This is a genomic window from Streptomyces sp. NPDC058880, from assembly GCF_042742535.1.
Classification (GTDB): Bacteria; Actinomycetota; Actinomycetes; order Streptomycetales; family Streptomycetaceae; genus Streptomyces.
Genome location: NZ_JBHYMC010000014.1, coordinates 33,933 through 87,674 on the forward strand (window position 1 = coordinate 33,933; position 53,742 = coordinate 87,674).

General features: G+C 70.2%; 68 protein-coding genes and 1 pseudogene (1 of these 69 cut by a window edge). 56 read left to right on the forward strand and 13 right to left on the reverse strand.

Annotated features, from left to right (window positions below):
- The 38 genes and pseudogenes from ACFW2G_RS11065 to glmM all read left to right on the forward strand — a co-directional run.
- Window positions 1–859: pseudogene (locus ACFW2G_RS11065) on the forward strand (hypothetical protein); the annotation flags it as partial.
- Between the two features lie 90 nt (window positions 860–949).
- Window positions 950–2,068, forward strand: a complete 1,119-nt coding sequence (locus ACFW2G_RS11070; protein WP_384581329.1) for a hypothetical protein — start codon at window positions 950–952, stop codon at window positions 2,066–2,068.
- A 475-nt stretch (window positions 2,069–2,543) separates the two neighbouring features.
- Window positions 2,544–2,852, forward strand: a complete 309-nt coding sequence (gene rpsJ / locus ACFW2G_RS11075) for a 30S ribosomal protein S10 (protein WP_003948644.1) — start codon at window positions 2,544–2,546, stop codon at window positions 2,850–2,852.
- A gap of 14 nt (window positions 2,853–2,866) precedes the next feature.
- Window positions 2,867–3,511, forward strand: a complete 645-nt coding sequence (gene rplC, locus ACFW2G_RS11080) for a 50S ribosomal protein L3 (protein ID WP_007265899.1) — start codon at window positions 2,867–2,869, stop codon at window positions 3,509–3,511.
- A 5-nt stretch (window positions 3,512–3,516) separates the two neighbouring features.
- Entirely contained in the window at window positions 3,517–4,167 is a 651-nt protein-coding gene (gene rplD, locus ACFW2G_RS11085; RefSeq protein WP_037918933.1) for a 50S ribosomal protein L4, read from the forward strand.
- Complete coding sequence (rplW, locus tag ACFW2G_RS11090) at window positions 4,167–4,490, forward strand: 50S ribosomal protein L23 (protein WP_007265901.1); 324 nt, start codon at window positions 4,167–4,169, stop codon at window positions 4,488–4,490. The genes rplD and rplW overlap by 1 nt, the downstream gene beginning before the upstream one ends.
- Before the next feature lie 39 nt (window positions 4,491–4,529).
- Complete coding sequence (rplB, locus tag ACFW2G_RS11095; RefSeq protein WP_030026325.1) at window positions 4,530–5,366, forward strand: 50S ribosomal protein L2; 837 nt, start codon at window positions 4,530–4,532, stop codon at window positions 5,364–5,366.
- A gap of 12 nt (window positions 5,367–5,378) precedes the next feature.
- Window positions 5,379–5,660, forward strand: coding sequence for a 30S ribosomal protein S19 (gene rpsS, locus ACFW2G_RS11100; protein WP_007265903.1), 282 nt, complete (start codon window positions 5,379–5,381; stop codon window positions 5,658–5,660).
- Between the two features lie 43 nt (window positions 5,661–5,703).
- The gene (gene rplV / locus ACFW2G_RS11105) at window positions 5,704–6,051 is read left to right on the forward strand and encodes a 50S ribosomal protein L22 (protein WP_007265904.1); all 348 of its coding nucleotides are present in this window, start codon (window positions 5,704–5,706) and stop codon (window positions 6,049–6,051) included.
- A complete protein-coding gene (gene rpsC / locus ACFW2G_RS11110) occupies window positions 6,051–6,890 on the forward strand; it encodes a 30S ribosomal protein S3 (RefSeq protein WP_007265905.1) in 840 nt (279 codons plus the stop codon). The genes rplV and rpsC overlap by 1 nt, the downstream gene beginning before the upstream one ends.
- A gap of 5 nt (window positions 6,891–6,895) precedes the next feature.
- Complete coding sequence (gene rplP / locus ACFW2G_RS11115) at window positions 6,896–7,315, forward strand: 50S ribosomal protein L16 (protein WP_030653642.1); 420 nt, start codon at window positions 6,896–6,898, stop codon at window positions 7,313–7,315.
- Window positions 7,315–7,539, forward strand: coding sequence for a 50S ribosomal protein L29 (gene rpmC, locus ACFW2G_RS11120; RefSeq protein ID WP_007265907.1), 225 nt, complete (start codon window positions 7,315–7,317; stop codon window positions 7,537–7,539). The genes rplP and rpmC overlap by 1 nt, the downstream gene beginning before the upstream one ends.
- Entirely contained in the window at window positions 7,539–7,820 is a 282-nt protein-coding gene (gene rpsQ, locus ACFW2G_RS11125) for a 30S ribosomal protein S17 (protein WP_030008467.1), read from the forward strand. Before rpmC ends, rpsQ begins: the two co-directional genes overlap by 1 nt.
- Before the next feature lie 104 nt (window positions 7,821–7,924).
- Window positions 7,925–8,293 carry a 50S ribosomal protein L14 gene (rplN, locus tag ACFW2G_RS11130; protein WP_003956455.1) on the forward strand — a complete coding sequence of 123 codons (369 nt, stop codon included), beginning with the start codon at window positions 7,925–7,927 and terminating at the stop codon, window positions 8,291–8,293.
- A 2-nt stretch (window positions 8,294–8,295) separates the two neighbouring features.
- A complete protein-coding gene (gene rplX, locus ACFW2G_RS11135; RefSeq protein WP_030026329.1) occupies window positions 8,296–8,607 on the forward strand; it encodes a 50S ribosomal protein L24 in 312 nt (103 codons plus the stop codon).
- Window positions 8,607–9,158 carry a 50S ribosomal protein L5 gene (gene rplE, locus ACFW2G_RS11140; RefSeq protein ID WP_030026331.1) on the forward strand — a complete coding sequence of 184 codons (552 nt, stop codon included), beginning with the start codon at window positions 8,607–8,609 and terminating at the stop codon, window positions 9,156–9,158. Before rplX ends, rplE begins: the two co-directional genes overlap by 1 nt.
- 5 nt (window positions 9,159–9,163) lie before the next feature.
- Window positions 9,164–9,349, forward strand: a complete 186-nt coding sequence (locus tag ACFW2G_RS11145) for a type Z 30S ribosomal protein S14 (RefSeq protein WP_003956452.1) — start codon at window positions 9,164–9,166, stop codon at window positions 9,347–9,349.
- Window positions 9,350–9,570: 221 nt separating this feature from the next.
- Complete coding sequence (gene rpsH, locus ACFW2G_RS11150) at window positions 9,571–9,969, forward strand: 30S ribosomal protein S8 (RefSeq protein WP_007265911.1); 399 nt, start codon at window positions 9,571–9,573, stop codon at window positions 9,967–9,969.
- Between the two features lie 20 nt (window positions 9,970–9,989).
- Window positions 9,990–10,529, forward strand: coding sequence for a 50S ribosomal protein L6 (gene rplF / locus ACFW2G_RS11155; protein ID WP_030653648.1), 540 nt, complete (start codon window positions 9,990–9,992; stop codon window positions 10,527–10,529).
- A gap of 2 nt (window positions 10,530–10,531) precedes the next feature.
- Window positions 10,532–10,915: a 50S ribosomal protein L18 gene (gene rplR, locus ACFW2G_RS11160; RefSeq protein ID WP_030026334.1), complete on the forward strand. Its 384-nt coding sequence runs from the start codon at window positions 10,532–10,534 to the stop codon at window positions 10,913–10,915.
- Between the two features lie 45 nt (window positions 10,916–10,960).
- On the forward strand, window positions 10,961–11,563 hold the full coding sequence (gene rpsE / locus ACFW2G_RS11165) for a 30S ribosomal protein S5 (RefSeq protein WP_007265914.1): 603 nt from the start codon (window positions 10,961–10,963) through the stop codon (window positions 11,561–11,563).
- Window positions 11,563–11,745: a 50S ribosomal protein L30 gene (rpmD, locus tag ACFW2G_RS11170; RefSeq protein ID WP_005313525.1), complete on the forward strand. Its 183-nt coding sequence runs from the start codon at window positions 11,563–11,565 to the stop codon at window positions 11,743–11,745. The genes rpsE and rpmD overlap by 1 nt, the downstream gene beginning before the upstream one ends.
- 2 nt (window positions 11,746–11,747) lie before the next feature.
- A complete protein-coding gene (gene rplO, locus ACFW2G_RS11175) occupies window positions 11,748–12,203 on the forward strand; it encodes a 50S ribosomal protein L15 (protein ID WP_384447042.1) in 456 nt (151 codons plus the stop codon).
- A gap of 187 nt (window positions 12,204–12,390) precedes the next feature.
- The gene (gene secY / locus ACFW2G_RS11180) at window positions 12,391–13,704 is read left to right on the forward strand and encodes a preprotein translocase subunit SecY (RefSeq protein WP_037918939.1); all 1,314 of its coding nucleotides are present in this window, start codon (window positions 12,391–12,393) and stop codon (window positions 13,702–13,704) included.
- Window positions 13,704–14,351, forward strand: a complete 648-nt coding sequence (locus ACFW2G_RS11185; RefSeq protein WP_037918941.1) for an adenylate kinase — start codon at window positions 13,704–13,706, stop codon at window positions 14,349–14,351. Before secY ends, ACFW2G_RS11185 begins: the two co-directional genes overlap by 1 nt.
- A 92-nt stretch (window positions 14,352–14,443) precedes the next feature.
- Window positions 14,444–15,295, forward strand: coding sequence for a type I methionyl aminopeptidase (gene map, locus ACFW2G_RS11190; protein WP_037918943.1), 852 nt, complete (start codon window positions 14,444–14,446; stop codon window positions 15,293–15,295).
- 138 nt (window positions 15,296–15,433) lie between these two features.
- Window positions 15,434–15,655, forward strand: coding sequence for a translation initiation factor IF-1 (infA, locus tag ACFW2G_RS11195; protein ID WP_003956442.1), 222 nt, complete (start codon window positions 15,434–15,436; stop codon window positions 15,653–15,655).
- 73 nt (window positions 15,656–15,728) lie between these two features.
- Window positions 15,729–15,842, forward strand: a complete 114-nt coding sequence (gene rpmJ / locus ACFW2G_RS11200) for a 50S ribosomal protein L36 (protein ID WP_003956441.1) — start codon at window positions 15,729–15,731, stop codon at window positions 15,840–15,842.
- Window positions 15,843–16,041: 199 nt separating this feature from the next.
- Window positions 16,042–16,422, forward strand: coding sequence for a 30S ribosomal protein S13 (gene rpsM / locus ACFW2G_RS11205; protein WP_007265919.1), 381 nt, complete (start codon window positions 16,042–16,044; stop codon window positions 16,420–16,422).
- A 54-nt stretch (window positions 16,423–16,476) separates the two neighbouring features.
- Window positions 16,477–16,881 carry a 30S ribosomal protein S11 gene (gene rpsK / locus ACFW2G_RS11210; protein ID WP_003956432.1) on the forward strand — a complete coding sequence of 135 codons (405 nt, stop codon included), beginning with the start codon at window positions 16,477–16,479 and terminating at the stop codon, window positions 16,879–16,881.
- A 150-nt stretch (window positions 16,882–17,031) separates the two neighbouring features.
- Window positions 17,032–18,054 carry a DNA-directed RNA polymerase subunit alpha gene (locus tag ACFW2G_RS11215; protein WP_007265920.1) on the forward strand — a complete coding sequence of 341 codons (1,023 nt, stop codon included), beginning with the start codon at window positions 17,032–17,034 and terminating at the stop codon, window positions 18,052–18,054.
- 105 nt (window positions 18,055–18,159) lie between these two features.
- A complete protein-coding gene (rplQ, locus tag ACFW2G_RS11220; protein ID WP_037918945.1) occupies window positions 18,160–18,621 on the forward strand; it encodes a 50S ribosomal protein L17 in 462 nt (153 codons plus the stop codon).
- Between the two features lie 99 nt (window positions 18,622–18,720).
- A complete protein-coding gene (gene truA / locus ACFW2G_RS11225; RefSeq protein ID WP_037918947.1) occupies window positions 18,721–19,572 on the forward strand; it encodes a tRNA pseudouridine(38-40) synthase TruA in 852 nt (283 codons plus the stop codon).
- A 52-nt stretch (window positions 19,573–19,624) separates the two neighbouring features.
- Entirely contained in the window at window positions 19,625–21,244 is a 1,620-nt protein-coding gene (locus tag ACFW2G_RS11230; RefSeq protein WP_384581327.1) for an ABC-F family ATP-binding cassette domain-containing protein, read from the forward strand.
- A 30-nt stretch (window positions 21,245–21,274) separates the two neighbouring features.
- Window positions 21,275–22,558 carry a glycosyltransferase family 87 protein gene (locus ACFW2G_RS11235; protein WP_384581325.1) on the forward strand — a complete coding sequence of 428 codons (1,284 nt, stop codon included), beginning with the start codon at window positions 21,275–21,277 and terminating at the stop codon, window positions 22,556–22,558.
- Window positions 22,559–22,796: 238 nt separating this feature from the next.
- Window positions 22,797–23,240, forward strand: a complete 444-nt coding sequence (gene rplM / locus ACFW2G_RS11240) for a 50S ribosomal protein L13 (protein WP_037918950.1) — start codon at window positions 22,797–22,799, stop codon at window positions 23,238–23,240.
- 42 nt (window positions 23,241–23,282) lie between these two features.
- On the forward strand, window positions 23,283–23,798 hold the full coding sequence (gene rpsI, locus ACFW2G_RS11245; RefSeq protein WP_030773858.1) for a 30S ribosomal protein S9: 516 nt from the start codon (window positions 23,283–23,285) through the stop codon (window positions 23,796–23,798).
- A 135-nt stretch (window positions 23,799–23,933) separates the two neighbouring features.
- Window positions 23,934–25,292 carry a phosphoglucosamine mutase gene (gene glmM, locus ACFW2G_RS11250; RefSeq protein ID WP_037918952.1) on the forward strand — a complete coding sequence of 453 codons (1,359 nt, stop codon included), beginning with the start codon at window positions 23,934–23,936 and terminating at the stop codon, window positions 25,290–25,292.
- Between the two features lie 93 nt (window positions 25,293–25,385).
- Here the strand turns inward: glmM and coaA are convergent, their stop codons facing one another.
- Complete coding sequence (gene coaA / locus ACFW2G_RS11255; RefSeq protein WP_384447050.1) at window positions 25,386–26,435, reverse strand: type I pantothenate kinase; 1,050 nt, start codon at window positions 26,433–26,435, stop codon at window positions 25,386–25,388.
- 259 nt (window positions 26,436–26,694) lie between these two features.
- On the opposite strand from coaA, the gene ACFW2G_RS11260 reads away from it, so the two are divergent.
- The 9 genes from ACFW2G_RS11260 to ACFW2G_RS11300 all read left to right on the forward strand — a co-directional run bounded on the left by ACFW2G_RS11260 (window position 26,695) and on the right by ACFW2G_RS11300 (window position 35,509).
- A complete protein-coding gene (locus ACFW2G_RS11260) occupies window positions 26,695–27,429 on the forward strand; it encodes a hypothetical protein (protein WP_384447052.1) in 735 nt (244 codons plus the stop codon).
- Between the two features lie 187 nt (window positions 27,430–27,616).
- A complete protein-coding gene (locus ACFW2G_RS11265; protein WP_384581323.1) occupies window positions 27,617–28,354 on the forward strand; it encodes a hypothetical protein in 738 nt (245 codons plus the stop codon).
- Window positions 28,355–28,463: 109 nt separating this feature from the next.
- On the forward strand, window positions 28,464–30,311 hold the full coding sequence (glmS, locus tag ACFW2G_RS11270; RefSeq protein ID WP_037918960.1) for a glutamine--fructose-6-phosphate transaminase (isomerizing): 1,848 nt from the start codon (window positions 28,464–28,466) through the stop codon (window positions 30,309–30,311).
- A gap of 21 nt (window positions 30,312–30,332) precedes the next feature.
- Window positions 30,333–30,701, forward strand: a complete 369-nt coding sequence (locus ACFW2G_RS11275) for a holo-ACP synthase (RefSeq protein ID WP_037918961.1) — start codon at window positions 30,333–30,335, stop codon at window positions 30,699–30,701.
- A 4-nt stretch (window positions 30,702–30,705) separates the two neighbouring features.
- Window positions 30,706–32,124 (forward strand): NAD(P)H-hydrate dehydratase, encoded by a 1,419-nt coding sequence (locus ACFW2G_RS11280; protein ID WP_384581321.1) that lies wholly within the window; start codon window positions 30,706–30,708, stop codon window positions 32,122–32,124.
- A gap of 216 nt (window positions 32,125–32,340) precedes the next feature.
- Complete coding sequence (gene alr / locus ACFW2G_RS11285) at window positions 32,341–33,483, forward strand: alanine racemase (protein ID WP_037918963.1); 1,143 nt, start codon at window positions 32,341–32,343, stop codon at window positions 33,481–33,483.
- Complete coding sequence (locus tag ACFW2G_RS11290; protein ID WP_384447059.1) at window positions 33,428–34,687, forward strand: alpha/beta fold hydrolase; 1,260 nt, start codon at window positions 33,428–33,430, stop codon at window positions 34,685–34,687. The genes alr and ACFW2G_RS11290 overlap by 56 nt, the downstream gene beginning before the upstream one ends.
- Window positions 34,638–35,204, forward strand: coding sequence for a tRNA (adenosine(37)-N6)-threonylcarbamoyltransferase complex ATPase subunit type 1 TsaE (tsaE, locus tag ACFW2G_RS11295; protein ID WP_384447061.1), 567 nt, complete (start codon window positions 34,638–34,640; stop codon window positions 35,202–35,204). Before ACFW2G_RS11290 ends, tsaE begins: the two co-directional genes overlap by 50 nt.
- 116 nt (window positions 35,205–35,320) lie before the next feature.
- The gene (locus ACFW2G_RS11300; protein WP_384447063.1) at window positions 35,321–35,509 is read left to right on the forward strand and encodes a hypothetical protein; all 189 of its coding nucleotides are present in this window, start codon (window positions 35,321–35,323) and stop codon (window positions 35,507–35,509) included.
- A gap of 85 nt (window positions 35,510–35,594) precedes the next feature.
- Here the strand turns inward: ACFW2G_RS11300 and ACFW2G_RS11305 are convergent, their stop codons facing one another.
- Window positions 35,595–36,164 (reverse strand): hypothetical protein, encoded by a 570-nt coding sequence (locus tag ACFW2G_RS11305; RefSeq protein WP_037918967.1) that lies wholly within the window; start codon window positions 36,162–36,164, stop codon window positions 35,595–35,597.
- Window positions 36,165–36,283: 119 nt separating this feature from the next.
- Between ACFW2G_RS11305 and tsaB the strand changes: the two genes are divergently transcribed.
- The 4 genes from tsaB to ACFW2G_RS11325 are packed head-to-tail and all read left to right on the forward strand — an operon-like array spanning window position 36,284 to window position 38,847.
- A complete protein-coding gene (tsaB, locus tag ACFW2G_RS11310; protein ID WP_037918972.1) occupies window positions 36,284–36,946 on the forward strand; it encodes a tRNA (adenosine(37)-N6)-threonylcarbamoyltransferase complex dimerization subunit type 1 TsaB in 663 nt (220 codons plus the stop codon).
- Between the two features lie 26 nt (window positions 36,947–36,972).
- On the forward strand, window positions 36,973–37,452 hold the full coding sequence (gene rimI / locus ACFW2G_RS11315) for a ribosomal protein S18-alanine N-acetyltransferase (RefSeq protein WP_030825893.1): 480 nt from the start codon (window positions 36,973–36,975) through the stop codon (window positions 37,450–37,452).
- Window positions 37,445–38,578: a tRNA (adenosine(37)-N6)-threonylcarbamoyltransferase complex transferase subunit TsaD gene (tsaD, locus tag ACFW2G_RS11320; protein ID WP_384581319.1), complete on the forward strand. Its 1,134-nt coding sequence runs from the start codon at window positions 37,445–37,447 to the stop codon at window positions 38,576–38,578. The genes rimI and tsaD overlap by 8 nt, the downstream gene beginning before the upstream one ends.
- The gene (locus tag ACFW2G_RS11325; RefSeq protein ID WP_236647545.1) at window positions 38,575–38,847 is read left to right on the forward strand and encodes a hypothetical protein; all 273 of its coding nucleotides are present in this window, start codon (window positions 38,575–38,577) and stop codon (window positions 38,845–38,847) included. The genes tsaD and ACFW2G_RS11325 overlap by 4 nt, the downstream gene beginning before the upstream one ends.
- Before the next feature lie 66 nt (window positions 38,848–38,913).
- Here ACFW2G_RS11325 and ACFW2G_RS11330 read toward each other — a convergent pair whose 3' ends face one another.
- Window positions 38,914–40,110 carry a methyltransferase domain-containing protein gene (locus tag ACFW2G_RS11330; protein ID WP_384581317.1) on the reverse strand — a complete coding sequence of 399 codons (1,197 nt, stop codon included), beginning with the start codon at window positions 40,108–40,110 and terminating at the stop codon, window positions 38,914–38,916.
- Window positions 40,111–40,217: 107 nt separating this feature from the next.
- Between ACFW2G_RS11330 and ACFW2G_RS11335 the strand changes: the two genes are divergently transcribed.
- Both ACFW2G_RS11335 and ACFW2G_RS11340 read left to right on the forward strand, forming a co-directional pair.
- Window positions 40,218–41,174, forward strand: coding sequence for a polysaccharide deacetylase family protein (locus tag ACFW2G_RS11335; protein WP_037918975.1), 957 nt, complete (start codon window positions 40,218–40,220; stop codon window positions 41,172–41,174).
- Between the two features lie 14 nt (window positions 41,175–41,188).
- Window positions 41,189–42,058, forward strand: a complete 870-nt coding sequence (locus ACFW2G_RS11340; RefSeq protein WP_384581315.1) for a polysaccharide deacetylase family protein — start codon at window positions 41,189–41,191, stop codon at window positions 42,056–42,058.
- Window positions 42,059–42,186: 128 nt separating this feature from the next.
- Here ACFW2G_RS11340 and ACFW2G_RS11345 read toward each other — a convergent pair whose 3' ends face one another.
- From ACFW2G_RS11345 to ACFW2G_RS11370, 6 genes are all read right to left on the reverse strand, one after another.
- Entirely contained in the window at window positions 42,187–42,414 is a 228-nt protein-coding gene (locus ACFW2G_RS11345; protein ID WP_384447072.1) for a hypothetical protein, read from the reverse strand.
- Between the two features lie 85 nt (window positions 42,415–42,499).
- Entirely contained in the window at window positions 42,500–43,894 is a 1,395-nt protein-coding gene (locus ACFW2G_RS11350; RefSeq protein ID WP_384447074.1) for an FtsW/RodA/SpoVE family cell cycle protein, read from the reverse strand.
- Complete coding sequence (locus tag ACFW2G_RS11355) at window positions 43,882–45,102, reverse strand: LCP family protein (protein ID WP_384447076.1); 1,221 nt, start codon at window positions 45,100–45,102, stop codon at window positions 43,882–43,884. The genes ACFW2G_RS11350 and ACFW2G_RS11355 overlap by 13 nt, the downstream gene beginning before the upstream one ends.
- Window positions 45,103–45,187: 85 nt before the next feature.
- A complete protein-coding gene (locus ACFW2G_RS11360; RefSeq protein ID WP_384581313.1) occupies window positions 45,188–46,567 on the reverse strand; it encodes a sensor histidine kinase in 1,380 nt (459 codons plus the stop codon).
- Window positions 46,560–47,240, reverse strand: a complete 681-nt coding sequence (locus ACFW2G_RS11365; RefSeq protein WP_037918981.1) for a response regulator transcription factor — start codon at window positions 47,238–47,240, stop codon at window positions 46,560–46,562. The genes ACFW2G_RS11360 and ACFW2G_RS11365 overlap by 8 nt, the downstream gene beginning before the upstream one ends.
- A gap of 184 nt (window positions 47,241–47,424) precedes the next feature.
- Entirely contained in the window at window positions 47,425–47,874 is a 450-nt protein-coding gene (locus tag ACFW2G_RS11370) for a hypothetical protein (protein ID WP_384581311.1), read from the reverse strand.
- A 257-nt stretch (window positions 47,875–48,131) separates the two neighbouring features.
- Between ACFW2G_RS11370 and groES the strand changes: the two genes are divergently transcribed.
- Window positions 48,132–48,440 (forward strand): co-chaperone GroES, encoded by a 309-nt coding sequence (gene groES, locus ACFW2G_RS11375; RefSeq protein ID WP_030011064.1) that lies wholly within the window; start codon window positions 48,132–48,134, stop codon window positions 48,438–48,440.
- A gap of 111 nt (window positions 48,441–48,551) precedes the next feature.
- Window positions 48,552–50,180 carry a chaperonin GroEL gene (groL, locus tag ACFW2G_RS11380; RefSeq protein ID WP_384447083.1) on the forward strand — a complete coding sequence of 543 codons (1,629 nt, stop codon included), beginning with the start codon at window positions 48,552–48,554 and terminating at the stop codon, window positions 50,178–50,180.
- Between the two features lie 64 nt (window positions 50,181–50,244).
- Here the strand turns inward: groL and ACFW2G_RS11385 are convergent, their stop codons facing one another.
- The 3 genes from ACFW2G_RS11385 to ACFW2G_RS11395 form a co-directional block, all read right to left on the reverse strand.
- Window positions 50,245–50,955 (reverse strand): ester cyclase, encoded by a 711-nt coding sequence (locus ACFW2G_RS11385; RefSeq protein ID WP_384447085.1) that lies wholly within the window; start codon window positions 50,953–50,955, stop codon window positions 50,245–50,247.
- A gap of 95 nt (window positions 50,956–51,050) precedes the next feature.
- Window positions 51,051–51,824 (reverse strand): SDR family NAD(P)-dependent oxidoreductase, encoded by a 774-nt coding sequence (locus ACFW2G_RS11390; protein WP_384447087.1) that lies wholly within the window; start codon window positions 51,822–51,824, stop codon window positions 51,051–51,053.
- A gap of 31 nt (window positions 51,825–51,855) precedes the next feature.
- Window positions 51,856–52,542, reverse strand: a complete 687-nt coding sequence (locus tag ACFW2G_RS11395) for an MOSC domain-containing protein (RefSeq protein WP_384581357.1) — start codon at window positions 52,540–52,542, stop codon at window positions 51,856–51,858.
- Between the two features lie 88 nt (window positions 52,543–52,630).
- Between ACFW2G_RS11395 and ACFW2G_RS11400 the strand changes: the two genes are divergently transcribed.
- Complete coding sequence (locus ACFW2G_RS11400) at window positions 52,631–53,530, forward strand: LysR family transcriptional regulator (RefSeq protein ID WP_037918988.1); 900 nt, start codon at window positions 52,631–52,633, stop codon at window positions 53,528–53,530.
- 206 nt (window positions 53,531–53,736) lie between these two features.
- Here ACFW2G_RS11400 and ACFW2G_RS11405 read toward each other — a convergent pair whose 3' ends face one another.
- Window positions 53,737–53,742, reverse strand: partial view of a WhiB family transcriptional regulator gene (locus ACFW2G_RS11405; protein ID WP_030027725.1) — the 3' end only. It continues 321 nt past the right edge of the window; only the last 6 of its 327 coding nucleotides appear in the window; its start codon lies off the right edge, out of view; its stop codon occupies window positions 53,737–53,739.

Genomic DNA, 53,742 nt, shown 5'->3' on the forward strand with positions numbered 1-53,742 from the left:
GACGATCCCCAACCTGGTGGTCGTGCCGGTCGTGGACGGCAAGGTGAGCTTCTACAACAACCAGGGCACCGTCGACCTGATCGCCGACATCACCGGTTACTTCACCTCGACCGCCGACGGCGCCACGCAGACCAACTTCGGTCCGAAGCGCCTGATGGACACCCGTACCGGCACCGGCGTCCCGGCCGCTCCGGTCGGCAGCGGCGGCGTGGTCACCCTGCCCGTGGCGGGCGTCGACGGCATCCCGGCCAGCGGTGTGAAGGCCGTCGTGCTGAACGTGACGGCGACGAACCCGACGCAGCCGAGCTTCGTGTCGGTGTTCCCGAGCGGCACGGCCCGCTCCAGCGCCTCGAACCTGAACTTCACCCCGGGCCAGACGATCCCCAACCTGGTGGTCGTGCCGGTCGTGGACGGCAAGGTGAGCTTCTACAACAACCAGGGCACCGTCGACCTGATCGCCGACATCACCGGCTACTTCTCGGACAGCCCCACCGGCGCCACGCACGCGAACTTCGGCCCGAAGCGCCTGATGGACACCCGCACCGGCACCGGCGTCCGCAAGGGCCCGGTCACCGGCGGCAGCGTGGTCACGCTGCCCGTGGCGGGCGTCGGCGGCGTTCCGGCCAGCGGTGTGAAGGCCGTCGTGCTGAACGTGACCGCGACCAACCCGACCGAGGCCAGCTTCGTGTCGGTGTTCCCGAGCGGCACGACCCGCACGAGCGCCTCGAACCTGAACTTCACCCCCGGCCTGACCATCCCCAACCTGGTGGTCGTGCCCGTGGTGGACGGCAAGGTCAGCTTCTACAACAACTCCGGTTCCGTGGACCTCATCGCGGACATCACGGGGTACTTCAGCTAGCACGCGCACGCCTCGGCGCAGGTGAGGGGCTCCGCACCGGAAGGTGCGGAGCCCCTCACGCGTGTCGGGCGGGCAGGGGGAGGACCAGGCATGGGCCACGACGACAACAGACCGGGCGCCTCCGACGAGGAGTGGGCCCGTTTCATGGAGCAGGCCGCCCAGGGGGCGGGGGACGCACCGCGGGAGCCCTCGGCGCGGGCGCGCATGGTGACCGAGCGGCTGCGCTCGACCCAGGGGCAGGAGCCGCCCGGCTGGCGCACCGGCCCCACGCCCCGGGAGCGCCGCCGCCCGGGCAGGCTGGGGGCCGCCTTCGCCGTCGCCGCCATCGCGGGGCTCGCGCTGATCGCCGTGCGGCCCGAGCTGGTGATCGACCGGATCACCGGCAAGGAGCAGGCCCGCGAGGACGCGGCGAAGGCGGGCCCGCTCGCCCCGGAGACCGCCCGCCCGAGCGCTCCGCCGCCCTCGACGAACCCGGACCGCCCGACCCTGCAGGACCCCTTCCGCGGCTCCCCGGCCCTGCAGTGGGCGGACGGCGCCGCCGGCATCGAGATCCCGGAGGCCACCGCCGTCGGCGGGGTGCCCGGGGAGAGGATCGCGGAGGCCTTCGTCCACGCCAAGGCGTTCCTGGTAGCGGCCAACCTCGACCCGGCGGTGTTGAAGGGGGCGCGCCCCGAGGCGGCCCTGGCACTGCTGGACCCCAAGGCCGCCGAGACGTCGGAGCACCTGGAGAAGTCCCTGGCGGAGCCGGGCAGGGACCAGGACCCGGTGAACCTGTTCACCCGCTACGACCCGGCGGAGACGAGGCTCGCGGGCGACGTGGTCAAGGTGCGCGGCCGGATGTGGGTGGAGGCCGGCAAGGAGGCGGGCCAGGCCGACGTCCGGCTGGACTACTCGTTCGTCTACCCGTTGGTGGAGGCCGCGGCGGGCGCGGACCGGGTCGAGCGGACCATCGTCCGCCGGGAGATCACCTTCACGGTCGCCGACCCGCGCAGGTGGCGGACCACCCCCGGTCGGCTCACCCTCGCCGACTCCCGCGTCGACCTCGCCAACAGTGCCTGCGAGGTGTACGACGGCTACCTGCACCCGGCCTTCGACGCGACCCCGGAGACCGGGGCCACGCCCTCCGGGCCGCCGCAAGACCCGTACGACCGCAGCAAGGGCATCGACGCGGGGCGTCCGGGGGGCTGTGGGACGGCCTCGCGGACCTGACACGGCCGGCACAGAGGCCCCGCCGCGCGAAGGGCGCGGCGCAGTTTGACCACTCAGCGTGGCGGGGTATTCTCTTCGGCCCGATTGGCCAGGTACGTGTCTCGTATGGCAGACTACTCAAGTTGCTCGGCTGAGTGCCGATGCTGCGCGCCTCCCGCCGGGAGGACCGGAAGCGAGTCCCACAGTACTCGTCGTCCTTAATCTGCCCCTCGGGGCAGCAATGGGGGCGGACGTACGGGAATCTTCTGGGAAGTGTCAGCACGGTGCCCACCAGGCACTCGGTGGGTGTTTCTCCCCCGAAGCGCGGTCATGGGACCGCACCCCCTTGGACGAGGGAATTTCCGTATGGGAATTTTCTGTGGAGGGAGTGCGACACGCCCGACCGCGTGGGTCGGAGGAGAGGCGGCGGGATCCCGTCCCGCAGCCAACCGGGAGCCAGAGCGTTTCCACATAGAGACAGGACTACGGAGTAGCCATGGCGGGACAGAAGATCCGCATCCGGCTCAAGGCCTACGACCACGAGGTCATCGACTCCTCGGCGAAGAAGATCGTCGAGACGGTGACCCGCACTGGTGCGTCGGTCGCGGGCCCGGTGCCGCTGCCCACTGAGAAGAACGTGTACTGCGTCATCAAGTCGCCGCACAAGTACAAGGACTCGCGCGAGCACTTCGAGATGCGCACGCACAAGCGCCTGATCGACATCCTCGACCCGACGCCCAAGACCGTTGACTCGCTGATGCGCCTGGACCTTCCGGCCGGCGTTGACATCGAGATCAAGCTCTGAGAGGCGCGGAGAAGATGGCTAAGCAGATCAAGGGCGTCCTGGGCGAGAAGCTCGGCATGACCCAGGTCTGGGACGAGAACAACCGTGTCGTCCCGGTGACCGTTGTCAAGGCCGGACCCTGCGTCGTCACCCAGGTCCGTACGAACGACATCGACGGCTACGAGTCGGTCCAGATCGCCTTCGGCGAGATCGACCCGCGCAAGGTGAACAAGCCCCTCAAGGGCCACTTCGCCAAGGCCGACGTGACCCCCCGCCGCCACCTGGTGGAGCTCCGCACCTCCGACGCCAGCGAGTACACGCTCGGCCAGGAGATCACTGCTGAGGTGTTCGAGTCCGGCGTCAAGGTTGACGTCACGGGCAACAGCAAGGGCAAGGGCTTCGCCGGTGTCATGAAGCGGCACAACTTCCGGGGCCTCGGCGCCGGTCACGGTGTGCAGCGCAAGCACCGCTCCCCCGGTTCGATCGGTGGCTGCGCCACCCCTGGGCGTGTCTTCAAGGGCATGCGCATGGCCGGTCGCATGGGTAACGAGCGCGTCACCACCCAGAACCTGACCATCCACGCGGTAGACGCGGAGAAGGGCCTGCTCCTCATCAAGGGTGCAGTCCCCGGTCCGAACGGCGGCCTCGTCCTGGTCCGTACCGCGGCCAAGGGGGCTTGAGGTTAATGAGCACCATTGACATCCTTTCGCCGGCAGGCGACAAGGCCGGTACCGTCGAGCTCCCCGCGGAGATCTTCGACGCGAAGACCAGCGTTCCGCTGATCCACCAGGTCGTCGTCGCGCAGCTGGCCGCTGCCCGTCAGGGCACGCACAAGACCAAGACCCGCGGTGAAGTCCGTGGTGGTGGCAAGAAGCCTTACCGCCAGAAGGGCACCGGCCGCGCCCGTCAGGGTTCGACCCGCGCTCCGCAGTTCGCCGGCGGTGGCGTCGTCCACGGCCCCGTGCCGCGTGACTACTCGCAGCGGACCCCGAAGAAGATGAAGGCTGCCGCCCTCCGCGGTGCCCTCTCGGACCGCGCGCGTCACTCCCGCATCCACGTCGTCACCGGCGTGGTCGAGGGTGCCGCCTCCACCAAGGCCGCCAAGACGCTGTTCGGCAAGATCTCGGAGCGCAAGAACCTGCTCCTGGTCGCCGAGCGTTCTGACGAGCTGGCGTGGCTGTCCGCCCGCAACCTGCCCCAGGTTCACATCCTGGAGCCGGGCCAGCTGAACACGTACGACGTGATCGTCTCTGACGACGTGGTCTTCACCCAGGCCGCGCTCGAGTCCTTCGTGTCTGGCCCCAAGGCCGATGAGACCGAAGGGAGCGACGCCTGATGTCTGAGGCGACCGTTACCAGCAAGACCTTCACCGACCCGCGCGACCTGCTGATCAAGCCGGTCGTCTCGGAGAAGAGCTACGCGCTGCTGGACGAGAACAAGTACACGTTCATCGTCGCGCCCGGCGCCAACAAGACCCAGATCAAGCAGGCCGTCGAGGCGGTCTTCTCGGTCAAGGTCACCGGGGTCAACACGATCAACCGTCAGGGTAAGCGCAAGCGCACCAAGACCGGTTTCGGCAAGCGCGCCAACACCAAGCGCGCCATCGTGACCCTTGCCGAGGGCAACCGTATCGACATCTTCGGCGGCCAGGCCTCCTAACGGAGGTCTAGTCGTCCGGAATCGGACGAGGACTGAGAAATGGGTATCCGCAAGTACAAGCCGACGACCCCGGGCCGTCGTGGCTCCAGCGTCGCCGACTTTGTCGAGATCACGCGGTCCACGCCGGAGAAGTCGCTGGTCCGCCCCCTGCACAGCAAGGGCGGCCGTAACAACACCGGTCGTGTGACCGTTCGCCACCAGGGTGGTGGCCACAAGCGCGCCTACCGCGTGATCGACTTCCGTCGTCACGACAAGGACGGCGTGCCGGCCAAGGTCGCGCACATCGAGTACGACCCCAACCGCACCGCGCGCATCGCGCTGCTGCACTACGCCGACGGCGAGAAGCGCTACATCATCGCGCCGCGCGGTCTGCAGCAGGGTGACCGGATCGAGAACGGCCCCACGGCCGACATCAAGCCGGGCAACAACCTCGCGCTCCGCAACATCCCGGTCGGTACCACGATCCACGCGATCGAGCTCCGTCCCGGTGGCGGCGCCAAGTTCGCGCGTTCCGCCGGTGCCTCCGTGCAGCTGCTGGCGAAGGAGGGCGTGATGGCCCACCTTCGTATGCCGTCCGGTGAGATCCGTCTCGTCGACGCGCGCTGCCGCGCCACGGTCGGCGAGGTCGGCAACGCCGAGCAGTCGAACATCAACTGGGGCAAGGCCGGCCGTATGCGCTGGAAGGGCGTTCGCCCGTCCGTCCGCGGTGTCGCGATGAACCCGGTTGACCACCCGCACGGTGGTGGTGAGGGCAAGACCAGTGGTGGTCGCCACCCGGTCTCCCCGTGGGGTCAGAAGGAGGGTCGTACTCGTTCGCCGAAGAAGGCTTCGAACAAGTACATCGTCCGCCGCCGCAAGACGAACAAGAAGCGCTAGGAGCGGGTTTAGATGCCGCGCAGTCTCAAGAAGGGGCCCTTCGTCGACGACCACCTCGTAAAGAAGGTGGACGCCCAGAACGAAGCCGGCACCAAGAACGTCATCAAGACCTGGTCCCGTCGCTCGATGATCATCCCCAGCATGCTGGGTCACACCATCGCGGTGCACAACGGCAAGACCCACGTCCCGGTGTTCGTCACCGAGTCGATGGTCGGCCACAAGCTCGGCGAGTTCTCGCCGACTCGCACCTTCCGCGGCCACGTCAAGGACGACCGGAAGTCGAAGCGCCGCTAAAGGCGGGGTGGTTACGACTATGACTTACACCGAAGGGACAACCATGGAAGCCAGGGCCCAGGCGCGGTACATCCGCGTCACGCCCATGAAGGCCCGCCGCGTGGTGGACCTTATCCGTGGCATGGATGCCACGGAGGCTCAGGCGGTCCTGCGTTTCGCCCCGCAGGCCGCGAGCGTGCCGGTCGGCAAGGTGCTGGACAGCGCCATCGCCAACGCCGCGCACAACTACAACCACCCGGACGCCTCCACGCTGGTCATCAGCGAGGCGTACGTGGACGAGGGCCCGACCCTGAAGCGGTTCCGTCCGCGTGCCCAGGGCCGTGCCTACCGGATCCGCAAGCGGACCAGCCACATCACCGTGGTCGTCAGCAGCAAGGAAGGTTCCCGGTAATGGGCCAGAAGGTAAACCCGCACGGGTTCCGACTCGGCATCACCACGGACTTCAAGTCCCGCTGGTACGCCGACAAGCTGTACAAGGACTACGTCAAGGAAGACGTCGCCATCCGTCGGATGATGACGTCCGGCATGGAGCGCGCCGGCATCTCGAAGGTTGAGATCGAGCGCACCCGTGACCGCGTGCGTGTGGACATCCACACCGCCCGTCCTGGCATCGTCATCGGCCGCCGTGGCGCCGAGGCCGACCGCATCCGCGGCGACCTCGAGAAGCTCACGGGCAAGCAGGTCCAGCTGAACATCCTCGAGGTCAAGAACCCCGAGCTCGACGCTCAGCTGGTTGCCCAGGCCGTTGCCGAGCAGCTCTCCTCCCGCGTCTCCTTCCGTCGTGCCATGCGCAAGAGCATGCAGGGCACGATGAAGGCCGGCGCCAAGGGCATCAAGATCCAGTGTGGCGGCCGTCTCGGCGGCGCCGAGATGTCCCGCTCCGAGTTCTACCGCGAGGGTCGTGTGCCGCTGCACACGCTGCGCGCGAACGTGGACTACGGCTTCTTCGAGGCCAAGACCACCTTCGGCCGTATCGGTGTGAAGGTCTGGATCTACAAGGGCGACGTCAAGAACATCGCCGAGGTTCGCGCCGAGAACGCTGCGGCCCGTGCGGGTAACCGCCCGGCCCGTGGTGCCGGCGCTGGCGACCGTCCCGCCGGCCGTGGTGGCCGTGGTGGCGAGCGCGGCGGCCGTGGTGGCCGCAAGCCGCAGCAGGCTGCTGGTGCCGAGGCCCCCAAGGCCGACGCTCCCGCCGCCGCTCCGGCTGAGAGCACCGGAACGGAGGCCTGACCGACATGCTGATCCCTCGTAGGGTCAAGCACCGCAAGCAGCACCACCCGAAGCGCCGCGGTATGGCCAAGGGCGGTACTGAGGTCTCGTTCGGCGAGTACGGCATCCAGGCGCTCACCCCCGCCTACGTGACGAACCGCCAGATCGAGGCGGCTCGTATCGCGATGACCCGCCACATCAAGCGTGGCGGCAAGGTCTGGATCAACATCTACCCGGACCGCCCGCTGACGAAGAAGCCTGCCGAGACCCGCATGGGTTCCGGTAAGGGTTCCCCGGAGTGGTGGATCGCGAACGTGCACCCGGGCCGGGTCATGTTCGAGCTGTCCTACCCGAACGAAAAGATTGCGCGTGAGGCCCTCACTCGTGCGGCCCACAAGCTGCCGATGAAGTGCCGGATCGTCAAGCGCGAGGCAGGTGAGTCGTGATGGCGACGGGAACCAAGGCGTCCGAGCTCCGCGAGCTCGGCAACGAGGAGCTCGTTGCCAAGCTGCGCGAGGCCAAGGAGGAGCTGTTCAAGCTCCGTTTCCAGGCGGCCACCGGCCAGCTGGAGAACAACGGCCGGCTCAAGTCCGTCCGTAAGGACATCGCTCGCATCTACACCCTGATGCACGAGCGTGAGCTCGGTATCGAGACGGTGGAGAACGCCTGATGAGCGAGAACAACGTGACTGAGAAGACCGAGCGCGGCTTCCGCAAGACCCGTGAGGGCCTGGTCGTCAGCGACAAGATGGACAAGACCGTCGTCGTCGCCGTCGAGGACCGCGTGAAGCACGCCCTGTACGGCAAGGTCATCCGCCGTACGAACAAGCTCAAGGCGCACGACGAGCAGAACGCTGCCGGCGTCGGCGACCGCGTCCTCATCATGGAGACGCGTCCGCTGTCGGCGAGCAAGCGCTGGCGCATCGTCGAGATCCTCGAGAAGGCCAAGTAAGCACCTGAGGGGTTTCCCTTAGGTTCGTTCCGCCAGGCTCGGCGGGGGCTCCGCTCGCGTAGCGAGGCCCCCGCCGGGAACCGGCAGACAAACAGGAGATAGACGTGATCCAGCAGGAGTCGCGACTGCGTGTCGCCGACAACACTGGTGCCAAGGAGATCCTTTGCATCCGTGTTCTCGGTGGCTCCGGTCGCCGCTACGCGGGCATCGGTGACGTCATCGTCGCCACCGTCAAGGACGCGATCCCCGGTGGCAACGTGAAGAAGGGTGACGTCGTCAAGGCGGTCATCGTTCGCACCGTCAAGGAGCGCCGCCGCCAGGACGGCTCGTACATCCGCTTCGACGAGAACGCCGCCGTCATTCTGAAGAACGACGGCGACCCTCGCGGCACCCGTATCTTCGGCCCCGTCGGCCGTGAGCTGCGCGAGAAGAAGTTCATGAAGATCATCTCGCTCGCGCCGGAGGTGCTGTAAGCATGAAGATCAAGAAGGGCGACCTGGTACAGGTCATCACCGGTAAGGACAAGGGCAAGCAGGGCAAGGTCATCGTCGCCTTCCCCGCCGAGAACCGCGTCCTGGTCGAGGGTGTCAACCGGGTCAAGAAGCACACCAAGGCTGGCCAGAACCAGGCCGGTGGCATCGTGATCACCGAGGCCCCGGTCCACGTGTCCAACGTCCAGCTGGTCGTGGAGAAGGACGGCAAGAAGGTCGTCACCCGCGTCGGTTACCGCTTCGACGACGAGGGCAACAAGATCCGCGTTGCCAAGCGCACGGGTGAGGACATCTGATGGCTACCACTCCGCGTCTGAAGACGAAGTACCGCGAGGAGATCGCGGGCAAGCTGCGTGAGGAGTTCTCGTACGAGAACGTCATGCAGATCCCCGGCCTCGTCAAGATCGTCGTGAACATGGGTGTCGGCGACGCCGCTCGTGACTCGAAGCTGATCGACGGTGCCATCCGCGACCTGACGACGATCACCGGTCAGAAGCCGGCCGTCACGAAGGCCCGCAAGTCCATCGCGCAGTTCAAGCTGCGCGAGGGTCAGCCGATCGGCTGCCACGTCACCCTCCGTGGTGACCGTATGTGGGAGTTCCTGGACCGTACGCTGTCGCTCGCGCTGCCGCGTATCCGTGACTTCCGTGGTCTGTCGCCGAAGCAGTTCGACGGCCGTGGCAACTACACCTTCGGTCTCACGGAGCAGGTCATGTTCCACGAGATCGACCAGGACAAGATCGACCGTACCCGGGGTATGGACATCACCGTGGTCACCACGGCGACCAACGACGCTGAGGGCCGCGCGCTCCTTCGTCACCTCGGCTTCCCCTTCAAGGAGGCGTAAGCGAGATGGCGAAGAAGGCTCTCATCGCGAAGGCTGCCCGTAAGCCCAAGTTCGGTGTGCGTGCGTACACCCGCTGCCAGCGCTGCGGTCGCCCCCACTCCGTGTACCGCAAGTTCGGCCTCTGCCGCGTGTGCCTCCGTGAGATGGCTCACCGTGGCGAGCTGCCGGGCGTGACCAAGAGCTCCTGGTAATCACCCTCGTCCGCAAGGACTTGGGCACTACCAGGCACTCTCGGTAAGCATCTGGACGGTGGGTGCCCAGCCGCGCATGCCTTAGGCTTGTGTGGTTGGGCGTCCGCCGCCCTACCGACTTACTACGCCGTAGGTCCCCGTGCCGCACCCGTCCCGCCACCGAGTGGGGAGAGGGATGGCGCATACAGGAAACCCCGGCGAGAGAGGCCGAAGGCCACTTCATGACCATGACTGACCCCATCGCAGACATGCTCACGCGTCTGCGTAACGCTAACTCGGCGTACCACGACACCGTCGTGATGCCGCACAGCAAGATCAAGTCGCACATCGCGGAGATCCTCAAGCAGGAGGGTTTCATCACCGGCTGGAAGGTCGAGGACGCCGAGGTCGGCAAGAACCTCGTCCTCGAGCTGAAGTTCGGGCCGAACCGTGAGCGCTCCATCGCGGGCATCAAGCGGATCTCGAAGCCCGGTCTGCGCGTGTACGCGAAGTCCACCAACCTGCCGAAGGTCCTCGGCGGCCTGGGCGTGGCGATCATCTCCACGTCCCACGGTCTCCTGACCGGCCAGCAGGCAGGCAAGAAGGGCGTAGGTGGGGAAGTCCTCGCCTACGTCTGGTAGTCGGGAACGGAGGAAAAGCAATGTCGCGAATCGGCAAGCTCCCCATCCAGGTTCCCGCCGGTGTGGACGTCACCATCGATGGCCAGACGGTCAACGTGAAGGGCCCCAAGGGTTCTCTCGCGCACACCGTTAAGGCGCCCATCGCAGTTGTCAAGGACGAGGACGGCGTTCTGAACGTCACCCGTCCGAACGACGAGCGTCAGAACAAGGCCCTGCACGGCCTGTCCCGCACGCTGGTGGCGAACATGATCACCGGTGTGACCACGGGATACGTCAAGGCTCTCGAGATCAGCGGTGTCGGTTACCGCGTGGCCGCGAAGGGCTCCAACCTGGAGTTCCAGCTCGGCTACAGCCACCCGATCCTGGTGGAGGCGCCCGAGGGCATCTCCTTCAAGGTCGAGTCGCCGACCAAGTTCTCGGTCGAGGGCATCGACAAGCAGAAGGTCGGCGAGGTCGCCGCCAACATCCGCAAGCTGCGGAAGCCCGACCCGTACAAGGCCAAGGGTGTCAAGTACGCCGGCGAGGTCATCCGCCGCAAGGTCGGAAAGGCTGGTAAGTAGCCATGGCATACGGTGTGAAGATCGCCAAGGGCGACGCGTACAAGCGCGCTGCCAAGGCTCGCCGCCACATCCGCATCCGCAAGAACGTCTCGGGTACGGCGGAGCGTCCGCGCCTCGTCGTGACGCGTTCCAACCGCAACATCGTTGCTCAGGTCATCGACGACCTCCAGGGCCACACCCTGGCGTCGGCGTCGACCCTGGACGCTTCGATCCGCGGTGGCGAAGGCGACAAGAGCGCTCAGGCCCAGGCTGTCGGCGCGCTCGTCGCCGAGCGCGCCAAGGCCGCGGGCGTCGAGACCGTCGTCTTTGACCGCGGTGGCAACCGATACGCCGGGCGCATTGCCGCTCTGGCTGACGCCGCCCGCGAAGCCGGGCTGAAGTTCTAAGCCCCGGTTCCGGGACTCACGGACGTAACAGAGAGAGGTAATCCAATGGCTGGACCCCAGCGCCGCGGAAGCGGTGCCGGTGGCGGCGAGCGGCGGGACCGGAAGGGTCGCGACGGTGGCGCTGCCGCCGAGAAGACCGCTTACGTTGAGCGCGTTGTCGCGATCAACCGTGTCGCCAAGGTTGTCAAGGGTGGTCGTCGCTTCAGCTTCACCGCGCTCGTCGTGGTGGGTGACGGTGACGGCACCGTAGGTGTCGGTTACGGCAAGGCCAAGGAAGTTCCCGCGGCCATCGCCAAGGGCGTCGAGGAAGCCAAGAAGAACTTCTTCAAGGTTCCCCGCATCCAGGGCACCATCCCGCACCCGATCCAGGGCGAGAAGGCGGCCGGCGTTGTCCTGCTGAAGCCTGCTTCCCCCGGTACCGGTGTTATCGCCGGTGGCCCGGTGCGCGCCGTTCTGGAGTGCGCCGGCGTTCACGACATCCTGTCGAAGTCCCTCGGCTCCGACAACGCGATCAACATCGTGCACGCGACCGTGGAGGCCCTCAAGGGCCTGCAGCGTCCCGAGGAGATCGCGGCTCGCCGTGGTCTGCCCCTCGAGGACGTCGCTCCCGCGGCTCTGCTCCGTGCGCGCGCTGGGGCGGGTGTCTGATGGCCCGCCTCAAGATCACGCAGACGAAGTCGTACATCGGCAGCAAGCAGAACCACCGCGACACGCTGCGTTCGCTCGGGCTCAAGCGCCTGAACGACGTCGTCGTCAAGGAGGACCGCCCCGAGTTCCGCGGAATGGTGCACACCGTCCGCCACCTCGTGACGGTTGAGGAGGTTGACTAATCATGGCTGAGAACAGCCCGCTGAAGGCTCACAACCTCCGTCCCGCCCCCGGCGCCAAGACCGCGAAGACCCGTGTGGGTCGTGGTGAGGCGTCGAAGGGTAAGACGGCTGGTCGTGGTACCAAGGGTACGAAGGCCCGCTACCAGGTTCCGCAGCGCTTCGAGGGTGGGCAGATGCCCCTCCACATGCGCCTGCCGAAGCTCAAGGGCTTCAAGAACCCGTTCCGCACCGAGTTCCAGGTCGTCAACCTGGACAAGCTCAGTGCTCTCTACCCCGAGGGTGGAGAAGTCACGGTGGCCGACCTGGTCGCCAAGGGCGCGGTTCGCAAGAACAGCCTCGTCAAGGTCCTGGGCCAGGGCGAGCTCTCCGTGGCGCTGCAGGTTTCGGTTGACGCCGTTTCCGCTTCCGCCAAGGAGAAGATTGCCGCTGCCGGCGGCTCTGTCACCGAGCTCGTCTAAGACGGATTCAGTGGCTGAATAGCTCAAAACCCGACCGGGGATGCCTCACATAAGGGGCATCCCCGGTTGGTCGTTCCACGGGGGGCACACTCGCCGGTAAGGTGGCGTGCACCATTGCTTTGTCGTATACGTCGATCCCTCAGACCGTCACCTCTGACGCAGTAGCGCGGGGGTCGCAGGAGGCACCGTGCTCACCGCGTTCGCCCGGGCGTTCAAGACGCCCGACCTGCGCAAGAAGCTGCTCTTCACGCTCGGCATCATCGTGCTGTTCCGGCTCGGGTCCCACATCCCGGTCCCCGGCGTGAGCTACAAGAACGTACAGATCTGCGTGGAACAGGCCGGAAGCAGCAATGGTCTGTTTGGCCTCGTCAACATGTTCAGCGGTGGCGCGCTGCTGCAGATCACGATCTTTGCTCTCGGCATCATGCCGTACATCACGGCGAGCATCATTCTGCAGCTGCTGACCGTGGTCATCCCGAAGCTGGAGACCCTCAAGAAAGAGGGCCAGTCCGGCACGGCGAAGATCACTCAGTACACGCGCTATCTGACGGTCGCGCTGGCGGTCCTCCAGGGCACCGGCCTCGTCGCCACCGCCCGGACCGGGGCCCTGTTCCAGGGTTGCCAGGTCGCCAGCCAGATCGTTCCCGACCGGTCGATCTTCACGACCGTCGTGATGGTGGTCACCATGACCGCCGGTACCTGCGTCGTCATGTGGCTCGGTGAGCTCATCACCGACCGCGGCATCGGCAACGGCATGTCGATCCTCATGTTCATCTCGATCGCCGCGGGCTTCATCGGCGCCCTGTGGCAGATCAAGCTCCAGGGCAAGATCGCCGACGGCTGGGTCGAGTTCGGCGTCGTCATGCTCGTCGGCCTCGCGATGGTCGGCCTGGTGGTCTTCGTCGAGCAGGCGCAGCGCCGGATCCCGGTCCAGTACGCGAAGCGCATGATCGGCCGCCGCGCGTACGGCGGCACCTCCACCTACATCCCGCTCAAGGTGAACCAGGCGGGCATCATCCCCGTCATCTTCGCCTCGTCGCTGCTCTACATCCCGGCGCTGGTCGTGCAGTTCAGCGGGTCCACCGCGGGCTGGGCCACCTGGATCCAGAAGCACTTCGTCAAGGGCGACCACCCGTACTACATCGCGGTGTACTTCCTCCTGATCGTCTTCTTCGCGTTCTTCTACGTGGCGATCTCGTTCAACCCCGAGGAAGTTGCAGACAACATGAAGAAGTATGGTGGGTTCATCCCGGGTATCCGCGCCGGTCGACCCACCGCCGAGTACCTGAGCTACGTGCTCAACCGGATCACCTGGCCGGGGTCGCTGTACCTGGGTCTCATCGCTCTTGTGCCGACGATGGCGTTGGCCGGCTTCGGAGCGAACCAGAACTTCCCGTTCGGCGGGACGAGCATCCTCATCATCGTGGGTGTGGGTCTGGAAACCGTGAAGCAGATCGAGAGCCAGCTCCAGCAGCGTAACTACGAAGGGTTCCTCCGCTGATGCGAATTGTCCTCGTCGGACCGCCCGGTGCGGGCAAGGGAACGCAGGCCGCGTTCCTTGCCAAGAACCTGTCGATCCCGCACATCTCCACGGGCGACCTGTTCCGGGCCAACATCAGCCAGGGCACCGAGCTGGGCCTGCGCGCCAAGGCGTTCATGGACGCCGGCGACCTCGTCCCGGACGAGATCACCATCGGTATGGCCAAGGACCGGATGGAGCAGCCCGACGCCGCTGGCGGCTTCCTGCTCGACGGCTTCCCGCGCAACGTCTCCCAGGCCGAGGCGCTCGACGTGATGCTCCAGGACTCGGGCATGAAGCTCGACGCCGTCCTCGACCTGGAGGTCGAGGAGGACGAGGTCGTCAAGCGCATCGCCGGCCGCCGCGTCTGCCGCAACGAGTCCGCGCACGTCTTCCACGTCGTGTACGCCGCCCCGAAGACCGAGGGCGTCTGCGACCACTGCGGTGGCGAGCTCTACCAGCGCGGTGACGACTCCGAGGCCACGGTGCGCAACCGGCTGGAGGTCTACCACACGCAGACCGAGCCGATCATCGACTACTACAAGGCCCAGGGCCTGCTGGTGACCATCCCGGCCCTCGGCGAGGTCGCGGACGTCACGAAGCGCGCCATGGACGCCCTGCAGAAGTAGTCCTCCGCAGTACAGGTACGGCCGCGGTGTCCCCAGGGCATCGCGGCCGTACTGTTGAGAAGACCCGTTTCGAAGCTGGAAGGCACGCCCCTATGGTGCAGATCAAGACCCCCGAGCAGATCGCGAAGATGCGCGAGGCGGGGCTGGTCGTCGCCGCGATCCATGCTGCGACCCGCGAGGCGGCCGTGCCGGGCGCCACGACGCGGGACCTGGACATGGTGGCCCGCAAGGTCATCGCGGACGCCGGGGCGAAGTCGAACTTCCTCGGCTACGGCGGTTTCCCCGCGACGATCTGCACCTCGGTGAACGAGGTCGTGGTCCACGGCATCCCCGACGACAAGACCGTCCTGAAGGACGGCGACATCATCTCGATCGACGCCGGTGCGATCGTGGACGGCTGGCACGGGGACGCGGCGTACACGGCCTTCGTGGGCACCGGTCACGCTCCTGAGCTGGTGGAGCTCTCCCGGGTGACCGAGGAGTCCATGTGGGCCGGCATCGCCGCGATGAAGCTGGGCAACCGCCTGGTGGACATCTCGAAGGCGATCGAGATGTACATCAAGCGCCAGCCCCGTCCCGCCACCGGTGAGCACAGCCGCGGCACGTTCGGGATCATCGAGGACTACGGCGGCCACGGCATCGGGTCCGAGATGCACATGGACCCCCACCTGCTGAACTACGTCTCGCGCAAGCGAGGCAAGGGGATCAAGCTGGTCCCGGGCGTCTGCCTGGCGATCGAGCCCATGGTCTCGCTGGGCACGGCCCGGACGGAGGTCCTTTCGGACGACTGGACGGTCATCACCACGGACGGCACCTGGTCCTCGCACTGGGAGCACTCCGTCGCGCTGACGGAGGCCGGCCCGATCGTCCTGACCAGCCCGGACTGCGGCAAGGCGAAGCTGGCGGAGTACGGGGTCAGCACGGCCCCGGACCCCCTCGGTTAATGATCTAGACTCTGGGGCAAACTTTCCGGATTCGTCTTTCTGGGTGCCCTGACGTAGACTGACTCGTCGGCTCTCGTGCACTTCCATGTCTCCATGGCGCACGGAGCTGATCAAGGTAGCCGATTCGAAAGGCGAAGCGTGGCCAAGAAGCAAGGTGCCATCGAAATCGAGGGCACCGTGATCGAGTCCCTCCCGAACGCCATGTTCAAGGTGGAGCTCCAGAACGGTCACAAGGTCCTCGCGCACATCAGCGGGAAGATGCGTATGCACTACATCCGCATCCTGCCCGATGACCGGGTCGTCGTGGAGCTGTCTCCGTACGACCTGACGCGTGGCCGGATCGTCTACCGATACAAGTAGATCTTGCTCTCACTCCTGCCTGGGCGTCCGTCCCGGTGCGGGTGGTGGCACTGACCCGGAGAACCTCACCCACATGAAGGTCAAGCCGAGCGTCAAGAAGATCTGCGACAAGTGCAAGGTGATCCGCCGTCACGGCCGGGTCATGGTCATCTGCGACAACCTGCGCCACAAGCAGCGCCAGGGCTGACGCACGCCGACCGACCTGCCTTAACGCAGTTCTTCGCGCGACGTAAGAAAACGTACATACGCAGAACCCGCCCAGCCCCACACGGGGCCGGCGGCACCTCCGGCGGGGGCCGGGGACCCGGACGTACCATCACCCACCCGGGTGGTCGGCGGTCGGGATCGGTTCTGTGGAAGACCCCCGAACACACAGGAGCCATTGAATGGCACGCGTTTCCGGTGTTGACATCCCGCGCGAAAAGCGTGTGGAGATCGCACTCACCTACGTCTTCGGTATCGGGCGCACCCGGTCCAAGGAGATCCTCGCCTCCACCGGCGTGAACCCGAACACCCGCGTTCGTGACCTGGCCGAAGAGGACCTCGTCAAGATCCGCGAGTACGTGGACGCCAACCTCCGTACCGAGGGTGACCTCCGCCGCGAGATCCAGGGCGACATCCGCCGCAAGATCGAGATCCAGTGCTACCAGGGCATCCGCCACCGTCGCGGCCTCCCGGTGCACGGTCAGCGCACCAGCACGAACGCGCGTACCCGCAAGGGCCCGCGTCGCGCGATCGCCGGTAAGAAGAAGCCGGGCAAGAAGTAGTCCTGTTCAGCGGTCTTGCGCTGTAGGACCGACCACCTCCCGTAGGAGATTGAGATGCCCCCCAAGGGTCGTCAGGGCGCTGCCAAGAAGGTGCGCCGCAAGGAAAAGAAGAACGTCGCTCACGGGCACGCCCACATCAAGAGCACGTTCAACAACACCATCGTTTCGATCACGGACCCGTCCGGCAACGTGATCTCCTGGGCCTCCGCCGGCCACGTCGGCTTCAAGGGCTCGCGCAAGTCCACCCCCTTCGCCGCGCAGATGGCCGCCGAGTCGGCCGCCCGCCGCGCGCAGGAGCACGGCATGCGCAAGGTCGACGTCTTCGTCAAGGGTCCCGGCTCCGGCCGTGAGACCGCGATCCGCTCCCTCCAGGCCACCGGCCTCGAGGTCGGCTCGATCCAGGACGTCACCCCCACCCCGCACAACGGCTGCCGCCCGCCGAAGCGTCGCCGCGTCTGACGCAGCGGACGCACAGTTGCGTTCTTGAGTGTCCGGGCGGTACGTCCCCTTCTGGGGACGTACCGCCCGTACCCTTGCAGTAGCCGTACCCCGGTACGGCCTCCCGTCGGGCGTCAAATAGTGGGCGCCCACGAAAGAAGGAACACAGACATGCTTATCGCTCAGCGTCCGTCGCTGACCGAAGAGGTCGTGGACGAGTACCGTTCGCGGTTCGTGATCGAGCCGCTGGAGCCGGGCTTCGGCTACACCCTCGGCAACTCCCTGCGCCGTACCCTCCTGTCCTCCATCCCGGGTGCCGCTGTCACCAGCATCCGCGTGGACGGCGTCCTGCACGAGTTCACCACCGTGCCGGGCGTCAAGGAAGACGTCACGGACATCATCCTCAACATCAAGCAGCTGGTCGTCTCCTCGGAGCACGACGAGCCGGTCGTGATGTACCTGCGCAAGCAGGGTCCCGGCCTGGTCACCGCTGCAGACATCGCGCCCCCGGCCGGTGTCGAGGTGCACAACCCGGACCTGGTCCTCGCCACGCTCAACGGCAAGGGCAAGCTGGAGATGGAGCTGACCGTCGAGCGCGGTCGCGGCTACGTCTCCGCCGTCCAGAACAAGCAGCTGGGCCAGGAGATCGGCCGCATCCCGGTCGACTCCATCTACAGCCCGGTCCTCAAGGTCACCTACAAGGTCGAGGCGACCCGAGTCGAGCAGCGCACCGACTTCGACAAGCTCATCGTCGACGTCGAGACCAAGCAGGCCATGCGTCCGCGCGACGCCATGGCGTCCGCCGGCAAGACGCTGGTCGAGCTGTTCGGTCTGGCCCGCGAGCTCAACATCGACGCCGAGGGCATCGACATGGGCCCGTCCCCGACGGACGCCGCCCTGGCCGCCGACCTGGCGCTGCCGATCGAGGAGCTGGAGCTCACCGTTCGGTCGTACAACTGCCTCAAGCGCGAGGGCATCCACTCCGTGGGTGAGCTCGTCGCCCGCTCCGAGGCCGATCTGCTCGACATCCGCAACTTCGGTGCGAAGTCGATCGACGAGGTCAAGGCGAAGCTGGCCGGCATGGGCCTGGCCCTGAAGGACAGCCCGCCCGGATTCGACCCGACCGCCGCCGCCGACGCCTTCGGCGCCGACGACGACGCGGACGCCGGTTTCGTCGAGACCGAGCAGTACTGAGAAAGCCTGCGGGGGGCCACGCCCCCCGCACCCACCCCCTTGCGACCGCTTGGGGGAACTGACTCCGGTACCTGACACGGCCGGTGCAGATATGAAGGAGTAACAATGCCGCGTCCCGCAAAGGGTGCCCGCCTGGGCGGCTCCGCCGCGCACGAGAAGCACCTCCTCGCGAACCTCGCGAAGGCGCTCTTCGAGCACGGCCGCATCACCACCACCGAGGCCAAGGCCCGCCGCCTGCGTCCCTACGCCGAGCGTCTGGTCACCAAGGCCAAGAAGGGCGACATCCACAACCGTCGCCTGGTGCTGCAGACGATCACGGACAAGAGCATCGTGCACACGCTGTTCACCGAGATCGCCCCGCGCTACGAGAACCGCCCCGGTGGTTACACGCGCATCACCAAGATCGGCAACCGTCGTGGCGACAACGCCCCGATGGCCGTGATCGAGCTGGTCGAGGCCCTCACGGTCGCCCAGCAGGCCACCGGTGAGGCCGAGGCCGCCACCAAGCGCGCGGTCAAGGAGGCGGAGGCCGCCGAGACCCCCGCCGAGGAGACCAAGGAGGCCTGATCCTCAGGGATCACGCTTGCTTGAACGGCTCTGAACGGGCCCGCCCCCTTCCGGGGCGGGCCCGTTCTGCATCTGGGTGATTCTGAGAGGATCGGTCACGTGAGTGACGAGGTGGAGCCCGGGCACGTCCGGGTACGGCTGGACCTGAGCTACGACGGCAAGGACTTCTCCGGCTGGGCGAAGCAGCGCACGCTGCGGACCGTCCAGGGAGAGCTGGAGAGCGCACTGCGGACCGTGATGCGGCTGGGGGAGCCGGTCGAGCTGACCGTGGCCGGCCGTACGGACGCGGGGGTGCACGCCCGCGGTCAGGTCGCGCAGTTCGATCTCGCCGAGGAGGTCTGGGCCGAACACCACGACAAGCTGCTGCGCCGCCTCGCCGGCCGGCTGCCGCACGACGTGCGGGTGTGGAAGGTCGCCGAGGCCCCCGAGGGCTTCAACGCGCGCTTCTCGGCCATCTGGCGCCGCTACGCCTACCGGGTCGGCGACCACCAGGGTGGCGTCGACCCGCTGCGCCGCGGCCACGTCCTGTGGCACCAGTGGCCCCTGGACGTGGACGCCATGAACGAGGCCTCCGCCCCGCTGCTGGGCGAGCACGACTTCGCCGCGTACTGCAAGAAGCGCGAGGGCGCCACGACGATCCGCACGCTCCAGCAGCTGAGCTGGGAGCGCGGTGAGGACGGCATCGTCACCGCGACCGTCCGTGCCGACGCCTTCTGCCACAACATGGTCCGCTCCCTGGTGGGCGCCCTGCTCCACGTCGGAGACGGGCACCGGCCCACCGACTGGCCCGGCAAGGTGCTGGCCGCCGCCGTACGGGACTCCTCGGTGCACGTGGTCAAGCCGCACGGGCTGACCCTGGAGGAGGTCGGCTACCCGGCGGACGAGCTGCTGGCAGCCCGCAGCAAGGAGGCCCGCAACATGAGGACCCTGCCGGCCGCCGGCTGCTGCTGAGCGCCGCGAAATCGTTTGGGCGGATGGCGCGCCGACCTGGACAATGCCCGGCATGGGACATCTCGAAGCCAGCCACCTGGAGTACTACCTTCCCGACGGGCGGGTCCTGCTCCCCGACGTCTCCTTCCGCGTGGGGGAGGGGTCGGTGGTCGCCCTGGTCGGGGCGAACGGTGCCGGTAAGACCACCCTGCTGAAGCTGATCTCGGGGGAGCTCCAGCCGCACGGCGGCGGCGTCACGATCAGCGGCGGCCTTGGTGTGATGTCCCAGTTCGTGGGCTCCGTACGCGACGAGACGACCGTACGTGACCTGCTGGTCTCGGTGTCCCAGCCGCGGATCCGGGAGGCGGCGAAGGCCGTCGACCGGGCCGAGCACCTGATCATGACGGTGGACGACGAGGCCGCGCAGATGGCCTATGCCCAGGCGCTCAGCGACTGGGCCGACGTCCAGGGCTACGAGGCGGAGACCCTCTGGGACGTCTGCACGACGGCCGCGCTGGCCGTCCCGTACGACTCCGCCCAGTTCCGCGAGGTGCGCACGCTCTCCGGCGGTGAGCAGAAGCGGCTCGTGCTGGAGGCGCTGCTGCGCGGGCCCGATGAGGTGCTGCTGCTCGACGAGCCGGACAACTACCTCGACGTCCCGGGCAAGCGGTGGCTGGAGGAGCAGCTGAAGGCGACCCGCAAGACGGTCCTGTTTGTCTCCCACGACCGGGAGCTGCTGACCCAGGCCGCCGAGAAGATCATCAGCCTGGAGGCGAGCCCGACGGGCTCCGACGTGTGGGTGCACGGTGCGGGCTTCGGGACCTACCACGAGGCACGCAAGGAGCGCTTCGCCCGCTTCGAGGAGCTCAAGCGGCGCTGGGACGAGGAGCACGCCCGACTGAAGGCCCTGGTGCTGCGACTGCGCAACCAGGCCGCGAGCAGCCCCGACATGGCCTCGCGCTACCGGGCGATGCAGACCCGCTTCCAGAAGTTCGAGGAGGCCGGTCCGCCGCCGGAGCCGCCGCGCGAGCAGGACATCACGATGCGGCTCAAGGGCGGCCGGACCGGCGTGCGCGCGCTCACGGTGGAGAACCTTGAGCTCACCGGGCTGATGAAGCCGTTCTCCCTGGAGGTCTTCTACGGGGAGCGGGTCGCGGTGCTCGGTTCGAACGGCTCGGGCAAGTCGCACTTCCTGCGGCTGCTGGCGGGCGAGGACGTCCGGCACACCGGCGACTGGAAGCTGGGCGCGCGGGTGGTTCCCGGCCATTTCGCGCAGACCCACGCCCACCCGGAGCTGTTCGGCCGCACCCTCGTCGAGATCCTGTGGACGGAGGCCGCCAAGCCCCTCGGGCAGGCGATGGGGGCGCTGCGCCGCTACGAGCTGGAGCGTCAGGCCGAGCAGCCCTTCGAGAGGCTCTCCGGCGGTCAGCAGGCGCGCTTCCAGATCCTGCTGCTGGAGCTGGCGGGTACCACGGCGCTGCTGCTGGACGAACCCACGGACAACCTGGACCTGGAGTCCGCGGAGGCTCTCCAGGACGGACTGGAGTCCTACGAGGGGACGGTGCTGTGCGTCACGCACGACCGCTGGTTCGCGCGCACGTTTGACCGCTACCTGGTCTTCGGTTCGGACGGCGTGGTGCGGGAGACTCAGGAGCCCGTCTGGGACGAGCGCAGGGTCGAACGCGAGCGCTGAGCGGTGGCTCGGCGGTGAGGGAGGGGCGTCGTGGGCCTGAGGCCTGGCATCTGGCTCATGAGGTGGCAGGCGCGGCCCCCCGGGGACCGGCTGGTCGGCCTGCTGCTGCGGCCGGCCCCGCGCTCCTGGCAGGTGCTCTGCCTGGCGGTGCTCCTCGGGAGCTGCGTCTCCACGAGCCTGCGGGAGAACTGGGGCTCGGACAACGCCTTCGTGGTCAAGGCCGCGCAGACGCTGCTGGACGGCGGGTCGCCCTACGAGGACAAGCGCTTCCTCTACCTGCCGAGCGCCGTGCTCATGGCGGTGCCGGAGGCGCTGGTGCCGCGGGGGGTGCTGCGCTGGGTCCTGCCGGTCGGCATGTCGGGGCTGCTGGGCATCGGCTGGCTGGCCGCCCTGCGGCTGTTCTCCGTGCCGCTGCGCTCGCGCCTGGCCGTCGGCGGCCCGGCCGTGCTCGCCCTCCTGTACAAGCCGTGGGCGAACCTGGTGCTGATCGGCAACTGGACGGCCGTCTCGGCGGCCGCGCTGCCCCTGGCACTGCTGCTCGCACACCGCCGGTCGTGGGGGTGGGCCGGGCTGGTGGTCGGGCTGGCCATCGCCTGCAAGCCGATGCTGGTGCCGGTCGGGTTGCTGTTCCTCCTCGCCCGGCAGTGGCGGGGGCTGGCCGCGGCGGTGCTGGTGCCGCTGGGGATGTCGCTGGCGGGGGCGCTGCTGATGCCGAGTCCCTCACTGTTCTTCACCAGGACCCTGCCGTTCCTTCTCCAGGGGCAGGACGCGTACGCGCTGCCCTGGGACGCCTCGCCGATAGCGGTGCTGCCGCGGCTCGGGGTACCGCAGCCACTGGCCGTCCTGGTCGCCTTCGCCGGTGCCGCGGCCGGGCTGTGGGCGGCCTGGGCACGGTGGCGGCGCACGGAGGAGGACGCCGACCAGGGTGAGCTGCGTCTCGTCGAGACGGCTTGCATGGTGATGCTCGCCGCATTCCTGGTGTCGCGACCGTCCTTCGATCACTACCTGCTCGTGGTGCTGCCGCTGCTGCTGGCCTCGGCGGTGCGGCCGGGCTCCGCGCCCCGCTCGCCCTGGTTCTGGCTGGCGTTGACGCCCCAGCTGGCGCTGGTGCCCTGGCCCGCGGAGCTGGCCCACAAGCGGCGCGCCTTCAAGGACTGCGCCACCCTGTGCGGGCTCGCCTTCGTCCTGGCGCGTCGTGCACTGCGCTCCGGGCGGGTTATTCTGAAGCCCGTAACAACTGCGGGGTCCCCACCCAGGACCGAACCGGAGTGCGCCGCGACGCCAGCAGCATCGGCATCGCGGACCGCGTTTTGACCCGTACGGGTCTGCTTGGGTATCCTGCTGGTTTGTTATGCGTATTGGCTTTCTCATTCTCACGTGAAAGGGCCTTACGCCGGTCCACCGGACCGATGACCAGCAGTTGGCCGCTCACACGGGTTGCGTCCCCGATGCGAGCGAGGGCTGTCGTGATCGTCCGTGGTGACCCTGTCAGGACCTTCCCGCCGGGCTTGCGCCCGTGGGATACCACCACTGAAGAAGCGAAGGCATACGCGTGCGTACGTACAGCCCCAAGCCCGGCGACATCTCGCGCCAGTGGCTCGTCATCGACGCCCAGGACGTCGTCCTCGGCCGTCTGGCGACCCAGGCCGCTGCCCTCCTGAAGGGCAAGCACAAGCCGACCTATGCCCCTCACATGGACATGGGTGACTTCGTCGTCATCATCAACGCCGACAAGGTTCACCTGTCCGGCAACAAGGCCTCCCAGAAGATGGCCTACCGCCACTCCGGCTTCCCGGGCGGCCTGCGCGCCGTGCGTTACGACGACCTGCTGGCGAACAACCCGGAGAAGGCCGTCGAGAAGGCCGTCAAGGGCATGCTCCCGAAGAACTCCCTGGGCCGTCAGATGCTCTCGAAGCTGAAGGTCTACTCGGGCGACCAGCACCCGCACGCTGCCCAGCAGCCGGTGCCGTTCGAGATCACCCAGGTCGCGCAGTAGTTCCGGCCACCCCCTAAGACACAGAGAATTCTGAGGAGCATCGTGGCCGAGACCACCGCCGAGACCCCCGTCGACGAGTTCGAGGGCGTCGAGGAGTACACCACCGAGTCTGAGGTCGTCGTCGAGGGCGACTACACCTCCGAGTCCCTTGCCGGTCGCTTCGGTGACCCCCAGCCGGCCGCAGGCCTGGGCCGTCGCAAGAACGCCATCGCCCGCGTCCGGATCGTTCCGGGCACCGGCAAGTGGAAGATCAACGGTCGCACCCTTGAGGACTACTTCCCCAACAAGGTGCACCAGCAGGAAGTCAACGAGCCCTTCAAGCTCCTGGAGCTCGACGGCCGCTACGACGTCATCGCCCGCATCTCGGGTGGCGGCGTCTCCGGCCAGGCCGGTGCCCTGCGCCTCGGCGTGGCCCGTGCGCTGAACGAGGCGGACGTGGACAACAACCGCCCGGCGCTGAAGAAGGCCGGCTTCCTTTCCCGCGACGACCGTGCGGTCGAGCGCAAGAAGGCCGGTCTCAAGAAGGCCCGTAAGGCTCCGCAGTACAGCAAGCGCTAATCTGCGCCTGCTGTTCTGCAACGAAACCGCCCCGGCAGCACTCTCTGTGCTGCCGGGGCGGTTCGTTTACCGCCACAAGCGGCACATACCTGACACAAGCGGTCATACGCGAAGCGCACACTCGGGAGGACAACTGTGGGACGACTCTTCGGGACGGACGGTGTACGCGGCGTCGCCAACGCGGATCTGACGGCGGAGCTCGCGCTCGGCCTCTCCGTGGCGGCTGCCCACGTACTCGCCGAAGCGGGCACCTTCGAGGGCCACCGGGCGACCGCGGTGGTCGGCCGGGACCCCCGCGCCTCCGGTGAATTCCTTGAGGCCGCGGTCGTGGCCGGCCTGGCGAGCGCGGGCGTGGACGTCCTGCGCGTCGGTGTGCTGCCCACCCCGGCGGTGGCGTATCTCACCGGTGCGCTGGGTGCCGACCTCGGTGTGATGCTCTCCGCCAGCCACAACGCCATGCCCGACAACGGCATCAAGTTCTTCGCCCGCGGCGGCCACAAGCTCGCCGACGAGCTGGAGGACCGCATCGAGTCCGTCTACGAGGAGCACCGCACCGGTGCCCCCTGGGACCGGCCGACCGGGGCCGGTGTCGGCCGCGTCTCGGACTACACCGAGGGCTTCGAGAAGTACGTCGCCCACCTCATCGGAGTCCTCCCCAACCGCCTCGACGGTCTGAAGATCGTCCTCGACGAGGCGCACGGCGCGGCCTCCTACGTCTCTCCCGAGGCGTTCGCGCGGGCCGGCGCGGAGGTCGTCACGATCGGTGCCGGTCCGGACGGCCTGAACATCAACGACGGCTGCGGCTCCACCCACCTCGGTCTGCTGAAGGCGGCCGTGGTCGAGCACGGCGCCGACTTCGGCATCGCGCACGACGGCGACGCGGACCGCTGCCTGGCCGTGGACGGCACCGGAGCGGAGGTCGACGGCGACCAGATCCTCGCGGTGCTGGCACTGGCCATGCGCGAGGCCGGCCAACTGCGGGAGAACACCGTGGTCGGCACCGTGATGTCCAACCTGGGCTTCAAGCTGGCCATGGAGGGCGAGGGCATCCAGGTCGTGCAGACCGGGGTCGGCGACCGGTACGTGCTGGAGTCGATGAAGGAGCACGGCTACGCGCTCGGCGGTGAGCAGTCCGGCCACGTGATCATCCTCGACCACGCGACCACCGGTGACGGCACGCTGACCGGTCTGCTGCTCGCGGCACGGGTCGCGGCCACCGGCCGTTCCCTCGCCGAGCTGGCGGGGGTCATGCAGCGGCTGCCGCAGGTCCTGATCAACGTTCCCGACGTGGACAAGTCCCGGGTCTCGACCTCCGGCGAGCTGGCGGCGGCGGTGTCCGACGCCGAGCGCGAGCTGGGCACCTCCGGCCGCGTGCTGCTGCGTCCCTCCGGTACGGAGCCGCTCGTGCGCGTGATGGTCGAGGCCGCCGACATCGAGCAGGCCCGCGCCGTCGCCGGCCGGCTCGCGGACGCCGTGAAGTCGGCGCTCGGCTAGGGCGCGCGCTCCAGGGCGCCCCTCCGCTGTGCGCTGCGCGGCGGAGGGGGCCGCGGGGCCCGGCCGGAGCCGCCCGCATGCGCACCGGCAGGGTCAGAGCTTGCGCAGGCTCAGCTTCTGGACCTTGTGGTCCGGCCCCTTGCGGACGACGAGGGTGGCCCGGCCGCGGGTGGGGGCCACGTTCTCCAGCAGGTTCGGCCGGTTGATCGTCCGCCACATCGTCTGCGCGTACTCCATGGCCTCCTCCTCGGAGACCTGTGTGTACTTGCGGAAGTAGGAGAACGGGTTCTGGAAGGCGGTCTCGCGCAGCTTCCGGAAGCGGTTGAGGTACCAGCGCTCGATGTCCTCGGGGCGGGCGTCCACGTACACGCTGAAGTCGAAGTAGTCGGCGAGGGCGACGCGGGTCCGGCCGTCGGTGCCGGGAAGGGCCGGCTGGAGCACGTTGAGGCCCTCGACGATGAGGATGTCCGGACGGCGTACGACGAGCTCCTCGCCGGGCACGATGTCGTAGATCAGGTGTGAGTAGACCGGGGCCCGGACCTCGTCCTTGCCGGCCTTGATGTCGGCGACGAAGCGGGTGAGCGCGCGGCGGTCGTAGGACTCGGGGAACCCCTTGCGGGAGGTGAGTCCGCGCCGCTGGAGCTCCTTCATCGGGTACAGGAAGCCGTCGGTGGTGACCAGTTCCACGCGGGGGTGCTCGGGCCAGCGGGCGAGCAGGGCCTGGAGCAGACGCGCCACGGTGGACTTGCCGACGGCGACCGAGCCGGCGACCCCTATGACGAAGGGGGTGCCCGACTGTGCGCCGTGGCCGTTGCCGGCGTCGCCGAGGAAGGTGTTCAGGGTGCCGCGGAGGTTGCTGGTGGCACCGACGTAGAGGTTGAGCAGGCGCGACAGCGGCAGGTACACGTCGCGGACCTCGTCGAGGTCGATGACGTCGCCGAGGCCGCGCAGGCGCTCGACCTCGTCCGCGGTCAGCGGCAGCGGCGTCCGCTCGCGCAGGGCGCTCCACTCGGCCCGGGTGAGGTCCACGTACGGCGAGACCTCGGGGCCGCGGCGGTGCGCGGAACGCGGGGGCTGCCCGTCCCGGCCGGGGTGCTCCGTTGCTTCCTCGGGCGTGTTGCTTCGTGGCGGCGAAGTGATCACACCGCCATTGTCGGGGCTGGGGGGCGCTTGTGGGTGGTGGGGTCGGTCACGTGGCCAAAGGGGATGCCCGGGCGTCCGGTCCGATTCGCGAAGATCGGGGTCTCGCCCTGATCACGATCCGCGCTCGCGGTCGTCACACCGGAGGCGGGCGCGAGGATCGCCCGTACAGTGCGGAGCGATGCAGTCCACTTGATCGTCCCGCAGCTGCGGGACGTCCTCCGCGCTGCTCTGACACCACCTTGTTTCCCGGGAGTCCTCCGTGCGTACCGCCATACTCCGTCGTGCCGTCCTGACCGCCTCCGGCGCGTCCCTCGCCCTGTTGGCCACCGCCTGCGGCCCCTCGGACGCGCCCGGCGCCGATGCGGACGCCAAGCCGTCCGCGGCCGCCCCGTCTCCTTCGCCCACGCCCGAGGCCAAGGCGCTCACCGCGGTCGAGCTGGAGAAGCTCACGCTGGCCGACGGCGACGTCCGCGACGTCAAGATCCAGAAGGCGGGGGCGGACGACATCGCCAAGGCCGCCGAGGTCACCACCGACAAGCCGGAGTGCGCGCCGCTCGCCCAGGCGGGCAGCCTGGCCCCGATCGGCACGGCCGTCACCACGACGGAGCGCGTCGGTGTCGGCCAGCCGTCCGACCCGGCGAATCCGCTGAGCATCAGCGCGACCTCCGTGCAGCTCGCCTCCTACGACGGCAAGGGGGCGGAGGAGGCCCTCGCGTCCCTGAAGGCCGCCGGCCAGGCCTGCGGGGCGGGGTTCGCGACGACGGCGAAGGGCGAGAAGACCACGGTCAAGTCGGTCACCCCGGCGGCGTTCACCGCCGGCGACGACGCCGCGGCGTGGGCGTTCGCCACCGAGGACGACGGCGAGGCCATGAACAGCCAGATGGTCGCCTTCCGCAAGGGCAACAACCTCGTGGTCGTCCACACGGTCCGCTTCGACACCAAGCCGGCCGACGCGCGGGCGTTCGTCGACGCGCAGCTGAAGAAGCTCGGCTGAATCGGTCTCGTACCGGTCACGATCCGATGCGGCCCGCGAAATTCGCGGGCCGCTGATCATTTGACCAGTAGATTGGCCGTACAACCGTTCGGAGCCGCGCCCGGTCGAGGGTGCGGCTCCCGCGTGCCGTTTTCGTTGCCTGTGGGGGAGTCTTCTCGTGCGTAGCACCCTTGTTCGCCGTTCTGTCATGACCGCGTCCGCCGTGTCCCTGGTCCTGCTGGCCACCGCCTGCGGTTCCGACAAGGCCGACACCAAGGCGGACGCCAAGCCGTCCGAGGCCGCGGCGACGTCGGCGGCCCCCGCCGCCAAGGGCAAGACCGACGCGGAGCTGGCGAAGCTCCTGGTGACCCAGGCCGACCTCGCGGACCACACCTTCAAGGAGTCCACGCCCGCCGAGGCCGCCGCCGGCGCCACCGCCACCAGCGACAAGCCCGAATGCAAGATCCTGGTCCAGGCCCAGGCCTTCGTCCCGGCCGGCACCCCCTCCGGCACGGCCCGCACCAAGGCGATCGCCACCCCGAAGCCCGCCACCGGCACCTCGCCGGAGGATGCGGCGAAGGCGATCGCGGGCGCCCTCGGTTCCACGGCCACCACGGTGACCCTCGCCTCGTACGAGGCCAAGGGCGCCGAGGAGGCCTTCGCCGCGGTGAAGACCGCGAGCGAGAAGTGCTCGGGCGGCTACGCGGCCACCCAGGACGGCGAGACCACCAAGATCACCAAGGTCATGCCCGGTGCCGCCGTCACCGGTGGCGACGAGACCCTGCCCCTCACCGTCGAAATCGACGCCGACGGCGAGAAGCTGACGACCCAGCTGGTCCTCGTCCGCAAGGGCAACACGGTCGCCACCTTCTCCTCCCTGAGCCTGGCCGGCACCGCCGAGCAGCCGAAGGCCCTCGTCGAGGCCCAGGCCAAGAAGCTCGGCTGAGGCCCCTTCCGACGCACCGTCAACCCCGCTCCGGCCGATGCGCCGGGGCGGGGTTTTCGTCTTGTTCGGCTACGGGGCAGACGGCCGGCCACGGCGTACGCTGCGCCCTATGTGCGGAATTGTGGGTTACGTGGGAGCGCAGTCTGCGCTCGATGTGGTCATCGCCGGACTCAAGCGACTGGAGTACCGCGGCTACGACTCGGCAGGGGTCGCCGTACTCGCGGACGACAGCCTGGCCGCTGCCAAGAAGGCCGGCAAGCTCGTCAATCTGGAGAAGGAACTGGTCGCGAACCCGCTGCCGGCCGGTTCCACGGGACTCGGGCACACCCGGTGGGCGACCCACGGCGGGCCCACCGACGTCAACGCGCACCCGCACCTCGACAACGCGGGGCGCGTGGCCGTCGTCCACAACGGCATCATCGAGAACTTCGCCGTGCTCCGGGCCGAACTCGCCGAGCGCGGACACCGGCTGGACTCCGAGACCGACACCGAGGTCGTCGCCCACCTGCTGGCGGAGCGGTTCTCGGCCACCGGCGACCTCGCCGAGGCCATGCGGCAGGTGTGCCGCCGCCTCGAAGGAGCCTTCACCCTGGTGGCCGTGCACGCCGACGCACCGGACGTCGTGGTCGGCGCGCGCCGGAACTCCCCCCTGGTGGTGGGCGTCGGCGAGGGGGAGAACTTCCTCGCCTCGGACGTGGCCGCGTTCATCGCCCACACGCGGTCCGCGATCGAGCTCGGGCAGGACCAGGTCGTCGAGCTCCGCCGCGAAGGGGTCGCGGTGACCAACTTCGACGGGTCGGCGGCCGTCGTGCGGGCGTACCACGTGGACTGGGACGCCTCGGCGGCCGAGAAGGGGGGATACGACTACTTCATGCTCAAGGAGATCGCCGAGCAGCCGAAGGCCGTTGCCGACACCCTCCTGGGCCGGATCGACGCGAGCGGCTCGCTGAGCCTGGACGAGGTGCGCATCCCCGTCTCGGTGCTCAGGGAGGTCGACAAGGTCGTCATCGTGGCGTGCGGCACCGCCTACCACGCGGGCATGATCGCGAAGCTGGCCATCGAGCACTGGACCCGCATCCCGTGCGAGACGGAGCTGGCCAGCGAGTTCCGCTACCGTGACCCGATCCTGGACCAGCGGACCCTGGTCGTCGCGATCTCGCAGTCCGGCGAGACCATGGACACCCTGATGGCGCTGCGCCACGCACGCGAGCAGGGCGCCAGGGTGCTGGCCATCTGCAACACCAACGGGTCGACGATTCCGCGGGAATCGGACGCCGTGCTCTACACGCACGCCGGTCCCGAGGTCGCCGTCGCCTCGACGAAGGCCTTCTTGACCCAGCTGGTGGCCTGCTATCTCGTCGCGCTGTACCTCGGACAGGTCCGGGGCACCAAGTGGGGCGACGAGATCGAGGCGGTGATCCGCGAACTGTCGGACATCGCCGCCGCCGTGGACACCGTCCTGGAGACCATGGAGCCGGTACGGGCGCTCGCGCGTTCCCTCGCCGACAAGGACACCGTGCTCTTCCTCGGGCGGCACGTGGGCTACCCGGTGGCGCTGGAGGGCGCGCTCAAGCTCAAGGAGCTGGCGTACATGCACGCCGAGGGCTTCGCGGCGGGCGAGCTCAAGCACGGGCCGATCGCCCTGATCGAGGAGGACCTGCCGGTGGTCGTGGTCGTGCCCTCGCCGCGCGGCCGCTCCGTGCTCCACGACAAGATCGTGTCGAACATCCAGGAGATCCGGGCGCGCGGGGCACGGACCATCGTGATCGCGGAGGAGGCGGACGAGGCGGTCGTCCCGTACGCGGACCACCTGATCCGCATCCCGGCCACCCCGACACTGCTCCAGCCGCTGGTGGCGACGGTGCCGCTGCAGGTGTTCGCCTGCGAACTGGCCACGGCCCGCGGCAACGAGGTGGACCAGCCGCGTAACCTCGCAAAGTCCGTGACCGTGGAGTAGTCGGGTAGTGGGGTAGGCCTCGTGATTGTCGGCGTCGGGATCGATGTGGCGGAGATCGAACGCTTCGGAGCGGCGCTGGAGCGCACGCCGGGCCTGGCCGGGCGGCTGTTCGTCGAGGCCGAGCTGACGCTGCCGAGCGGCGAGCGGCGCGGGACCGCCTCGCTCGCCGCGCGGTTCGCCGCCAAGGAGGCGCTGGCCAAGGCCCTCGGTGCGCCCGCCGGCCTGCTCTGGACCGACGCCGAGGTCTATGTGGAGGACACCGGGCAGCCGCGGCTGCGGGTGTCGGGGACGGTGCGGGCGCGGGCGCTGGCGCTGGGGGTGAAGTCCTGGCACGTCTCGCTGAGCCACGACGCCGGTGTGGCCTCCGCGGTGGTGATCGCGGAGGGTTGACCCCATGCGTACTGCTTACAGCGTGGAGACCGTACGGGCCGCCGAGCGGGAGTTGATGGCCCGGCTGCCGGAGGGCGCCCTGATGCTGCGGGCGGCGGCCGGGCTGGCCGCCGTGTGCGCGGGCCTGTTGACGCGGCGCCGCGGCCGGGTCTACGGGGCACGCGTCGTGCTGCTCGTCGGCCCCGGGGACAACGGCGGCGACGCCCTGTACGCCGGCGCGCGCCTGGCCCGGCGCGGGGCCGGGGTGACGGCCGTGCCGATGGACCCGGCACGGATGCACGCGGGCGGGGTGGCCGCACTGCGGGCCGCCGGCGGGCAGCTGGCGCGGAGCGTGCCGCAGCGGGCCGACCTGGTGGTGGACGGGCTGCTCGGGATCGGCGGGCGGGGCGGGCTGCGGCCCGCGGGCGCCGCGCTGGCGGAGCGGATCCCGCAGGGGGCCGCGGTGGTCGCCGTGGACCTGCCCAGCGGGGTGGACGCCGACACCGGGGAGGTGGCGGGAACGGCCGTCACGGCCGACGTGACGGTCACCTTCGGGGCGTACAAACCGGGTCTGCTGATCGACCCGGGGGCCTCGCGGGCGGGCGCGCTGCACCTCGTGGACATCGGGCTGCGGCTGCCGGAGCCGGAGGTGGAGGCACTCCAGCACGCGGACGTGGCGCGGCTGCTGCCGGAGCCGACGGCATCGAGCGACAAGTACCGGCGCGGCGTCGTCGGGATCGTGGCCGGATCGACGCAGTACCCGGGGGCGGCGGTGCTGGCCGTCGCGGGGGCCCTGCGCGGCGGCGCGGGCGCGGTGCGCTACGTCGGCCCGGCGGCGGACGCCGTGCTGGCGCGCTACCCCGAGACGCTGATCGGACCCGGGCGGGTGCAGGCGTGGGCGATCGGTCCCGGCCTGGGGGAGGGGCGCGGCGGCGAGGTCGCGGACGTCCTCGCCGGGGACACGGCGGTACTGGTCGACGCGGACGGGCTGCGCGGACTGGACCCGCAGGTGCTGCGCGCGCGGACCGCCCCGACCCTGCTGACCCCGCACGCGGGGGAGGCGGCGGCGCTGCTCGGGGTGTCGCTGGAGTCGGTGGAGGCGGGCCGGCTGGCGGCCGCGCGGAGGCTGGCGGAGCGGTACGGGGCGACGGTTCTGCTGAAGGGGTCGACGACGCTGGTCGCCTCCGCAGGCCGGCCGGTCCGGGTGAACCCGACGGGAACACCGTGGCTGGCCACCGCGGGCAGCGGGGACGTGCTGTCCGGACTGGCCGGGTCGCTCCTGGCGGGCGGGCTGTCCGGAGCGGACGCCGGTGCGGTGGGCGCGTACCTCCACGGGCTGGCGGCCCGCCGCACCGGCGGCCCCCTGACGGCCCACCAGCTGGCCGAGGCCCTCCCCGCCGCCTGGCGGGACACCCGCCGGGAGGCCGGCCCCGACGGCGGGTGAGGCGCGGGGGCCGGGCAGCTCCCCGGGAGGGCCGACGGGGGTGGAGGCCCGGTGCGAGGGCTCGGCGAGGGCTCGGCGCGGGGGCTCGGAGGGGGCTCGGCGAGGGCTCGGCGCGGGGGCTCGGCGGGGCGCCGGTGCGGGGCCGTCCGCCGCCGCTGTCCGCCTCTTCGGCCGTCGGCACCAGGGCCGGGCGGGGACTCTGAGAGACTGTGGACGATGAACGAGACACCGACGCGCGTGTATGCCGAGATCGATCTTGACGCCGTCCGGGAGAACGTGCGCGCGCTGCGCGAGCGGGCGCCCCGGGCCGAGTTCATGGCCGTCGTCAAGGCGAACGCCTACGGGCACGGGGCAGTGGAATGCGCCGGGGCCGCTCGGGAGGCCGGCGCGACCTGGCTCGGGACCGCCACCCCCGAGGAGGCCCTCGCGCTGCGCGCCGCCGGGATCGAAGGCCGCATCATGTGCTGGCTGTGGACCCCCGGCGGGCCCTGGCGGGAGGCCGTCGAGGCCGGTCTGGACGTCTCCGTCAGCGGCATGTGGGCCCTCGACGAGGTGCGCGAGGCAGCCCGCGCGGCCGGCCGCACCGCACGCATCCACCTCAAGGCCGACACCGGCCTCGGCCGCAACGGCTGCCAGCCCGCCGACTGGGAGGCCCTGGTCGGGGCGGCGGTAGCCGCCCAGGCCGAAGGCGCCGTCGAGGTCACCGGCCTCTGGTCGCACTTCGCCTGCGCCGACGAGCCAGGCCACCCCTCGATCAAGCTCCAGCTCGACGCCTTCCGCGAGATGCTCGCGTACGCCGAGAAGGAGGGGATCGACCCCGAGGTCCGGCACATCGCCAACTCGCCCGCCACCCTCACCCTGCCCGAGTCGCACTTCGACCTGGTGCGCTGCGGGGTGGCCGTCTACGGCGTCTCGCCGGTGCCCGAGCTCGGCACCCCGGCCCAGTTGGGCCTGCGGCCCGCGATGACCCTCAAGGCCTCCCTCGCGCTGGTCAAGACGGTTCCCGCCGGCCACGGGGTCAGCTACGGCCACCACCACGTCACCGGCGACCGGACGACCCTCGCGCTGGTTCCGGCCGGCTACGCCGACGGCATCCCGCGCCAGGCGTCGGGCGCCGGTCCGGTGCTCGTCGGCGGCACGGTCCGGAACGTCGCCGGACGCATCGCCATGGACCAGTTCGTGGTCGACCTGGACGGGGAGGGCGAGCGGGTCGCCGCCGGCGACGAGGTCGTCATCTTCGGCGACCCGGAACGCGGTGAGCCCTCCGCCGAGGACTGGGCACGGGCCGCGCACACGATCGCGTATGAGATCGTCACCCGTATCGGTGGACGGGTACCCCGGGTGTACCTCGGCGGCTGAGCGGAGTGAGGGCGGCGGCGTGAGCGAGAACTGGCGCAGGGCCGGCTGGGCCGGCGCCGCCATCGGCGTGATAGCGGCGGGCGCGGCGGCCGGTGTCGCGGTCGAGCGGATCACCGTGGGACGCGGCGTGCGCCGGAAGGCGCGCCTGGCCCTGGACACGGCCGGGGACTACGGCTCCCTGCGCGGCACCGAGGGGACCTGCCGGGCCGAGGACGCCACCGAGCTCTACTACGAGGTCGACGAGCTCCCCGAGGAGGGCAAGCGGCGGCGGCTGCGCCGCAAGGCCGACCCCCCGGCCACCGTCGTCTTCTGCCACGGCTACTGCCTCGCCCAGGACTCCTGGCACTTCCAGCGGGCGGCCCTGCGCGGAGTGGTCCGCGCGGTCTACTGGGACCAGCGCAGCCACGGGCGCAGCGCACGCGGCCTGGCCCAGGCGGACGGCGAACCGCTCACCATCGAGCAGCTCGGCCGGGACCTGAAGGCCGTCATCGACGCCGCCGCCCCCGAGGGCCCGCTGATCCTGGTGGGTCACTCGATGGGCGGAATGACCGTCATGGGATTCGCCGAGCAGTATCCCGACCTCGTGCGCGACCGCGTCGTCGGCGTGGCCCTGGTCGGCACCTCCAGCGGCCGCCTCGACGAGGTGACCTACGGGCTGCCCGCCGCCGGCATGGGCGCCGTGCGCAGGATCCTGCCGGGCGTGCTGAAGGCGCTGGGATCGCAGGTGGAACTGGTCGAGAGGGGCCGCCGGGCCACCGCGGACCTCTTCGCCGGCATGATCAGGATGTACTCGTTCGGCTCCGGCGACGTGGACCCCGGCGTGGCGCGCTTCGCGGAGCGGCTCATCGAGGGCACCCCGATCGACGTCGTCGCGGAGTTCTACCCGGCCTTCCAGAGCCACGACAAGACCGCCGCGCTCCAGCAGTTCGCCGGCATCCCGGTCACCGTCATCGCCGGGGACAAGGACATGATCACCCCGTCCGGGCACAGTGCGGCCATCAAGGACGTGCTGCCGGCCGCCGAGCTCGTCGTGCTGGAGTCCACCGGGCACCTGATGATGCTGGAGCGCCCCGAGACCGTGACGCGGCTGCTGACCGATCTGCTGGCCCGCACCGGGGCGGTGCCGGTCCCGGTAGCGACTAACGTTGGCGTGCATGGAAGAAGTACCGCTGGAAGCACAGCGCAGCCAGGCACCGGAAGCTGAGTCCGGGCACGGCGCGCACACCCGGATCACCATCGACTCCCCCGGTGCCATGCAGGAGCTGGGCCGCCGGATCGCCGGTCTGCTGCGTCCCGGCGACCTCGTCCTGCTGACGGGTGAGCTGGGTGCCGGCAAGACCACGCTGACCCGCGGCCTGGGCGAGGGGCTGGGCGTGCGCGGGGCCGTGACCTCGCCGACCTTCGTGATCGCCCGGGTGCACCCCTCGCTCACCGGCGGGCCGGCGCTGGTGCACGTGGACGCGTACCGGCTCGGCGGCGGGCTGGAGGAGATGGAGGACCTGGACCTCGACGTGTCGCTGCCCGAGTCCGTGGTCGTCGTCGAGTGGGGCGACGGCAAGGTCGAGGAGCTCTCCGAGGACAGGCTGCACGTGGTGATCGCACGGGCCGTCGGCCACGAGGAGGTCCTGGACGACGTGCGGGAGGTGTCGGTGCGCGGGGTCGGGGCGCGCTGGGACGCGGGGGCGGGCCTCCAGGCCCTGGCCGGAGCGCTCCCGGAGTAAACGTACCGACAACTCGTCGGCAAGATATTGCGCCGGCGGCAGCCCTCGTGATGACATGGTACCGAGAGTTTCTTAGGTATGCCTAAGTACGGTGTCCCGGGGTCCAGGAGGCAGCCATGTCGGCACCAGCAGGAGCGCAGCGCCACCCCCGCCCGTCCGCCGTCTCCATGCACGCGCTGCTCGCCGCCGGCGTGGCCGCCACCGCCGTATCGACGCCGCCCTCGCGCGACGAGTGCGCACCGCGGGAGGGCGCGCCGGAGGGCGTCGTACGCGAACAGGCCGCCCCGGAGTCGGAAGCGGCCTGACGGGGCCGCGAGGGGCCCGGGGGGTCGTCCCGCCGGTTCCCGGCCTCGCGGCCGTCGCCCGTACGGGTGAAGGAGGCGCGTCCCGTCAGGGAATGACGACGACCTTGGAATTGATCGTCGCGAAGGCCCACATCGCGTCGCCGTCGGCGCGCGTCATGCGGATGCCGCCGGTCTTCTTGTTCGGGTCGGGGTCCGGTGTCGTGCCGTCCACGCGGGCGCTGAAGCCGACCGCCACACCCTCCTGGGTGGCGAACCGGACCACGTGCTCGATCGGCGCCCCGTCCGAGCCCGTGACCGAACCCGACCGCGAACCGACGATGTAGGTGCCGGGCTTGGGGTGCACGGTGCTCGGCACCACCGGGAACGACTGCGGCTCCTGCGGCGGCTGCGCGGCGTCCCCCACCAGCCACACCCGCTTCTGGCTCAGCGCATACACGACGCGCACACCCGTGCCGGAAGACTCGGGCACGGGCGCCGGCTTCGCCGGGTCCTGCTGGCCCGCGGCCGCCGGGCTCGCCGCCGGGGCCGGTTCCTGCGCGGCCGCCCGCGGAGGATGCGCCGGCGCCGTCGCGGAGGCCTGGTAGCCGAGGAAGCCGACGGCTGCGATCGCCGCGGCGGTGAGCCCGGCCACGATTCCCGAGCTGCTGCGTGCCACCTTGCTCCACCTCTCCGCGCTGACGTGATCCGTTGTGATCTCTCGGTCGAAAGGTAGCAGCCGCCCCGCTCCACGACCGGGCGCAAGGGGTGCGGCCGCCGGAGTCGTAGGCTGTTCGCGTGCTCTTGCTCGCTGTAGATACCGCCACGCCCGCCGTCACCGTCGCCCTGCACGACGGCGAGTCCGTCCTCGCAGAGTCCGGCCAGGTCGACGCCCGCCGCCACGGGGAGCTGCTGATCCCCTCCGTGGACCGCGTCCTCGCCGAAGCCGGCCTGAAGCTCGAAGCCGTCACCGGCATCGTGGTCGGCGTCGGACCCGGCCCCTACACCGGACTGCGCGTCGGCCTCGTCACCGCCTCCACCTTCGCCGCCGTCCTGGGCGTGCCCGTCCACGGCCTGTGCACGCTCGACGGACTGGCCTACGCCGCGGGCGCCGCCGGGATCGAGGGCCCCTTCACCGTCGCCACCGACGCACGGCGCAAGGAGGTCTACTGGGCACGCTACGAGGACCCGCGCACGCGCGTCGGCGAGCCCTCCGTGGACCGCCCGGCGGACATCGCCGAGCAGGTCGCGGGAGTGCCCGCGGTGGGCCAGGGAGCACTCCTCTACCCCGAGGTGTTCCCGGACGCGCGCGGCCCCGAGCACCAGTCGGCCGCCGCGCTGGCCTCCCTCGCCGCGGAACGGCTGGCGGCGGGCGCGGAGTTCCTCCCCCCGACCCCGCTCTACCTGCGGCGCCCCGACGCCCAGGTGCCCAAGAACTACAAGGTGGTCACGCCGCAGTGACCACGGCCGAGACGGTTCTGCGTGAGATGCGCTGGTGGGACATCGCGCCGGTGCTGGAACTGGAGCACGACCTGTTCCCCGAGGACGCCTGGTCCGCCGGGATGTTCTGGTCCGAACTGGCCCACGCGCGCGGCCCGCAGGCCACCCGCCGCTATGTCGTCGCCGAGACCCCGGACGGCCGCCTCGTCGGCTACGCCGGACTGGCCGCCGCCGGCGACCTGGCCGACGTACAGACCATCGCGGCCGCCCGCGACCAGTGGGGGACCGGGCTCGGGGCCCGGCTCCTGACCGACCTGCTGCGCGCCGCCACCGCCTTCGAATGCGCCGAGGTGCTGCTGGAGGTGCGCGTGGACAACACGCGTGCCCAGAAGCTCTACGAGCGCTTCGGCTTCGAGCCCATCGGCTTCCGGCGCGGCTACTACCAACCGGGAAACGTCGACGCGCTCGTCATGCGACTGACCGACCCCGCACAAGCACGAACTGAGAGCAGTGAGAGCAATGGCTGACGAACCGCTCGTCCTCGGCATCGAGACGTCCTGCGACGAGACCGGCGTCGGCGTCGTCCGCGGCACCACCCTCCTCGCGGACGCGATCGCGTCGAGCGTCGACGAGCACGCCCGCTTCGGCGGCGTCGTGCCCGAGGTGGCCTCGCGGGCCCACCTGGAGGCGATGGTCCCCACCATCGACCGCGCCCTGAAGGAGGCCGGCGTCAGCGCCCGGGACCTCGACGGCATCGCGGTCACCGCCGGACCCGGCCTCGCCGGGGCGCTGCTGGTGGGCACCTCCGCCGCCAAGGCCTACGCGTACGCCCTGGGCAAGCCCCTGTACGGCGTCAACCACCTGGCCTCGCACATCTGCGTCGACCAGCTGGAACACGGCCCGCTGCCGGAGCCGACGATGGCGCTCCTCGTCTCCGGCGGGCACTCCTCCCTGCTGCTGGCCCCCGACATCACCTCCGACGTGCGGCCGCTCGGCGCGACCATCGACGACGCCGCGGGCGAGGCCTTCGACAAGATCGCGCGTGTGCTCCAGCTGGGCTTCCCCGGCGGCCCGGTCATCGACCGGCTCGCGAAGGAGGGCGACCCGAAGGCGATCAACTTCCCGCGCGGCCTCACCGGCTCGCGCGACCCCGCCTACGACTTCTCCTTCTCCGGCCTGAAGACGGCCGTCGCCCGCTGGATCGAGGCGAAGCGGAACGCGGGCGAAGAGGTGCCGGTGCGCGACGTGGCGGCGTCCTTCCAGGAGGCCGTGGTGGACGTGCTGACGCGCAAGGCGATCCGGGCGTGCAAGGACGAGGGCGTCGACCACCTGATGATCGGCGGCGGAGTGGCGGCCAACTCGCGGCTGCGCTCGCTCGCCCAGGAGCGCTGCGACGCCGCGGGGATCACCCTGCGCGTGCCGCGGCCGAAGCTGTGCACGGACAACGGCGCGATGGTGGCAGCGCTCGGCGCCGAGATGGTCAAGCGCAACCGGCCGGCGTCGGACTGGGACCTGTCGGCGGACTCCTCGCTGCCGGTCACGGACCCGCACGTGCCGGGGACGGCCCACGCCCACCCGCACGGTCACGGTCACGGTCACCACCACGACCACGACCACGTGCACGAGCTCAGCAAGGGCAACCTCTACTCGTGAGCACCGTCACGCTGATGTGGGAGGCCCGGGCCGCAGACGGCCGGGGCAACGAACTGCTGGAGTGGGCCCGCGCCCAGGTCCTCGCCCGGGACCCGGTACGCCGCGAGGTGTTCCGGGCGCCGCAGGACCGGGTACTCGTGCTCACCTGGTGGGAGGCGGCCGAGGGACTCGCGGCCGACCTGCCCGAACTGCCCGAACCGGCCGCCGACCTGATCACACGCGCGGTGCACCGCTGGCGCTTCGAGTCGGTGGAGGTCGACGGGGCGTAGGGGCGTACCGGTCCGGCGCCCCGCTCCGCCCCCCGAGTCCGTGCCCCGTGCCGCCCGCGCGGCCCGTCAGGGCCCGGGCTTCGCCGCAGGCGGCACGGCCGGGGCGCCGATCAGCATCGACGGGGCGCCCGCCACCCTGGTCAGGAAGACCGTCGCCGAGTTCGGGCCCTGCGGCTTGACCTTCCTGCGCAGCTCCTCGGGCTCGATCGCCGATCCGCGCTTCTTCACGGTCAGGATCCCCACCTCGCGCTCGCGCAGCAGGGCCTTCAGCTTCTTCAGGCCGAAGGGCAGCACGTCGGTGATCTCGTACGCGGTCGCGTACGGCGTCGCCCGCAGTTCGTCCGCGGTGATGTAGGCGATGGTCGGGTCGATGAGCCGGCCGTCCAGCCGTTCGGCGACCTCGGCCACCAGATGGGCGCGGATCACGGCGCCGTCGGGCTCGTAGAGCCAGCGGCCCACCGGCCCGGCCTCCGGGTCGGGCAGCGGATCGGCGGTGTGCAGCCCGCGGGGTCCGGGCAGCAGGGTGGCGCGCACGGTCCCGGGAGCGGTGCCGAACCAGAGCACGGCCTCCTTGACGTCCCCCTGGTCGGAGATCCACTCGGCCTCGGCCTCGGTGGGTACCGCCTCGTGCGGGATGCCGGGGGCGATCTTGATGGCCGCGTACCTCGCCGCACGGGCCGTCTCCACGGCCCACGACAGCGGCGGCGAGTAGGACTCCGGATCGAAGATACGCCCACGTCCCCCGCGCCGGGCCGGGTCGATGAAGACCGCGTCGTGGCCGGCGGTGTCCACCTCGGTCACGTCCGCCTCCCGGACCTCGATCAGGTCCGCCAGACCCAGCGCTTCGGCGTTGGCGCGCGCGACGGCGGCCGTCAGCGGGTCGTGGTCCACCGCGAGCACCCGGATGCCGAGCCGGGCCAGGGCGAGGGCGTCCCCGCCGATGCCGCAGCAGAGATCGGCGAGGCTGCGCACGCCGAGGGCCGCCAGCCGCTCGGCCCGGTACGCGGCCACGGACGCACGGGTGGCCATCTCGCCGCCGCCGGGCGTGAAGTACATCCGGAAGGCGTCCTCGGCCCCGAACTTCGCCACCGCGCGCTGCCTCAGCCTGGCCTGCCCGAGGGCCGCCGACACCAGTCCGGCGGGGTGCTCGCGGCGCAGCCGGGTGGCCACGGCCAGCTCCTGGGCGGGGTCGTAGTCGCGGAGCGAGTCGAGGAGGGAGCGGCCCTCGGGGGTGAGGAGGGCGGCAAAGTCTTCGGGGGTCACGGGTCCATTGTCGGCGACGGGCTGTGTGGGCCGGTCGGAGGAACGTCGCGTCCCGGTGCGCGGTGTCGTCCCGTAGGCCCGCGTGTCGGGTGCCAGGATGCGCAGCTATGCAGCTAGTCGGACAAAGGGAAGATAAGACGCAACTGGGTCACCGGTGCGCGGCGGGTGCGCGCGGCCGGTTCGGGGTGGCCGTGGCCGCCCTGCTGGTAGCAGCCCTCGGCACGGCCTGCGGCTCCGGAGAGTCGGGCGGGCCGGACAAGGCCGAGAAGACGAAGGCCGCCAAGGGCTCGGAGGCGGGTGCCGCGGGCGCCCTCAGCGCCGCCGAGAAGGCCAAGGCGCTGCAACAGGCGCGCGTCGCCGCGGCGAAGAAGTGGGGCCTGCGCACGGTGCCGCTCACCGCCCCCGCGGCGCCGAAGGAGAAGCCCCACATCAGCACGCGCGACGGCTTCGAGGTGTGGAACCACGAAGAGGACGAACTGCCCCCGGTCTTCACCACCGTCCCCACGGAGGACAAGGTCGTCTTCCTGACCATCGACGACGGCTCGGAGAAGGACCCCGAGTTCCTGAAGATGATGCAGGAACTGAAGATCCCGTACACGGCCTTCCTCAGCGACTACCTGGTGAAGGACAACTACCCGTACTTCAAGCAGATGCAGGCCGCCGGCGTCACCTTGAACAACCACACGCTCAACCACCGCTACATGCCGGGGCTGTCCTACGAGCAGCAGCGCCGGGAGATCTGCGGCCAGCAGGACACCATCCAGAAGACCTTCGGCAAGCGCCCGACCCTCTTCCGGCCGCCGTACGGCAACTACAACGACGACACCCTCAAGGCGGCGAAGTCCTGCGGCATCAAGGCCGTCCCGCTGTGGAACGCCGAGGCGTTCACCAACCGCATGGACTACCGCGAGTGGGACCGCGACCTGCACCCCGGTGACATCATCCTCACGCACTTCCGGGGCAAGGAGGACTGGAAGGGCACCATGCCTGACATGATCCGTCATGTCATGAAGACCGTCACGGACAAGGGATATGCCGTGGCTCGCCTGGAGGACTACTTGTGAGGTACGCGCGCCGGTTGGTAGCCGGAACGCTGGCGGCCGGCGCGCTCGCGCTCTCCCTGACGGGGTGCGGGAAGAGCGTGGATCCCGTCGAGCGGCTGGGCCGCGGGGCGGCGCAGGAACCGTCGCGGACGCCCTCCGCATCGGCGCAGGTGCCCGGGACGCCGCCGGCGCCCGCGCCGGGCGGCCCGTCCGACGAGGCGTACCGGAAGTGGGGCCTGACGGCCCCCGTCCCGTACGCGCCGAAGCCCACCGAGAAGCCGCAGATCCCGAAGGCGGCTCCGGGCGAGGTCCCGGTGATAGACCGAATACCCCTGCCGGCCGGGGAGAAGACGGTCTTCCTGACCTTCGACGACGGGGCGGAGAAGGACCCCGAGTTCCTCCGGATGGCCGCCGACCTCAAGCTGCCGATCAGTATGTTCCTCACCGACAGCGTGGCCTCGTCGGACTACGGGTACTTCGAGAAGCTCCGCGACAACGGCTCGGCGAGCACCGTGAACAACCACACGCTGACGCACCCGAACCTGAGGACCCTCTCCTTCGAGGCGCAGAAGAAGGAGATATGCGGCCAGCAGGACCGGTTGGAGAAGCGCTTCGGCCAACGCCCGCCGCTCTTCCGCCCGCCCTTCGGCAACTACAACGACGACACCCTCCGGGCCGCCTCGGAGTGCGGTGTCTCGTCCGTCCTCCTGTGGCGGGTGTCGATGCAGATCAACAACTTCCAGTACGCCCAGGGCTCCGCCCTCCAGCCCGGTGACATCATCCTGGCCCACTTCCGAGGCCCCGCCGAGCTCAAGGGCACGACGGAGGTCCAGATGACGACCCGCATGCTCCAGCGCATCCAGGAACAGGGCTACCGGATAGGGCGGCTGGAGGACTACCTGTAGGGCCCGGATACGAGCACCCGCGCCCCCAGCGCCTTCCCCGCAGGGTTGTTGGGTGGCCATGTCGGCCATGGCTATCGATTCAAGCTGATACGGCCGCGGGTTGAGGATCTGGATGCTGCAGTGCCCTTCTACGAGAGGCTGACCGGGGCGACCGCCTCGCGGTTCGCCTGCGCCGGCGTCAAGCTGGCGGCCGTCGGGCCCTTCCTGCTGTCCGCCGGGCCTGACGAGGCGGTGCGGCGGTCGCGGGAGTGGCGGCGACGCTCGTCGTCGCGGACCTTGACGTCGCGGTCGAGGAGGCCCAGGCGGGAGCAGCCGAAGTCGTGGTGCCCGTTCAGCCCACTCCCAACGGACGTCACCGGCTCCCGGCCCGCGGACATCCCGCCCCCGAAGCCACCCCGCACCTCCCGTTCCCGCCCCATCGGCACCCGCCGAGCGCACCCCCTACACCCGCACCACCGGGGTGATCGTCGTTTCCGCCGGGCCGTGGGAGTCCGCCTCGCGTTGGCGTTCCGCGCTGTCGCTGATGCGGAGCAGGAGGGCGATCATGATCCAGTTGGCCAGGAGGGACGAGCCGCCCTTGGCCAGGAAGGGCAGCGCCTTGCCTGTCAGGGGGATCAGGCCCGTCACGCCTCCGGCGACCACGAAGACCTGGAGGGCCAGCGCCGAGGCGAGGCCGACCGCCAGCAGTTTGCCGAAGGGGTCGCGGGCGCCGAGTGCCATGCGCAGGCCGCGCTGGACGAGGAGGGCGTAGAGGACCAGTACGGCCATGACCCCGGCGAGGCCGAGTTCCTCGCCGACCGTCGTGAGGATGAAGTCGCTGCGGCCGGCGAACTTGATCAGCTCGGGGTGTCCCTGTCCGAGGCCCGTGCCGGAGATGCCGCCCGTGCCGAAGCTGAACAGCGCCTGCGCCGACTGGTCCGAGACGACCCCCGGGGGAGGGTTCTCCGAGTAGACGGAGAGCGGGTTCAGCCAGGCCGCCACGCGTGCCTTGACGTGGGGTTCCGTCGAGCCGACCACGAAGGCCCCGGCCGAGGCCATGAGCAGGCCGCAGACGATCCAGCTGGTGCGCTCGGTGGCGACGTACAGCATCACCACGAAGACGCCGAAGAAGATCAGTGATGTGCCCAGGTCCCGCTCGAAGACCAGCACGAGCATCGAGAGGATCCACACCGTGATGATGGGTCCGAGCTGGCGCATCGGGGGCAGTCGCATGCCGAGGAACCTGCGGCCCGTCAGGGCGAGGGAGTCCCGGTGGACGACCAGGTAGCCGGCGAAGAAGACCGCGATCATGATCTTCACGAACTCGCCGGGCTGGACGGAGAAGCCGAAGAGGATGATCCACCGCTTGGCGCCGTACGTGTCCGCGCCGAAGAACGCAGGCGCGATCAGCAGCACCAGCGCGACCGCCATCGTGATGTAGATGAACCGCTGGAGCAGCCGGTGGTCGCGCAGCAGGGCCAGGACCGCGATGCAGGCGGCGATGCCGACCACCGTCCACAGCAGCTGGCCCGGGGCGTTGGCGTCCGAGCCCCACCGTTCGATGTAGCCCTGGTCGAGGCGGTGGATCAGTACCAGACCCAGCCCGGTCAGCAGCATGGCGAGCGGGAAGACCAGCGGATCCGCGTAGGCCGCGAAGCGGCGCACGCCCAGGTGCCCCACCAGGGACAGCAGCGTCATGGAGAGGGTGAATTCGGCGAGGCCGGGCGGGAGCTCGCCGTTCATCGCGAGGCCCGCGGCGGCGTGCCCGAAGACGGTGATGGCGATGACGAGGACGAGGAGCAGTGCCTCGGTGCGGCGGCGGGCTCCCGCCGCCGTCAGGGGCCTCAGTCCACGCACGGGATGCCGCCGCCGTCCTCGTGGGTGGAGGGCGAGGGCGAGGGCGGGGGCGAGGGCGGAGGTGCCGTCTCGCGCGCCCCCGGTGTGGAGCCGGTCGAACCGGCCTCGGCGTCCGGTGCGCCGGTGCTTGCGGAAGCCTTCGGTCCGATCTGCTCTGCAATGAGGCGCTTTATCTTCATATCGTCTACGACGTTGATGTCCTCCCCAAGGTTCCTTCCGAAGCGCTCGACGGGGAGTGTCGTGAACTGCACCCGGCCGCCGGACAGGCTCTTCGCCTGCTTCATGAACGACAGCAGGTCCCACCCTTGGTCGGTCACCACGTCCTGTTTCGCGACGTCGATCAGCCTCATCAGCTTCACGGGGTCGGTGAAGGTGCCGGCCGAGTTCAGCTTCTTCGTCGCGCCCGCGAGGAAGGCCTGCTGCCGTTTGGTCCGGTCCAGGTCCCCGCCGGCCAGACCGTGCCGCTGGCGCACGAAGGCGAGCGACTGGCGGCCGTCGAGCGTCTGCGGGCCCGCCGGGAAGTCGGCCCCCGAGTACGGGTCCTTCACGGCCCTGTTCAGGCACACCGGTACGCCGCCCAGCGCGTCCGCGAGGTGGTAGAAACCGGCCAGGTTCAGCTCGGCGAAGTGGTCGACCGGGACCCCCAGGAAGTCGCGCACCGTCGCGATCTGGGCCGCCCGTCCCGCCTCCCGGCCCTCCCGCTCCAGCTGTCGGGAGTCCTTCACGCCCTGTGCGGCGAGCTGCCCTTCCTTGCGGGCCTTCGCCAGCCCGTACGCCTTCTTGATCTTGTCCTTGCCGTGGCCGGGTATCGCGACGAAGTCGTCGCGCGGCACCGAGAAGGCCTTCGCCCGGCTGCCGTCCCCCGGTACGTGGAGCAGGATCAGGGTGTTCGCGTTGTAGCCGCCGATGTCCGAACTGCCGGCGTGCAGCTGGTCGAGGACCTCTTCCGGCAGTTTCTCGCCATTCTGGTCCCGGCGACTGTCCAGGCCGATGAGCAGGATGTTGGTGTCGCCGAACTTCGACTTCTCGGCTCCTTCGAGGGCCTTGGAGCTGCCGATTTCGGAGGCCAGGTCCCGGTAGAGGTACCAGGCGCCCCCGCCGGCCGTCACCGCCAGCGCGCAGGCCGCGACCAGCAGCGTACGGCCGAGCCGCCGGCGTCGGGACGGTCGGCGGCGTCGGGTCGTCGTCTTCCTCCGGTGCGCGCTCATGCCCGTCGATGCTGGGGCAGACCGGCTGAAGGAATCCTGAGGTTCCTGAAGGGGCGTTCAGGGCCGTCGCCCCGCCCCGACCCCGCTACGGGATCCGCAGCACCAGCCGCGCGCCCCCGGCCGGTGCGGGCAGCGCGCGTGCGTCGCCCCCGTGCTTCCGCGCGATCTCCCGGGTGATGGCCAGGCCGAGTCCGGTGCCGCCGGCGGCCCGGCTGCGGTCCGCGTCCAGCCGTACGAACCGCTCGAAGATGCGGTGCCGGTCCGCGTCCGGAATCCCCGGCCCGTCGTCCGTCACCTCCAGCACCGACCAGCCGTCCTCCACGGCGGCCCGGACGGTGACCTCCGAGCGGGCGTGCCGCAGGGCGTTGTCCACCAGGTTGGCCAGCGCCCGCTCCAGCTGCGCCGGGTCCCCGGCCGCCGGGACGGGAGCCGGCGCCTGCAGCCGTAGCGGGACCCGGGCGCTACCCCGGCGGGCCAGGTCCTCCGCGGCCAGTAGTGCGAGGTCCACCGGCTCGGTCCGGGGCGGCGGCCCGCCATCGAGGCGGGCCAGCAGCAACAGGTCCGCCGCGATCCGCTGGAGCCGCTCGGTCTCGGCCAGTGCCGCCGCGACCGACGCGCGGCCGGGGCGGTCCGCCGCCAGTGCCACCTCAAGCCGGGTCCGTACGGCCGCCAGCGGATTGCGCAGCTCGTGCGAGGCGTCCGCGGTGAACTGCCGCTGCCGGGCGTCGGCGCGCTCCAGCCGGTCGAGGGTGGCGTTGACGGTCCGCGCCAGCCGCGCGATCTCGTCCGCCCCGCCCGGGTCCGGGACCCGCCGGTCCAGCTCGCTGGCGGTGACCGAGGCCAGTTCGGTCCGGATGGCGTCCACCGGGCGCAGCGCGCGCCCGGTCACCCACCAGGCCAGGGCCGCGGCGAAGGCGATCAGCGGGGGCGCGCCCGCGAGCAGGCCGACGGCGACGGCCCGGGTCGCGTCGTCCACGTCGCCGAGGACGGTCATCGCGTACACCGTGTTCCCGCCGGGCGCCGGGACGGCGACCACCGCGCGCCGGTGCCCGCCGGGACGCTCGGGAGGGAGTACGGCCGAGCGGGAGTCCTCCCCGGGGCCGGGGCGCGGTGCGCCGTCCAGGTCGGGGGTGTGCCGCGGGTCGCCGCCGGTCGCGGCCACGGTCCGGCCGGCGGGGTCCCGTACGAGGACCAGGTCCACGCCGTTCTCGGGCGCGGGCAGCCGCCCGCCGGGCGGCGGGGTGCGGGCGTCGAGCTGGGCGGCGGCTTTGAGGGCGGCGAGCTCGGTCCGGCCGGTGGTGTTGTCGAGGAGGTTGGCCCGCAGCAGGGCGTGCATCCAGAGCCCGCCGGCGGCCAGTACGGCGGCCATGGCGAGGGCGGCGGCCGCGGCGGTGCGCCCCCGGATGCCGGGCCGCCCGCGGCGGGCGGCCCGGGTCTCGCCGGATCCGCGACGCCGCTCAGCCACCATCGGGCGCCATGCGGTAGCCGGTGCCGTGGACGGTGAGGATCGAGCGGCGTCCGAAGGGGGCGTCGATCTTCTTGCGCAGCGAGGAGACGTAGACCTCGACGATGTTCGGGTCGATGTCGTGCGGGGTGTCCCAGACCTCGTCCAGGATGTCCTGCTTGGCGACGGCGCGGCCGGGCTGCTCCATCAGGCAGGCGAGCACGCCGAGTTCGCGGGCGGTGAGCTCGATGTCCCGGTCGCCGCGGCGGCAGCGGCGGCCGCGCGGGTCCAGGACGAGGTCGCCCGCCTGGAGGGTGCCGCGGTCACAGGCTCCGGCGCGGCGGGCCAGCGCCCGGATCCGGGCGGCCAGGACCACGAAGGAGAACGGCTTGGTGAGGTAGTCGTCGGCGCCTGCGTCCAGGCCCTCGGCCTCGTCGTACTCGCCGTCCCTGGCGGTGAGCATCAGGACCGGGGTGGTGTCGCCGTGGGAGCGCATGCGGGTACAGATCGCGTGCCCGCCGGGACCCGGGAGCATCAGGTCGAGCAGGACGACGTCGTAGGGGCCGCCGGCGAGGGCGAGGTCCATGCCGCGGTGGCCGTCGTGTGCGACGTCGACCAGGTGCCCGTCGGCGGACAGGCCGCGCCGCAGGGACTCGGCGAGGCCTTCTTCGTCTTCGACCACGAGGATGCGCACCGCTCAAGCGTCACATATCGCCCGTCTTGTGCCGTACCCGGTCCCCTGTGGGGTGCTCGGCGGGGCGGTGTGGGTCCGGTCGGGGAGCGGGGCCGCCGCCGGGGCGTCTCCTCGGCTCGGCGTGTGCGGGGCGCCGTCTTCCGACGCCGCCGAGCCGCGCAGCGACCCCGCAGGGGAGGGGGATTCATGCCAGCGACCGCCGCGCACGGGACAGGGCGTCGCGGGTGGCTGCCGTCAACGCCCAGGCCGGGAAGGCCAGGGCGGTCAGGCCCAGGCCCATGGGTGCGAGGGAGGTGAGGATGCTCATCTGCACGGCCCCGTCGGCATCGGGCCCGCTGACGCGGGCGGCGACCGAAGCCTGCGGCCGCTCGTCGAAGACGCCGTCGATCCCGATCCCGCGAAGAGTGAACGATCCGTCGGCTGCGGTGAAGGAGCCCGCGCACGTCAGCGTGCGGTCCCCCATGGAATTCGGGTCGCCCCACACGCACCGCTCGGCGCTGAACCTGCCGTCCACTCCCGTCAGCTGGATGATGAGCCGCGGTACGGCCGCGTGGAACATCCAGATCCCGACGGCGAGCCCGATGGCGATCGGGACGGCGTGCACCCACCGCACACCGGAGTTTGTCCTGGTCATGTCCGGGAGAAGAGTGATCTCGAACGCATGCGCGAAGAGAGTTTCGGGGATCGAACCGGCCTCCGCGCAACGCCGGGAGGTCGGGAATTGGCACTCCGCTTGACCGAGTGCTAATCGCCGGAATAGTCTCGCACCTGGCACTCGCCCCCGGCGAGTGCCAACACAGCGACAGGCAGGTCCGGCACCCGCGACGACGGATCGACCTGGTCGCCACCTCAGACAGTTAACCCCGGATCTCCGAAGGGGGAGGTCGGACAGTGACGACCGCCAGCTCCAAGGTTGCCATCAAGCCGCTTGAGGACCGCATCGTGGTCCAGCCGCTCGACGCCGAGCAGACCACGGCCTCCGGCCTGGTCATCCCGGACACCGCGAAGGAGAAGCCCCAGGAGGGCGTCGTCCTCGCGGTCGGCCCGGGCCGCTTCGAGGACGGCCAGCGTCTCCCGCTGGACGTCACCGTCGGCGACATCGTGCTGTACAGCAAGTACGGCGGCACCGAAGTGAAGTACAGCGGCGAGGAGTACCTCGTCCTCTCGGCTCGCGACGTGCTCGCGATCGTCGAGAAGTAATTCGCTTCACAGCACTGCTTTGAGCTACGCCCCTGGTCACCCCGCTGATTGCCGGGCGGCGAGGGGCGTAGCTCGTTAAACCCGAGTTTTCGAGAGGGCTGAACCGCTCCCATGGCGAAGATCCTGAAGTTCGACGAGGACGCCCGTCGCGCCCTCGAGCGCGGCGTCAACAAGCTTGCCGACACGGTCAAGGTGACGATCGGCCCCAAGGGCCGCAACGTCGTCATCGACAAGAAGTTCGGCGCCCCCACCATCACCAACGACGGTGTCACCATCGCCCGCGAGGTCGAGCTGGACGACCCGTACGAGAACCTGGGCGCCCAGCTCGTGAAGGAGGTGGCGACCAAGACCAACGACATCGCGGGTGACGGCACCACCACCGCCACCGTGCTGGCCCAGGCGCTGGTCCGCGAGGGTCTGCGCAACGTCGCCGCGGGTGCTTCCCCGGCCGCCCTGAAGAAGGGCATCGACGCCGCGGTCAAGGCCGTCTCCGAGGACCTCCTCGCGACCGCCCGCCCGATCGAGGACAAGTCCGACATCGCCGCCGTGGCCGCGCTCTCCGCGCAGGACGCCCAGGTCGGCGAGCTCATCGCCGAGGCGATGGACAAGGTCGGCAAGGACGGTGTCATCACCGTCGAGGAGTCCAACACCTTCGGCCTGGAGCTGGAGTTCACCGAGGGCATGGCCTTCGACAAGGGCTACCTCTCCCCGTACATGGTCTCCGACCAGGAGCGTATGGAGGCCGTCCTCGACGACCCGTACATCCTGATCAACCAGGGCAAGATCTCCTCCATCCAGGACCTCCTGCCGCTGCTGGAGAAGGTCATCCAGGCGGGCGGCTCCAAGCCGCTGCTGATCATCGCCGAGGACGTCGAGGGCGAGGCGCTCTCCACCCTCGTCGTCAACAAGATCCGCGGCACCTTCAACGCGGTGGCCGTCAAGGCCCCGGGCTTCGGTGACCGCCGCAAGGCGATGCTGCAGGACATGGCCACCCTCACCGGTGCCACCGTCATCGCCGAGGAGGTCGGCCTCAAGCTCGACCAGGCCGGTCTGGACGTACTGGGTTCCGCCCGCCGCGTCACCATCTCCAAGGACGACACCACCATCGTCGACGGCGCGGGCAGCTCCGACGAGGTCCTCGGCCGCGTGAACCAGATCAAGGCCGAGATCGAGGCCACGGACTCGGACTGGGACCGCGAGAAGCTGCAGGAGCGCCTGGCGAAGCTCGCCGGCGGCGTCTGCGTCATCAAGGTCGGCGCCGCCACCGAGGTGGAGCTCAAGGAGAAGAAGCACCGCCTGGAGGACGCCATCTCCGCGACCCGCGCCGCGGTCGAGGAGGGCATCGTCTCCGGCGGTGGCTCCGCGCTCGTCCACGCGGTCAAGGTCCTCGACGGTAACCTCGGCCTGTCGGGCGACGAGGCCACCGGTGTCGCGGTCGTGCGCCGCGCCGCCGTGGAGCCGCTGCGCTGGATCGCCGAGAACGCGGGCCTTGAGGGCTACGTCATCACCTCGAAGGTCTCCGAGCTCGACAAGGGCCAGGGCTTCAACGCCGCCACCGGCGAGTACGGCGACCTGGTCAAGGCCGGCGTCATCGACCCGGTGAAGGTCACCCGTTCCGCGCTGGAGAACGCCGCCTCCATCGCCTCCCTGCTGCTCACGACCGAGACCCTGGTCGTCGAGAAGCCGGCGGAGGACGAGGGCGACGCCGGTCACGGCCACGGTCACGGCCACAGCCACTGATCGCGTTCCACGTCGAAGGCCCCGTTCCGCAGTCGCGGAGCGGGGCCTTCCCCGTGTTCGGGATTCAGGTTCCGTAGGGCGATCCGGTTCCGCCCATCTGCCGCTGCAGGGCTCCGGGGTTGTAGTGCCACCAGCCCTCGATGATCTCTCCGTCCTGACACCGGAAGGTCGTGGTCCCGGACATCTCGTACGTCTTGCCGGTCGGTGCGACCCCCATGAACTCTCCCTTGTGGGTGCCGCGCCAGTTCCACACCGTCGTGACCATGTCGCCCTCGGCCACCTGGGCCGTCGGCTCGAAGGTCATGTCGAAGGCGGCGCGCCACATCTCCACGTCGGCGTGCATGTTCTCGCGTCCGATGACGGTTGACTCCTCCTTGCTGGCGTCGTGGTCGATGTAGTTCACCGCGAAGCACTCGTCGAGGACGCCCATGTCGCCGCCCGCGACGGCTTCCTTGAACGCCCGGTTCACGAGCTGCTTGTTGAGATGCTCGTCCCGGACCACATCGAGGTTCACGAACGTGGGCATCCCCTCGCAGAGGGCCACCATCTCCTGGAACATCCGGTCCGTCTCGGGGAGCTGAGAGTTCTTCATCGCCTCCTCGTACGAGGCGAACTCCACCATGTCCACGTAGTGGTTCCGGGCCTCTCGGTCCTGGCCGATCATCGTGTGCGTGGCGGTGCGCCTGCCGCTGCTCTGCTCCGCCCAGCGGTCGATGAGCGCGTTCATCTCATCGAACCGCGTGGTCTCGTAATCGATCACCTGTACGAATGTCATCGCGTCGCCTCCCGGTGGAGATGGAACATGTCCATTTTAGGGAGATTTAGCCAGTTTGGCGGCTCGGGTGAGGGCTTACCCGCAGGTCACGAACACTACTGGGGCCCGTACTTGCGGCCCGTGCGCGAGGACACCCCGCCCAGCAGCCCGCGCGGCGTCAGCTTCACCACACCCATCAGCGCCTTGTACCGCGGGTCCGGGATCGACACCGTCTTCCCCCGCGCCAGATCGGCCAGCGCCGCCGCCACCAGCTTGTCGGCGTCCAGCCACATCCAGCCGGGGATGCTGTCCGTGCCCATGCCGGCGCGCTGGTGGAACTCCGTCCGTACGAAGCCGGGGCACAGCGCCATCAGCCGGACCCCGGACCCCGCCATGTCCCGCGCCGCGCCCTGGGTGAACTGCACGACCCAGGCCTTGCTGGCGCCGTACGTACCGCGGGGTACGAACGCGGCCACCGAGGCCACGTTGATCACACCGCCGCGACCGCGCGAGCGCATCGACTCGGCCGCCGCCGAGGTCAGCCGCAGCACCGCCTCGACGTGCACCTTCAGCATGGTCAGCTCGTCGGCCATGGAGACCTCGAGGTAGCGGCCCTTGTTACCGAATCCCGCGTTGTTGACCAGCAGGTCCACCGGGTGCGTGCGGTCGTCCAGGCGCTTCTCGACCGCCGTGATGCCCTCGTCGGAGGACAGGTCGGCGACCAGCACCTCGGCCTCGATTCCATGCAGGTCGTGTAGCTCCGTGGCCTGCTCGCCCAGGCGCTTGCCGTCTCGCGCCACCAGCACGAGGTTGTGCCCCTGGGCGGCCAGCCGCCGGGCGAAGGCGGCGCCGATGCCCGCCGTGGATCCCGTAATCAACGCAGTCGTCATACGCGCAACCTAGCCGCCCGGGGTGACGGCGCTACCGCGCCCCGGTCCCGGCCCCGTACTTCTCCACGTACCGGCGCACCGTCTCATGCGCCCCGGGCTCCATCGCGTCGCCCGCGGCCAGTGTCCTCGGCAACAGCGCGCGCTCGGTGGTGAAGGCGCGGAACCAGAGCTGCACCGTCACGTCGTGGTCCGGGCGGTGGACGACCTCGATGGGGTCGCCGGGGGAGACCGAACCCTCCTCGATCACCCGCAGGTACGCACCCGGGCGGGCCTCCCGGGTGAACCGCTTGACCCAGCCCGCCTCGCCCAGTGCCCCCTGGAAGGTGCGGCACGGGATGCGGGCCGAGGCCACCTCCAGGACGAGGTCCGTGCCGACCCGCCAGCGGTCGCCGAGCCGTGCGGTGTTCAGGTCGATGCCGGAGGTCGTGAAGTTCTCGCCGAAGACCCCGTCCGGCAGCTCGCGGCCCAGCTCCCGCTCCCACCGGTCCAGGTCCTCGCGGGCGTACGCGTACACGGCCTGGTGGTCGCCGCCGTGGTGCCGGCGGTCGCAGATGGCGTCGCCCTCCAGGCCGCTGCCCCGGCCGGTGGCCCTGTCGCCGGGGGCGACGACGCGGACCGGCCCGGGGACGGGGCGCTTGCCGATGCCCGTCACCCCGCTGTCCGCGTCGGTGTGCTCGGAGGGTACGGCGGTGCCGACGTTCACGGAGATCAGATGCATGGGGCCCATGCGCCCAGGCTAACCGGGCTCCCCCAAAGCGTCACGGAAGTATTCGCGCGACGATAAAAGCGGGCCTTATGATCGAAGAGTGATCGAGGCACGTCATCTCCGGGTCCTGCGCGCCGTCGCCGGGACCGGGTCCTTCTCCGCCGCCGCGCGCGAACTCGGCTGCACCCAGCCGGCCGTCTCCCAGCAGATGAAGGCGCTGGAGCAGTCGGCCGGCACCCCGCTGCTCATCCGCACCGGCCGGGAGATGCGGCTGACCCAGGCGGGCGAGGCCCTGGTCCGCCACGCCGCGGGGATCCTCGCCGGGCTGACCGCCGCCGAGGAGGAGGTCGCGGCCATCGCGGGGCTGCGCGCGGGCCGGGTGCGTCTGGTGTCCTTCCCCAGCGGCAGCTCCACCCTGGTGCCGACCGCGCTCGCGGCGATGCGCGCCGAACACCCCGGCACCCGTATCTCCCTGGTCGAGGCCGAGCCGCCGCGGTCCGTGGAGATGCTGCGCGAGGGCGACTGCGATCTGGCGCTGGCCTTCCGCTACGGCGGGGCCGCCGGGTCAGCGGCCGAGTGGGAGGACCTCGTGGTGCGGCCGCTGCTGACCGACCGGCTGGTGGGGCTGGTCCCCGAGGGGCACGCGCTGGCCGGGGCGGAGCGCGTGAACATGGCGGAGCTGGCCGGCGAACCCTGGATCGCGGGCTGCCCGCGCTGCCGCCGCCATCTGGTGGAGGTGTGCGAGGGCGCCGGCTTCACCCCACGCATCGACTTCGCCACCGACGACTACCCGGCGGTGGTCGGCCTGGTCGGCGCGGGGCTGGGCGTGGCGGTGCTGCCGGAGCTCGCGGTGGAGTCCGTACGGGCCAAGGGCGTCAGTACGCTCGTCGTGGAGCCGGCCGTCGAGCGGGAGGTCGTGGCGCTGACCCTGCCCGACCTGGCCCGGGTGCCGGCTGTGGCCGCGACCCTGGCCGAGCTGGAGCGCGCGGCCTCGCGCTGACCGCCCTCAGGGGAGGGGTCGGCCGTACGCACCGGCCGCGGGTCGGCGGTACGCACGGGCCGCGGGTCGGCGGTACGCACGGGCCGCCCCCGGCCGTACGCGCGGGGCGCGCGTACGGCCGAACGCGTGAAACCGGACCGGGCGGCGACACGCCCGGATGTGCAGGTGGTGCGGAGGAAACGTTCCTTCCGTTGTTTCGTCGGCTCTCAGTG

Bases quoted from the DNA above. Each gene is read 5' to 3' on its own strand.
- ACFW2G_RS11290 (WP_384447059.1), top strand. From the start codon at position 33,428: ATGAGATCGTCACCCGTATCGGTGGACGGGTACCCCGGGTGTACCTCG.
- rpsJ (WP_003948644.1), top strand. From the start codon at position 2,544: ATGGCGGGACAGAAGATCCGCATCCGGCTCAAGGCCTACGACCACGAG.
- rimI (WP_030825893.1), top strand. From the start codon at position 36,973: ATGCGCTGGTGGGACATCGCGCCGGTGCTGGAACTGGAGCACGACCTG.
- rplX (WP_030026329.1), top strand. From the start codon at position 8,296: ATGAAGATCAAGAAGGGCGACCTGGTACAGGTCATCACCGGTAAGGAC.
- rpsH (WP_007265911.1), top strand. From the start codon at position 9,571: ATGACCATGACTGACCCCATCGCAGACATGCTCACGCGTCTGCGTAAC.
- ACFW2G_RS11385 (WP_384447085.1), bottom strand. From the start codon at position 50,955: ATGACATTCGTACAGGTGATCGATTACGAGACCACGCGGTTCGATGAG.
- ACFW2G_RS11395 (WP_384581357.1), bottom strand. From the start codon at position 52,542: ATGCATCTGATCTCCGTGAACGTCGGCACCGCCGTACCCTCCGAGCAC.
- ACFW2G_RS11390 (WP_384447087.1), bottom strand. From the start codon at position 51,824: ATGACGACTGCGTTGATTACGGGATCCACGGCGGGCATCGGCGCCGCC.
- rplP (WP_030653642.1), top strand. From the start codon at position 6,896: ATGCTGATCCCTCGTAGGGTCAAGCACCGCAAGCAGCACCACCCGAAG.
- rplD (WP_037918933.1), top strand. From the start codon at position 3,517: ATGAGCACCATTGACATCCTTTCGCCGGCAGGCGACAAGGCCGGTACC.
- rplQ (WP_037918945.1), top strand. From the start codon at position 18,160: ATGCCGCGTCCCGCAAAGGGTGCCCGCCTGGGCGGCTCCGCCGCGCAC.
- rpsE (WP_007265914.1), top strand. From the start codon at position 10,961: ATGGCTGGACCCCAGCGCCGCGGAAGCGGTGCCGGTGGCGGCGAGCGG.
- ACFW2G_RS11145 (WP_003956452.1), top strand. From the start codon at position 9,164: ATGGCGAAGAAGGCTCTCATCGCGAAGGCTGCCCGTAAGCCCAAGTTC.
- map (WP_037918943.1), top strand. From the start codon at position 14,444: ATGGTGCAGATCAAGACCCCCGAGCAGATCGCGAAGATGCGCGAGGCG.
- ACFW2G_RS11185 (WP_037918941.1), top strand. From the start codon at position 13,704: ATGCGAATTGTCCTCGTCGGACCGCCCGGTGCGGGCAAGGGAACGCAG.
- rplC (WP_007265899.1), top strand. From the start codon at position 2,867: ATGGCTAAGCAGATCAAGGGCGTCCTGGGCGAGAAGCTCGGCATGACC.
- ACFW2G_RS11370 (WP_384581311.1), bottom strand. From the start codon at position 47,874: ATGACCAGGACAAACTCCGGTGTGCGGTGGGTGCACGCCGTCCCGATC.
- rplE (WP_030026331.1), top strand. From the start codon at position 8,607: ATGGCTACCACTCCGCGTCTGAAGACGAAGTACCGCGAGGAGATCGCG.
- ACFW2G_RS11265 (WP_384581323.1), top strand. From the start codon at position 27,617: ATGACCGCGTCCGCCGTGTCCCTGGTCCTGCTGGCCACCGCCTGCGGT.
- rplF (WP_030653648.1), top strand. From the start codon at position 9,990: ATGTCGCGAATCGGCAAGCTCCCCATCCAGGTTCCCGCCGGTGTGGAC.
- rplV (WP_007265904.1), top strand. From the start codon at position 5,704: ATGGAAGCCAGGGCCCAGGCGCGGTACATCCGCGTCACGCCCATGAAG.
- ACFW2G_RS11070 (WP_384581329.1), top strand. From the start codon at position 950: ATGGGCCACGACGACAACAGACCGGGCGCCTCCGACGAGGAGTGGGCC.
- glmS (WP_037918960.1), top strand. From the start codon at position 28,464: ATGTGCGGAATTGTGGGTTACGTGGGAGCGCAGTCTGCGCTCGATGTG.
- tsaD (WP_384581319.1), top strand. From the start codon at position 37,445: ATGGCTGACGAACCGCTCGTCCTCGGCATCGAGACGTCCTGCGACGAG.
- rpsS (WP_007265903.1), top strand. From the start codon at position 5,379: ATGCCGCGCAGTCTCAAGAAGGGGCCCTTCGTCGACGACCACCTCGTA.
- rpsK (WP_003956432.1), top strand. From the start codon at position 16,477: ATGCCCCCCAAGGGTCGTCAGGGCGCTGCCAAGAAGGTGCGCCGCAAG.
- ACFW2G_RS11215 (WP_007265920.1), top strand. From the start codon at position 17,032: ATGCTTATCGCTCAGCGTCCGTCGCTGACCGAAGAGGTCGTGGACGAG.
- rpmC (WP_007265907.1), top strand. From the start codon at position 7,315: ATGGCGACGGGAACCAAGGCGTCCGAGCTCCGCGAGCTCGGCAACGAG.
- tsaE (WP_384447061.1), top strand. From the start codon at position 34,638: ATGGAAGAAGTACCGCTGGAAGCACAGCGCAGCCAGGCACCGGAAGCT.
- rpsQ (WP_030008467.1), top strand. From the start codon at position 7,539: ATGAGCGAGAACAACGTGACTGAGAAGACCGAGCGCGGCTTCCGCAAG.
- rpmJ (WP_003956441.1), top strand. From the start codon at position 15,729: ATGAAGGTCAAGCCGAGCGTCAAGAAGATCTGCGACAAGTGCAAGGTG.
- rpsM (WP_007265919.1), top strand. From the start codon at position 16,042: ATGGCACGCGTTTCCGGTGTTGACATCCCGCGCGAAAAGCGTGTGGAG.
- alr (WP_037918963.1), top strand. From the start codon at position 32,341: ATGAACGAGACACCGACGCGCGTGTATGCCGAGATCGATCTTGACGCC.
- ACFW2G_RS11230 (WP_384581327.1), top strand. From the start codon at position 19,625: ATGGGACATCTCGAAGCCAGCCACCTGGAGTACTACCTTCCCGACGGG.
- rplO (WP_384447042.1), top strand. From the start codon at position 11,748: ATGGCTGAGAACAGCCCGCTGAAGGCTCACAACCTCCGTCCCGCCCCC.
- ACFW2G_RS11280 (WP_384581321.1), top strand. From the start codon at position 30,706: ATGCGTACTGCTTACAGCGTGGAGACCGTACGGGCCGCCGAGCGGGAG.
- rplW (WP_007265901.1), top strand. From the start codon at position 4,167: ATGTCTGAGGCGACCGTTACCAGCAAGACCTTCACCGACCCGCGCGAC.
- rpsC (WP_007265905.1), top strand. From the start codon at position 6,051: ATGGGCCAGAAGGTAAACCCGCACGGGTTCCGACTCGGCATCACCACG.
- rplR (WP_030026334.1), top strand. From the start codon at position 10,532: ATGGCATACGGTGTGAAGATCGCCAAGGGCGACGCGTACAAGCGCGCT.
- rpmD (WP_005313525.1), top strand. From the start codon at position 11,563: ATGGCCCGCCTCAAGATCACGCAGACGAAGTCGTACATCGGCAGCAAG.
- ACFW2G_RS11335 (WP_037918975.1), top strand. From the start codon at position 40,218: ATGCAGCTAGTCGGACAAAGGGAAGATAAGACGCAACTGGGTCACCGG.
- ACFW2G_RS11300 (WP_384447063.1), top strand. From the start codon at position 35,321: ATGTCGGCACCAGCAGGAGCGCAGCGCCACCCCCGCCCGTCCGCCGTC.
- rplB (WP_030026325.1), top strand. From the start codon at position 4,530: ATGGGTATCCGCAAGTACAAGCCGACGACCCCGGGCCGTCGTGGCTCC.
- groL (WP_384447083.1), top strand. From the start codon at position 48,552: ATGGCGAAGATCCTGAAGTTCGACGAGGACGCCCGTCGCGCCCTCGAG.
- ACFW2G_RS11355 (WP_384447076.1), bottom strand. From the start codon at position 45,102: ATGAGCGCGCACCGGAGGAAGACGACGACCCGACGCCGCCGACCGTCC.